This is a genomic window from Subtercola boreus (assembly GCF_003399625.1).
Classification (GTDB): Bacteria; Actinomycetota; Actinomycetes; order Actinomycetales; family Microbacteriaceae; genus Subtercola; species Subtercola boreus_C.
In genome coordinates, this window is the sequence record NZ_NBXA01000001.1 from 113,343 (window position 1) to 171,013 (window position 57,671).

Annotated in this window: 44 protein-coding genes (2 of these 44 cut by a window edge); 25 read left to right on the plus strand and 19 right to left on the minus strand. The window is 69.0% G+C overall.

What is annotated here, in order from left to right:
* The 4 genes in view from B7R21_RS00570 to B7R21_RS00585 are tightly spaced (at most 55 nt apart) and all read right to left on the minus strand, a layout consistent with a single transcriptional unit that may run on beyond the window.
* Positions 1-1,074 carry the beginning of a transglutaminase-like domain-containing protein gene (locus B7R21_RS00570; RefSeq protein ID WP_116281304.1) on the minus strand. Its footprint begins 1,329 nt before the window's first position, so the window shows 1,074 of its 2,403 coding nt (coding positions 1-1,074); the start codon lies at positions 1,072-1,074; its stop codon lies off the left edge, out of view.
* Positions 1,074-2,360 (minus strand): DUF58 domain-containing protein, encoded by a 1,287-nt coding sequence (locus B7R21_RS00575; protein ID WP_116281305.1) that lies wholly within the window; start codon positions 2,358-2,360, stop codon positions 1,074-1,076. Before B7R21_RS00575 ends, B7R21_RS00570 begins: the two co-directional genes overlap by 1 nt.
* Positions 2,361-2,415: 55 nt before the next feature.
* Positions 2,416-3,399, minus strand: coding sequence for an AAA family ATPase (locus tag B7R21_RS00580; protein ID WP_116281306.1), 984 nt, complete (start codon positions 3,397-3,399; stop codon positions 2,416-2,418).
* A gap of 22 nt (positions 3,400-3,421) precedes the next feature.
* Positions 3,422-9,694, minus strand: coding sequence for an Ig-like domain-containing protein (locus B7R21_RS00585; protein WP_116281307.1), 6,273 nt, complete (start codon positions 9,692-9,694; stop codon positions 3,422-3,424).
* A gap of 157 nt (positions 9,695-9,851) precedes the next feature.
* Here B7R21_RS00585 and B7R21_RS00590 point away from each other — a divergent pair, with 157 nt between their 5' ends.
* Positions 9,852-10,688 (plus strand): MBL fold metallo-hydrolase, encoded by an 837-nt coding sequence (locus tag B7R21_RS00590; protein ID WP_116281308.1) that lies wholly within the window; start codon positions 9,852-9,854, stop codon positions 10,686-10,688.
* A 144-nt stretch (positions 10,689-10,832) separates the two neighbouring features.
* Here B7R21_RS00590 and B7R21_RS00595 read toward each other — a convergent pair whose 3' ends face one another.
* A complete protein-coding gene (locus tag B7R21_RS00595; RefSeq protein ID WP_116281309.1) occupies positions 10,833-12,173 on the minus strand; it encodes an MATE family efflux transporter in 1,341 nt (446 codons plus the stop codon).
* A 148-nt stretch (positions 12,174-12,321) separates the two neighbouring features.
* Here B7R21_RS00595 and B7R21_RS00600 point away from each other — a divergent pair, with 148 nt between their 5' ends.
* A complete protein-coding gene (locus B7R21_RS00600) occupies positions 12,322-14,388 on the plus strand; it encodes a M13 family metallopeptidase (RefSeq protein ID WP_116281310.1) in 2,067 nt (688 codons plus the stop codon).
* Positions 14,389-14,474: 86 nt separating this feature from the next.
* Complete coding sequence (locus B7R21_RS00605; protein ID WP_253259557.1) at positions 14,475-15,383, plus strand: serine hydrolase; 909 nt, start codon at positions 14,475-14,477, stop codon at positions 15,381-15,383.
* 17 nt (positions 15,384-15,400) lie between these two features.
* On the opposite strand, the gene B7R21_RS00610 is transcribed toward B7R21_RS00605, so the two are convergent.
* The 4 genes from B7R21_RS00610 to B7R21_RS00625 form a co-directional block, all read right to left on the minus strand.
* Complete coding sequence (locus B7R21_RS00610; RefSeq protein WP_116281312.1) at positions 15,401-16,417, minus strand: GNAT family N-acetyltransferase; 1,017 nt, start codon at positions 16,415-16,417, stop codon at positions 15,401-15,403.
* Between the two features lie 170 nt (positions 16,418-16,587).
* Entirely contained in the window at positions 16,588-17,961 is a 1,374-nt protein-coding gene (locus tag B7R21_RS00615; RefSeq protein WP_116281313.1) for a glutamyl-tRNA reductase, read from the minus strand.
* Between the two features lie 88 nt (positions 17,962-18,049).
* Positions 18,050-18,304, minus strand: coding sequence for a Txe/YoeB family addiction module toxin (locus tag B7R21_RS00620; RefSeq protein WP_116281314.1), 255 nt, complete (start codon positions 18,302-18,304; stop codon positions 18,050-18,052).
* Positions 18,301-18,549 carry a type II toxin-antitoxin system Phd/YefM family antitoxin gene (locus B7R21_RS00625; protein WP_116281402.1) on the minus strand — a complete coding sequence of 83 codons (249 nt, stop codon included), beginning with the start codon at positions 18,547-18,549 and terminating at the stop codon, positions 18,301-18,303. The genes B7R21_RS00620 and B7R21_RS00625 overlap by 4 nt, the downstream gene beginning before the upstream one ends.
* A gap of 188 nt (positions 18,550-18,737) precedes the next feature.
* Here B7R21_RS00625 and hemE point away from each other — a divergent pair, with 188 nt between their 5' ends.
* The 12 genes from hemE (at position 18,738) to B7R21_RS00685 (ending at position 29,563) form a co-directional block, all read left to right on the plus strand.
* A complete protein-coding gene (hemE, locus tag B7R21_RS00630) occupies positions 18,738-19,931 on the plus strand; it encodes a uroporphyrinogen decarboxylase (RefSeq protein WP_437184165.1) in 1,194 nt (397 codons plus the stop codon).
* A 5-nt stretch (positions 19,932-19,936) separates the two neighbouring features.
* Positions 19,937-21,736 carry a protoporphyrinogen/coproporphyrinogen oxidase gene (locus B7R21_RS00635; protein ID WP_116281315.1) on the plus strand — a complete coding sequence of 600 codons (1,800 nt, stop codon included), beginning with the start codon at positions 19,937-19,939 and terminating at the stop codon, positions 21,734-21,736.
* 45 nt (positions 21,737-21,781) lie between these two features.
* Positions 21,782-22,141, plus strand: coding sequence for a YtxH domain-containing protein (locus B7R21_RS20540; protein ID WP_253259558.1), 360 nt, complete (start codon positions 21,782-21,784; stop codon positions 22,139-22,141).
* Between the two features lie 13 nt (positions 22,142-22,154).
* Positions 22,155-22,589: a phage holin family protein gene (locus tag B7R21_RS00645; protein WP_116281316.1), complete on the plus strand. Its 435-nt coding sequence runs from the start codon at positions 22,155-22,157 to the stop codon at positions 22,587-22,589.
* On the plus strand, positions 22,582-22,941 hold the full coding sequence (locus tag B7R21_RS00650; RefSeq protein ID WP_116281317.1) for a DUF3618 domain-containing protein: 360 nt from the start codon (positions 22,582-22,584) through the stop codon (positions 22,939-22,941). The genes B7R21_RS00645 and B7R21_RS00650 overlap by 8 nt, the downstream gene beginning before the upstream one ends.
* Positions 22,942-23,049: 108 nt before the next feature.
* Positions 23,050-23,778, plus strand: a complete 729-nt coding sequence (hemQ, locus tag B7R21_RS00655; RefSeq protein ID WP_116281318.1) for a hydrogen peroxide-dependent heme synthase — start codon at positions 23,050-23,052, stop codon at positions 23,776-23,778.
* 95 nt (positions 23,779-23,873) lie between these two features.
* Positions 23,874-25,037 (plus strand): ferrochelatase, encoded by a 1,164-nt coding sequence (locus B7R21_RS00660; protein ID WP_116281404.1) that lies wholly within the window; start codon positions 23,874-23,876, stop codon positions 25,035-25,037.
* The gene (gene hemC, locus B7R21_RS00665; protein ID WP_116281319.1) at positions 25,034-25,981 is read left to right on the plus strand and encodes a hydroxymethylbilane synthase; all 948 of its coding nucleotides are present in this window, start codon (positions 25,034-25,036) and stop codon (positions 25,979-25,981) included. Before B7R21_RS00660 ends, hemC begins: the two co-directional genes overlap by 4 nt.
* Entirely contained in the window at positions 25,978-26,760 is a 783-nt protein-coding gene (locus tag B7R21_RS00670) for a uroporphyrinogen-III synthase (protein ID WP_116281320.1), read from the plus strand. The genes hemC and B7R21_RS00670 overlap by 4 nt, the downstream gene beginning before the upstream one ends.
* 44 nt (positions 26,761-26,804) lie before the next feature.
* Positions 26,805-27,806, plus strand: coding sequence for a porphobilinogen synthase (hemB, locus tag B7R21_RS00675; protein ID WP_116281321.1), 1,002 nt, complete (start codon positions 26,805-26,807; stop codon positions 27,804-27,806).
* A gap of 34 nt (positions 27,807-27,840) precedes the next feature.
* Positions 27,841-29,172, plus strand: a complete 1,332-nt coding sequence (gene hemL / locus B7R21_RS00680; RefSeq protein ID WP_253259559.1) for a glutamate-1-semialdehyde 2,1-aminomutase — start codon at positions 27,841-27,843, stop codon at positions 29,170-29,172.
* Positions 29,173-29,176: 4 nt separating this feature from the next.
* Positions 29,177-29,563 carry a hypothetical protein gene (locus B7R21_RS00685; protein WP_116281323.1) on the plus strand — a complete coding sequence of 129 codons (387 nt, stop codon included), beginning with the start codon at positions 29,177-29,179 and terminating at the stop codon, positions 29,561-29,563.
* Positions 29,564-29,642: 79 nt separating this feature from the next.
* On the opposite strand, the gene B7R21_RS00690 is transcribed toward B7R21_RS00685, so the two are convergent.
* Both B7R21_RS00690 and B7R21_RS20355 read right to left on the minus strand, forming a co-directional pair.
* On the minus strand, positions 29,643-33,086 hold the full coding sequence (locus tag B7R21_RS00690; protein ID WP_116281324.1) for a hypothetical protein: 3,444 nt from the start codon (positions 33,084-33,086) through the stop codon (positions 29,643-29,645).
* A 77-nt stretch (positions 33,087-33,163) separates the two neighbouring features.
* On the minus strand, positions 33,164-35,284 hold the full coding sequence (locus tag B7R21_RS20355) for a hypothetical protein (RefSeq protein ID WP_116281325.1): 2,121 nt from the start codon (positions 35,282-35,284) through the stop codon (positions 33,164-33,166).
* Positions 35,285-35,410: 126 nt separating this feature from the next.
* Here B7R21_RS20355 and B7R21_RS00700 point away from each other — a divergent pair, with 126 nt between their 5' ends.
* A complete protein-coding gene (locus B7R21_RS00700; protein WP_116281326.1) occupies positions 35,411-36,919 on the plus strand; it encodes an LssY C-terminal domain-containing protein in 1,509 nt (502 codons plus the stop codon).
* 36 nt (positions 36,920-36,955) lie between these two features.
* Here B7R21_RS00700 and B7R21_RS00705 read toward each other — a convergent pair whose 3' ends face one another.
* The 4 genes from B7R21_RS00705 to B7R21_RS00720 are packed head-to-tail and all read right to left on the minus strand — an operon-like array spanning position 36,956 to position 41,546.
* The gene (locus B7R21_RS00705) at positions 36,956-37,735 is read right to left on the minus strand and encodes an isocitrate lyase/PEP mutase family protein (protein WP_116281327.1); all 780 of its coding nucleotides are present in this window, start codon (positions 37,733-37,735) and stop codon (positions 36,956-36,958) included.
* Between the two features lie 33 nt (positions 37,736-37,768).
* Positions 37,769-38,689, minus strand: coding sequence for an oxygen-dependent tRNA uridine(34) hydroxylase TrhO (gene trhO / locus B7R21_RS00710; protein ID WP_116281328.1), 921 nt, complete (start codon positions 38,687-38,689; stop codon positions 37,769-37,771).
* Between the two features lie 51 nt (positions 38,690-38,740).
* A complete protein-coding gene (locus B7R21_RS00715) occupies positions 38,741-39,754 on the minus strand; it encodes a magnesium and cobalt transport protein CorA (RefSeq protein WP_116281329.1) in 1,014 nt (337 codons plus the stop codon).
* Between the two features lie 58 nt (positions 39,755-39,812).
* The gene (locus B7R21_RS00720) at positions 39,813-41,546 is read right to left on the minus strand and encodes a phytoene desaturase family protein (RefSeq protein ID WP_116281330.1); all 1,734 of its coding nucleotides are present in this window, start codon (positions 41,544-41,546) and stop codon (positions 39,813-39,815) included.
* 208 nt (positions 41,547-41,754) lie between these two features.
* Between B7R21_RS00720 and B7R21_RS00725 the strand changes: the two genes are divergently transcribed.
* The 3 genes from B7R21_RS00725 (at position 41,755) to B7R21_RS00735 (ending at position 47,615) form a co-directional block, all read left to right on the plus strand.
* The gene (locus tag B7R21_RS00725; RefSeq protein ID WP_116281331.1) at positions 41,755-42,858 is read left to right on the plus strand and encodes a 3-deoxy-7-phosphoheptulonate synthase; all 1,104 of its coding nucleotides are present in this window, start codon (positions 41,755-41,757) and stop codon (positions 42,856-42,858) included.
* 158 nt (positions 42,859-43,016) lie between these two features.
* Positions 43,017-43,997: a DNA-3-methyladenine glycosylase family protein gene (locus B7R21_RS00730; protein WP_116281332.1), complete on the plus strand. Its 981-nt coding sequence runs from the start codon at positions 43,017-43,019 to the stop codon at positions 43,995-43,997.
* Positions 43,998-44,045: 48 nt separating this feature from the next.
* The gene (locus B7R21_RS00735) at positions 44,046-47,615 is read left to right on the plus strand and encodes a proline dehydrogenase family protein (protein WP_116281333.1); all 3,570 of its coding nucleotides are present in this window, start codon (positions 44,046-44,048) and stop codon (positions 47,613-47,615) included.
* 38 nt (positions 47,616-47,653) lie between these two features.
* Here the strand turns inward: B7R21_RS00735 and B7R21_RS00740 are convergent, their stop codons facing one another.
* The gene (locus tag B7R21_RS00740) at positions 47,654-48,082 is read right to left on the minus strand and encodes an Lrp/AsnC family transcriptional regulator (RefSeq protein WP_116281334.1); all 429 of its coding nucleotides are present in this window, start codon (positions 48,080-48,082) and stop codon (positions 47,654-47,656) included.
* Positions 48,083-48,239: 157 nt separating this feature from the next.
* Here B7R21_RS00740 and ddaH point away from each other — a divergent pair, with 157 nt between their 5' ends.
* The 3 genes from ddaH (at position 48,240) to B7R21_RS00755 (ending at position 50,827) form a co-directional block, all read left to right on the plus strand.
* Entirely contained in the window at positions 48,240-49,133 is an 894-nt protein-coding gene (gene ddaH, locus B7R21_RS00745) for a dimethylargininase (RefSeq protein ID WP_116281335.1), read from the plus strand.
* Positions 49,130-50,362: an ornithine--oxo-acid transaminase gene (gene rocD, locus B7R21_RS00750; RefSeq protein ID WP_116281336.1), complete on the plus strand. Its 1,233-nt coding sequence runs from the start codon at positions 49,130-49,132 to the stop codon at positions 50,360-50,362. Before ddaH ends, rocD begins: the two co-directional genes overlap by 4 nt.
* Before the next feature lie 282 nt (positions 50,363-50,644).
* The gene (locus tag B7R21_RS00755; RefSeq protein WP_116281337.1) at positions 50,645-50,827 is read left to right on the plus strand and encodes a hypothetical protein; all 183 of its coding nucleotides are present in this window, start codon (positions 50,645-50,647) and stop codon (positions 50,825-50,827) included.
* A 34-nt stretch (positions 50,828-50,861) separates the two neighbouring features.
* Here B7R21_RS00755 and B7R21_RS00760 read toward each other — a convergent pair whose 3' ends face one another.
* The 3 genes from B7R21_RS00760 to B7R21_RS00770 form a co-directional block, all read right to left on the minus strand.
* Positions 50,862-51,674 carry a hypothetical protein gene (locus tag B7R21_RS00760; protein WP_116281338.1) on the minus strand — a complete coding sequence of 271 codons (813 nt, stop codon included), beginning with the start codon at positions 51,672-51,674 and terminating at the stop codon, positions 50,862-50,864.
* Positions 51,675-51,746: 72 nt separating this feature from the next.
* Positions 51,747-53,015 carry an alpha-hydroxy acid oxidase gene (locus B7R21_RS00765; RefSeq protein WP_116281339.1) on the minus strand — a complete coding sequence of 423 codons (1,269 nt, stop codon included), beginning with the start codon at positions 53,013-53,015 and terminating at the stop codon, positions 51,747-51,749.
* A complete protein-coding gene (locus B7R21_RS00770) occupies positions 53,008-53,841 on the minus strand; it encodes a FadR/GntR family transcriptional regulator (protein ID WP_116281340.1) in 834 nt (277 codons plus the stop codon). The genes B7R21_RS00765 and B7R21_RS00770 overlap by 8 nt, the downstream gene beginning before the upstream one ends.
* A 194-nt stretch (positions 53,842-54,035) precedes the next feature.
* Here B7R21_RS00770 and B7R21_RS00775 point away from each other — a divergent pair, with 194 nt between their 5' ends.
* The 3 genes from B7R21_RS00775 to B7R21_RS00785 form a co-directional block, all read left to right on the plus strand.
* Entirely contained in the window at positions 54,036-55,424 is a 1,389-nt protein-coding gene (locus B7R21_RS00775) for a bifunctional glycosyltransferase family 2/GtrA family protein (protein WP_116281341.1), read from the plus strand.
* Entirely contained in the window at positions 55,424-57,565 is a 2,142-nt protein-coding gene (locus tag B7R21_RS00780; RefSeq protein WP_116281342.1) for an ArnT family glycosyltransferase, read from the plus strand. The genes B7R21_RS00775 and B7R21_RS00780 overlap by 1 nt, the downstream gene beginning before the upstream one ends.
* Positions 57,566-57,664: 99 nt before the next feature.
* A protein-coding gene (locus B7R21_RS00785; RefSeq protein WP_116281343.1) for a hypothetical protein crosses the window boundary here: on the plus strand, positions 57,665-57,671 show its 5' portion. Its footprint extends 275 nt past the window's final position; the window shows 7 of its 282 coding nt (coding positions 1-7); it begins with the start codon at positions 57,665-57,667; the stop codon falls past the right edge of the window.

The following is a 57,671-nucleotide window of genomic DNA, read 5'->3' on the forward strand; positions in this document are numbered from 1 at the left end:
GTTCGCGGACGACGGCACCTCCTCGCTCACCCGTCGGAAGTCTCCGGATGCCGCCGACCCGTCGGCGGCCACGTTGTAGACGATTCCGTCGTAGGCGTCGAGAGTGGCGAGCCTCACCCTCGCGTTGTCGGGGAGGCCCTGCACGGTGAAGAGCACGTTCTCCTTGTCGTCGCGCACGTATTTGCGAAAGGAGACCAGCGGGCTGGCATAGGCGTGGATGTCGAGCGGCGGCTCGATCTGGTCGCGGAGGGCGTCGCGGGTGACGGGTTCTCCTGCGGCGCCACCGGCGACAGCACCGATGACCAGTGCGACGACGACCAGGCCGGCGCCGCCGGCGAGGCGTGTCGTTCGGAGACTCCGGGCCGCGGAGACCTGAGACGGATCCGCTCCGGCTGCATCCGGGGCAGAACCACTCCCAGCCGCGTAGCCGGGCCGGTTCCTCCGATCGGCCGCCAGTTCGGTACGCCGCACAGCCCACCAGCTGAGTGCGACGCCGATGAAGACCGCGCCCTGCAGCACGGGGAGTGCGGCATCCCGGGTGCCGAAGACGATCGCGGCGATGAAATATGCCGCTGCAGGCATGAGAGCCCAGGCCGCCCCGCGCCGGAACCGGAGCGCGAGGCTCAGGGTCAGAACCGATGCCACCAGGCTGAGGAGCAGCGGCACCACGAGCGTGCCCGGGAAGCCGCCGACCGGCGTCTGGAGGGTGAGCACGTCCTTCCAGGAGAAGACGATGCCGAGCACCAGCTGCCGGAGGGATTCGAGTGTGGGTACGACGCCCGCGATGGCGGCTGACGGCACCGCGAGCAGGGATCCGAACAGGAGGTAGGCGACCAGCGTGAGCGCGGTGAGGATGAACAGGTTGAGGCGGAATCGCGCTCCCACGGCAGCGATCACGGAGCCCAGAACGAGCCCACCGCCGGCCGCGAGCACGAAGCCGCTGCCGCCAAACGCCGGCGCGAAGCCGACGAGCCCCGACACCAGGAGCGCGAGCATCGCTGCGGAGTCCAGCGCCGGTCGCCAGAACGGCCGGGGCCGCGCGGGCGCCCGATCCGCCGCTCTCCTGCCGGCCATCAGGCGTTCACCCGCCGCAGAGCGGGGGCGAGTTCGGTGAGGTCACCGATCGTGAGAAGGGTGAGCTCCCCGATCATCCGCCGGCCGACCGGTGCGCCCGGTTGGCAGCGCACAGCGATGACCCTGACACCGAAGGGGAGTTGCACGGAGGCTTTCCGCATCTCGGTGGGCGTGACGGACGCACCGAAGAGCAGCACCGCGACCGAGGCGTTCGGCACCGCTTCGCCCGCCGTCTTCGCGAGGTGCACGATCGATTCCCGGCTCTGCCGCTGGTCGATGCCGGAGAGATCGTCGAGCAGGCGCCGCCCGGTCTCGGTGTGGAGGGTGCGCGACTGCACCATCACCGTGACGTCCCGCTCCTCGATGAGGGCCTGGATGCCGAGCGATCCGCACGACGAGACGGCGAGTTCGAACTCGTCGGGGTCGCCGTAGTCGGCCAGGCTGGTCGAGAGGGCCAGCGCGAGGTGGGAGCGCCGGGTCTCCTCGAACTGGCGCACCATCAGGGTCCCTGTGCGGGCACTGGTCTTCCAGTGGATGTTCCGCCGGTCATCCCCGGCCACATACTCCCGGAGCGCGTGGAACGAGACGTCGTCGTTCGAGAGGTCTTTGGTGGTCTGGCCCTCGAGATCGCGGATGAATCCGGCCGACGATCCCTCCAGGCGTACGGTTCGCGGATGCACGTAGAGCTCGATCGCGTCGGTCCACCGGATCTCCCGCCGCAGCAGCCCCAGCGGGTCGCCGCGCACCGACTTCACCGGGCCGACGTTCAGCACGGCACGGCGCGCGGTCGGGATGCCGAAGAGGTCGTCGTGCGAGGCCCCCGGCACGAGACGCGGCACGTGGAATGAGGCTAGTCCGGCTCCCACGGGCAGTTCGATGCGCGACGGCAGAAGCGCACGCGCGGAGTCGTTGCCGATCACGATGCTGCCGACGGCGCGAGTGCCGACGACGACACGGTTCGCCGCGAGGTTCAGTTCCACGGTGTAGGCCGACCGGCCGACCACGAAGACCACGGAGAGCGCGAGCACGGCGAAACTGGCGAACGCGATCACGAGGAGTTCCTGCCAGCCGAACGCCAGCCCCGCGACGAGTGCGGCCACTCCGGCGGCCAGCACGACCCAGCCGAACGGCGAGACGACCGACACGATGGGCGATGCGAGGCGTGCGATGGCCCGCCAGGCTGGTCGAGCGGCGGCCGCCGCCGGCCGGCCGATCCGCTCGCCCACGACCCGGCCGGCGACGCGCGCAGCAGCCCGTGAGCGGTCACGTGCTGTGCTCGGGGTCATCGGAAGTCTCCTGGAATGTCGGGGCGGTTGTGGTCGCGACAGCGCGAGAGGCGGGCTAGACCGCGACAGTCGCGGGCTGCCGCGCCTGTGGTGCCGCCACGTCGGCCAGCACTCGCGCGAGCACCTGGGCGGCGGTCGTGCCGGCGAACTCGGCCTCCGGGTCGAGCACGAAGCGGTGCGTCCACACGTGCGGGGCCAGCTCCTTGATGTCGTCGGGCAGCACGAAGTGGCGGCCCTGGGCCGCAGCCCAGACCTTCGACGCCCTGATCAGGGCCATCGCCCCGCGCACAGACACACCCACGCGGCTCTCGGGCGCATCCCGGGTGGCCTCGGCGAGCTGCGCCGTGTACCTCAGGATCGCGCTGTCGACATGCACCGTCGCGGCGAGGTCGGCCATGTCGGCGACAGCGCTCGTCGTGATGATCGGCGTCAGCGCCGCCGAGGAATCGCGGATCGACGCGCCGGCCAGGATCAGCTCGGCCGACGCGAGGTCGGGGTAGCCGATCGACGTCTTGATCAGGAATCGGTCGAGCTGCGCTTCGGGCAGGCGGTAGGTGCCGGCCTGTTCGATCGGGTTCTGCGTGGCGATCACGAGGAACGGGCGGCCCACGCTGTGCGCCACACCGTCTACAGTGACCCGCGACTCCTCCATCACCTCGAGCAGGGCCGACTGCGTCTTCGGCGATGCACGGTTGATCTCGTCGGCCAGAACGATCGACGCGAACACGGGCCCTCTGTGGAACTCGAACGCATGGCTGTTCTGGTCGTAGATCGTCACGCCCGTGACATCCGAGGGCAGCAGGTCGGGGGTGAACTGGATGCGCTGGTGCGTGCCCTGCACCGTCGCGGCGATCGCGCGGGCGAGCGACGTCTTGCCGGTGCCGGGAGCGTCCTCCAGCAGCACGTGCCCCTCGGCGATCATGGCCATGATCGTGAGCCGGATGACGCCCTGCTTGCCGAGAACGGCCTGCCCGACGTTGCCGACGAGCCGGTCGAACGTTCCGGCGAACCAGGTCGCCTGTTCGGAGGTCATGCTCACAGTGTTCTTCTCCTAACCCGGGTTACCAGGTGATGTGGTTGGACTCGAAGGATCCGCTCGGGCCGTTGATGGTCGCGTAGACCGACGATCCGGTGAATCCGAAGTAGGCGTTGTTGGGGATGGTCAGATTTCCGCTCGAGCCGACGTTGACGGTCTTCGTCAGCCATGGCGACACGCAGTTGCCACCGCTGGCGCAGTTGCTGAAGTAGGTCAGCGTGTACGCCCCGGGTTTCGCGTCGGTGATGCGCAGCTCGACGTAGGCGCATCCGGACGTCGCGCACTGCGCAGTGCGCACCGGAGCGCCCTTGGCGACATTCACCGCGGTGAGGATCGGTTCGGCACCGCTCGCTGCAGCCGCCGAGGCGGTTCCGCTGACAGCTCCCGTCGCGTCGACGGTGCGGGCGTCGATCGAGTGGTTCTGGCTGTACCCGTCGCCGACCTCGCGGCTCCCGCCGACGGTGCCGACGTTCTCCCAGCCGCCACCGTCGATGCTGATCTCGATGTGGAAGTCCTGGCCGTTCCGGCTGGGAGCCCCCCAGCTCACTGTGACGCTCTTGGCGTTGCCGCTCGCGCTCGCGGTCGGGTTGCCGGGCGCGCCGTAGGGGCTGACGGTGTTGGATGCCCCGCTGGCCGCTCCCTGGTAGGACTCGCCGTCGAGCTGGGTGACCGCTCGGACCTTCACGCTGTAGGAGCCGTTGTTCGGCACTCCGCTCCGGATGACCTTGTCCCCGGGCATCCCGATCCAGCCGCCGCCATTGACGCTGTACTGGTAGGCGAGTTCGCTCTGCCGGGCACCCTTGCCGTCGGCGGCCCCATACGAGACGGTGACCGTGTTGTCGCCGGCGCTGGCTTGCACATTCGAGGGTGCGCCCGGGGCCACGAAGGCGCGGCGCGGCGCGGATTCGCCCGAGCTCTCACTCGTGCCCGCCTTGTTCCTGGCGGTCAGCGCGAAAGTGTAGTTGGTCTCCGAGTAGTCCACCGGGATGGCCTGGGACGTCTCGCCCGCGCCGGGCGTGAGGGTGCGGATGACCGAGCCCCCGCGAATCACCTGGAGCGAGTAGCCCTTGATCGGGTCTCCGTTGGCCGCCGGGGCCTTCCAGTTGACCTGCAACTGGGCCTGGTCGCCGACCGGGTCGAGACGGGTCACGGTGGGTGCGGCGGGAGCGTCGGGCTTTCCGGCCGGGATCTCGGCAGCAGAGTACGGGCTGAAGTCGCTCGGGCTCGGGGCCCGGTTCACGGCCTGCACCCGCACCTCGTAGGGGGTGCCGTTGTCGAGCCCCTCCCATTTCACGGTGTTGCCGGTCACTCCGGTCTTCTGGATGGCGCCCTTCGCCGGCGCGGGCGAGATCTCCAGGTTGTAGGAGGTCACCGGCGAGCCGGTGGTGTTCGGGGTCACCCAGGTCACGGTGAGGCTCTTGTCTCCGAAGACGAGCGTCGGCGCGGCGGGGCGGTCGGGGCGGGCATCCGGCCGGGCCACCGCAGACGCGGGAGACGGATCGGAGACGCCGACCGAGTTCGTGGCCGTGACCGTGAAGGTGTACTCCACATTGTTGGTGAGGCCGTTCAGAGTGCACGTCGTCGAGGCGCACTGCTTGCTGTACCCCTGCGGGCTCGACACGGTGTAGCCCGTGATCGGAGCGCCGTTGTCGCTCGGCGGTGTCCAGGAGAGAACGACGGTCTTGTCCTGGATGGAGGTCACCGAGGGCGTCGTCACGTTGTCGGGCCGGCCCTGAACGGTGAGCAGGATGCGTCCGTCGGCCTCGCGGGTCGGGTCGTTCGTGGCATCCGAGATGCGATAGCTCACGACCATCCGGCCCACGAAGTCCGGACCCGGTGTCACATCCACTCGGCTTCCGTTGACGCGCGCCGCACCGTCGCCGGTCTCGACGGTGGCGCCGAGGATCTTCAGTGGGGTGTCAGGGAACGGGTTGGTGTCATTCGCGAGCACGTCGACCGTTCGGGTCTTGCCCTGGTCGGCATTGCCGATCTCATCGTCGCCGGCGATCGGTTTCGGCTTCGTCGTCGTCAGCACGGTGACGGTCACGACCCCGGTGCCCGGTTCACTCTGGCCGTCGTCGGCCGAGATCTGGAGAGTCGAAGGTCCCTTCGTCGCCGAAGGACTCGCGGTCACGGTGAGGGTGTTACCGTCGATCTTCGCGTCGAGTCCGGAGGCCGGGTCGTTCGTTATGCGGTAGACGAGCCTGTCGAGGTCGCCCTTGTCCGAATCGCGCGCGAGCGTGCGGAGGTTCAGGGTCTTCGGGCCGTCGTCGGGTGACACGTCGAGGCTGCCACCACTGAAGGTCGGCGAGTGGTTGATTGTCGACACCACGGTGATCGGGATGACCAGGGTGGCCTTGTGCCCCTCCGGATCGTCGGGCCCCGTGCCGTCGGTGACCTCGAAGTTCAGGGCGTCGGGCCCGAAGTAGTCGGCGTTCGACGTGTAGCTGAGGGTCGAGGCATCCGTCACCAGCGAAGCGCCGTTCGCGTGCGACGCGCTCACCTTCCCGGCCTCGGTGATGCGCACCGTCTTGCCGGGGGCGACGAGCACGTAGTCGCTGAGCGCCACGCTCACGGTCTCACCGCTGTTCACCGTGATCGGCTTCGTGCCGGGCTTCAGAGTCGGCGCCTCGGTGTCGGTTCCGGGGGCGTAGACGAATGCCGATGCGGTCAGGCCGTCGACGTCGGTCACCGTGTAGGTGATGATCTGTGCCGCGGGCTGCAGGATGACCGTGAGCTGGCCATCCGCGGTGACGCTCGCATTCGGGTCGTTCACCGATACCTTCAGATCGTCGACCGTGCCGTCGGGGTCGTCGTCGTTCTCCCGCACCGGAACCGTCGTCGACGCCTTGCCCATGACGTCGGCGACACCGATGATGTCGTCGCGGGCGATCGGTGCCACGAGTGGGGCATTCGGATCGACACTCACCAGCAGGGCGCCGACCGCCGTGGCCCCGTACTGGTCGACGACCGTGTACTGCACGGCGTACTGGCCGGGCGTCGAGGGGGCGTTCACGACCACGCGGCCGCGCGTGATCTCGGCTGTCATCCCGTCGGGCAGCTGCAGCCCGTTGTCGCGGAGCGCGATCGGGTCGCCGTCGGGATCAGAGTCGTTCGCCAGCACATCCACAGCGACGCTCCGGCCCGGCCTCACGCTCACGGCATCCGGCACCGCGTACGGGTTCTGGTTCGCTGCCGAGCTCGGCACGATCCCCACCTGCACTGTCGCCGTCGCCTCTGCGCCGAGGCGGTCGCGCACGGAATAGGCGAACGTGTCGGTGCCGGTCGACACCGGGTAGGCCTCGTACTCGAGCCACGATTCGCCGACGTTCACGATGCGGCCCTTGCTCGGAGCGCTCGCCTGGCCGACGAGCTGCACGGAGTCGCCGTCGGGGTCGATGCCGTCCAGCGTGATGGGAATGCGCACCGTCGTACCCTGGAGCGCCCGAACGGTCACATCGCGGGGGCGGGGCGGCGAGTTCGCCCCGGCGTCGGCGCCCACGATCTGGATGGTCACGTAGCCGGCGTCGCGCTGGCCCTGGCTGTCGACGACCTCGTAGGTCGCGTACACGGTCTTCGCGGTGGGTCCGGCCTTGAAGCGCAGCGTGTCCTGCGCCACGAACATGTCGCCGTCGGCCGGGTCGATCAGCGGCTCGACGAGCTTCGGCGCGAGCGTGATCGTGTCACCGTTGGGGCTGTAGTCGTTGGCGAGAACCGGGATGGTCGCCACATCCCCCGCCCGCACGGTCACGCTGTCATCGACCGCGACCGGTGGAAGCAGCTTCGCCGGGGCCGGCACGGGGATGATGTAGACCTCGCCGAGCGCCGACTTCGAACCGTTCGTGACGGTGTAGTGGATGGTCGTGGGGATCGTGATGCCGGGAACATCGGTGACGCGGAGCGTCTCGTGCTCCAGCACCTCCACGCTCACCCCGGAATCGGCGGGGTTGTCGATCGACTGCACGGCGAGGATGCCGCCGGCCGGGTCGAAGTCGTTGCCGAGTACGTTGACCAGCACGCTGTGGCCCTTGGTGAGCAGGGCGACGTCGCGCACGGCGATGGGCGCGGCATCCGTCGCCACGTCGGCGAGAACATCCACTCGCACCAGGTTCGTCGCCGACTTCGGACCGTTCGTGACGGCGTAGCGCACGTAGTAGGTGCCGGGCGTCGCCGAGACGAAGCTGAAGGTGCCGGTGGTGTAGTCGGGAACGACCGTCGCGCCGGCGACCTCGTTCACCTTGGCGAGCCGGAGCTGCGTGCCGCTCGGGCTGAGGTCGTTCAGGAGCGGAGACGCGGTGACCTGCTGGTTCGGGCGGGTGATGTAGTGGTCGGCGTTCGTGATGGGGGGCAGAGTGCCCGCGGCGCGCATCTCGAAATGGATCGTGCCCTCGGTCTGGGTTCCGGCCTGGCCGTCGGAGACCGTGACCTTCACATCCTTCCGCCCCGGTTCCGCATCGAGCGCGGTGAACGTGATCTGGCCGTCGGCGCGGAACTGCACCTGGTTGGCGCCGTCGGCCGTTGCATTCGTCACGAAGATGTCGTCGCCGTCGGGATCGATCCAGTCGGGCAGCACGTTGTACGACACGGTGGAGCCCTGCTCGACGGGCACGGTCGCGATGCGTTTCTCGACAGGCGCGCTGTTCGTGCCGGTCGCGCTCACCGTGAGGGTGACGGAGGCCGTGTCCTGCCCGCCCCGGCCGTCGTCGGCCGTGTACGTGAAGGTGTTGCCGCTCGTCGCGCCGGCCGGCACCGAGATCTGCAGGGCGGCCCCGTTCAGAATGGGTTGCACCGAGCCGAGCTTCGGCTGTGCGCCGGTGAGGCTCGCCGTCAGCACGTCACCGTCGGGGTCCGAGTCGTTGTCGAGCACCGGCAGGATGGTCGTGCGGCCCGCTCGCACGCCGAACTTGTCGTTCGCGGCGATCGGCGGGTTGTTCTTCTCAGTGCGGTTGGGCAGCACCTGCTGCAGCACGTCTTCGGGGGTGTCGTCGTTGTTGTCCTTCTGGGTCTGGTCGGCGGGGGGAACCACGTCGTCCCAGTTCTCGACCTTCTTCATGTCCTGGTTGACCAGCCAGACGGCCCCGCTGGTGAGGTCGTTCAGCACGACGACATCGCGATTGACGCGGAAGAGCAGGTCGGCGTTGTCGCCCAGTCCGTCGATCGCCCGGGCGACGTCGTTCGCGCTGCCCTCGCAGTCGCGGAGGTAGGTGGAGGCGCCCGACCAGGCCGCGTAGGCGCAGCCGCCGAGGGCGACAGGCGCGGTGGGCCGGCCGACGGCGCCGGTGCTGCTGGGGGGCGCGTCGACCGTGGTGGCCTCGCCTCCGCCGAGGGGCTGTTCGATGAGCGCTGTCGGGGTGGCGATCAGCACGGTGGCCGACCCGGGCCCGTTCTGCTGCAGGATTCCACCCTTGGTGCTGTCGAGTGTGACGGTCTTGCCGCCCGGCAGGAAGACGGTGCCGTTCACGCTGTCGAACACGACCGCATCGGTGCCGACGGTGGCGAGGGTGAGCTTCGCGTCGTCGGCGACAGCGGGCAGAGCGCTGGTGGTGATGTCGGGGCTCTTCGAGGTGGTGCCGGTGCGGCTGTCGACGGTGGGGGCGGCGCTCGTGGAGGGTGTGGGCGTGGCGGCGCTCCCGGCTGCGGGGGTGGCCGGGGCGGTCGCTGCCGGGGTGGCCGTGTCGGTGGCGGGTGCGTCTGAACTCTGCTCATCCGGAACCGGCGCGGCCTGGGCATCCGCCGGGATCGTCACCAGCGTGCGGTCGGTCAGCGAGAGGCCATGGATGCCGCCACTGCTGTCGACGGTGGCTGAGGCTCCCGACCCCAAGCGGTAGAGCGGCGCCTGCGGGGAAGGCAGGAAGCTGGCCAGCGACTCGGGCGACGTGGCCCAGAGCATCCCGCTCGCCGGGTCGAGCACCGACAGCGTGTCGGCCCCGAGCGAGACCTGCGCGTCGGCGGGAACGGCGACCGGGTTGCCGACGGAGACCGTGGCGGGGTCGACCGTCTGCATCGTCGAGGAGGCCGGGTCGACGGCGATGACCGTGTCGCCGTCCTGCAGGATGCCGAAATTGCCGCTCGTCATGCGGAGGCCGCTGTCGAGCACCTGGGAGGGGTAGTTGAGGTGGCCGAGCAGGAGCCCGCTCGGCTTCGACACCCAGACGCCGCCGTCGTTCAGCTGCACGTTCGCCGTCGAGACGCCCTGGTAGAGGATCGCCATCGTGGTCACCGCAAGTGACACGACAGAGACGGTCGCCACAGAGGCAAACGTCGCCTTGTGGCGCCGAATGGCCTCGAAGAGCCTCACATGAACCCCCGCTGTGAGATGAAACAAGCGCTGCCATTCAAACACGACTCGTTGTCATCCCCTAAACAAAGGGTCGCCGGGTTTCAGCGCTGCGAGGTTTCCCACCCGTGGCGCGGCTCCGGCGGCGGGAGGGGGGCGCGGGCGGCAGGATGGATGCATGCAGCTCACCGTGCTCGGCACCGCCGCCCCGTTTCCCGTGCCCGGCAATGCGTGCTCGGGGTATCTGCTGCGGGCGGGCGGGGCTGTCGCTGCGGATGTTCGCCCCACCTCGCTCTGGATCGACGCCGGCACCGGCACCTTCGCCGAGCTGCAGCGGCACATAGCGCCGGGGGAACTCGATGCGATCTTCGTCTCACACCGGCACGCGGACCACACCGCCGACCTCCTCGTGGCCTCCTATGCCTACCGGTTCGGCACGGGGCCGGCGTTCGCCGCGCGCGGCGCGAGGCGCATCACGGTGTTCGGGCCGGAGGGCCTCGCCGGGAGGCTCGCCGCCTACCTCGGGCCCACGGCGCTCGCCGGACTGGAGGCGGTGTTCGACTTCACCGAGCTGCACGGGTGGGGCGAGGCCAGCGTGGGTGACCTCGATCTGTCGTGGGGCCCGGTCTCGCACGGCGTGCCCGCCTTCGGACTGACGGTCGTCGAGCGCGACGCCGCAACCTCTGCGGCCGCGACATCCCCAGCCGCTGAGTCGGTGTCGCGGGCCGGCCTCACCTACTCGGGCGACACCGCGCCCTGCATGTCCCTCGTCGAACTCGCCGAGGAGTCGGGCACCCTGCTCTGCGAGGCCGCTTATGACACCGCGCCCTTCGGGGAATATGTGCACTGCACCCCCGAGGACGCGGGCCGGCAGGCGACAGAGGCGGGCGTCGCCACCCTCGTGCTCACCCACATCGCCGAGAATCTCGACCCCGCCGCAGCAGTCGCGCGCGCCCGTGCCACCTTTGCGGGAGAGGTGCGCGTGGCAGAGTCCGGCGCGACCTTCCTGGTCTGACGCTGCGCCCGCGTCCCGCACCTGCTCGGGTTGGTCCCCCCGCCTACGAGGCGCCAGCCGCCGCCCGCCCGCCCGCCCGCCACCCGCCCGCCGCCGCCCGCCCGCCGCCACCCGCCATCCACCCGGCGCCGCGCGCGCGGCCCGTCAGGCGGCGGCGCCGGCCACCATCCATCTGTCGGTGCGCGCGCGAAGCCCGAGCGTGAGCGCCCGCGCACCGATGTAGCCGTAGCCGAACACCGCCCACAACCAGGCCAGCCCCGCGTCGCCGGCGGGCGCGAACAGCGCCACGAGCGTGAGCAAGGGCGCGTAGATCGCGACGTTCACGAGGCCGCTGAGCGCGAGATACCGGGAGTCTCCGGCGCCGATCAGCACTCCGTCGAGCACGAACACGTAGCCCGCGAGCGGGATGCCGAACCCCATCGCGAGGGCCGTGACGGCAAGTGCCGCCGCGACATCCGGGCTCGAGGTGAACACCGGCCCGAGCAGCCCGAGCGCCGCCACCAGCGCGATGCCCGCCCCGAGCAGCGCGCCCACACCCCAGCCCCATCGCACGAGCCGACGCGTGACGAGCCCGACCCGCTCGAGGTCGCCCGACCCGAGGCCGTGGCCCACCATCGCCTGCCCGGCGATCGCGAGGGCGTCGAGCACGAACGCCAGCGTGGTGAAGAGGGTGAGCGCGATCTGGAACGCACCGAGCTCTGCGACACCGAACGTCGCCGCGACGGCCACCGTCGCGAGGATCGCCGCCCTGAGCGAAGCCGTGCGCACGAACAGCCAGGCCCCGGATGTCGCGGCCGACAGGGCCCCGTCGAGCCCCGGTCGGAGCCGCGCACCGCTCTGCCGCGCCGCCCGCACTGCGATCACGATGTAGACCGCTGCCATCGCCCACTGGGCGAGGACGGTTCCTGCCGCTGAACCCGCGATCCCCCAGCCGAACCCGTAGATGAACACGGCGTTCAACCCGGCATTCGCTGCAAATCCGGCGACCGCCACGATGAGGGGGGTGCGGGTGTCCTGGAGGCCCCGCAAGAGCCCGGTTGCGGCGATCACCAGCAGTATGGCGGGCAGTCCGGCGAGCGAGACGGTGAGGTACGTCACGGCGTCGGCCGCGACATCCGGATCGCCCGTGAACAGCCCCACGACCGGCCGCGCGAAGAGCAGGCCGAGAACGACGACGACCACACCCAGCCCGAGGGCCAGCCACAGCCCGTCGATGCCGGCCCGGATCGCGCCCGTGCGGTCCCCGGCGCCCATCCGCCGGGCCACGGCGGGTGTCGTCGCATAGGCGAGGAAGATGAGCAGCCCGATCACCGTCTGCACGATGGCGCTCGCGATGCCGAGGGCTGCGAGCGGCACCTCGCCGAGATGTCCGATGAGGGCGGTGTCGGTCAGCAGGAAGAGCGGCTCCGCAACGAGGGCGCCGAGCGCGGGCACGGCGAGGCGCAGGATGTCGCGGTCGAGGCTCGGGGCGGGCGGTGTGGGCATCCACCAACCGTAGCCAGCACGACCGGCACTCGCGCCACCACTTTCGTGAGTGCGGCCCGCCCGGCTGAGAGCGACCGGCCTGCGTGCCGCACTCAACAGAACCGGTCGCGCTCGCGGCAGTGTCAGGGCGCGCAGGTACTCTGGACGCATGAGCGAAACCGGCATCGACACCACCGAACTCGACCCCGACACCCGTGCGCAGGACGACCTGTTCCGGCACGTGAACGGGCGGTGGATCGCGCGCACCGAGATCCCGGCCGACAAAGCGCGGTACGGGTCGTTCTACGAGCTCGCCGAAGAGGCCGAGAAGGCCGTGCAGCAGATCATCACCGAGGCGCAGGGCGCCGATGAGGGCACTGAGATGCGCAAATTCGGCGACCTCTACACGAGCTTCATGGATGAGGAGCGCATCGAGGAGCTGGGCACGGCCCCGATCGACGCCCAGCTCGCCCTGGTCGACGCCGTCGCCTCGGTCGAAGATCTCGTTCGAACCGTCGGGCGTCTCGAACGGCAGGGCGTGGGCGGATTCTTCCACCTGTTCGTCGACAACGACCCGGGAAACCCCGAGCGATACCTCGTCTTCGTCGAGCAGGGCGGCATTACGCTGCCCGATGAGAGCTACTACCGCGACGAGAAGTTCGCGTCGATCCGGGAGTCGTACGTCTCACACATCCAGCGCATGTTCGAGCTCGCCGGAGCCGGAGCCGATGCGTCGGCAGGCACCGCCCCCGGCACCGCCGCCGACCGCGCCCAGCGCGACGATGCCCACGGGCGCCGCGCCCAGCGCGAGGATGCCCACGGGCGCCGCGCCCAGCGCGTCTTCGACCTCGAGACGGCGATCGCGTCGAAGCACTGGGACAACGTGAAGACCCGTGACGCCCAGGCCACCTACAACCTGCTCTCCTGGGCCGACCTCCTCGCGCTGTTCACCGGAGCGGCAGCCGACGACTCGCCCGCCGGCGCGCTCACGATCTGGCGTGATGCCCTCGATGTGCCCGCCGGGGTGCTCGACGAGGTCGTCGTGCGCGAGCCGAGCTTCCTCGAGGGTCTCTCGAGCCTCATCACCGAGGACCGCCTCGCAGAGTGGAAGGACTGGCTCTCGTGGAAGATCATCCACGGCGCAGCCGCCTTCCTCCCCGACGCCTTCGTCGCCGAGAACTTCGAGTTCTACGGCCACACGCTCACCGGAACGCCCTCGATCCGTGCCCGCTGGAAGCGCGGCGTCTCCCTCGTCGAGGGCTCCATGGGCGAGGCCGTCGGCCGCATCTACGTCGACCGCCACTTCGGCAGCACGGCGAAAGCCGCGATGGACGTGCTGGTCGCCAACCTCATCGAGGCCTACCGGCAGTCGATCACCGACCTCTCCTGGATGACTCCCTCCACCCGCGAGCGGGCACTGGAGAAGCTCGAGAAGTTCACGCCGAAGATCGGTTTCCCGGCGAAGTGGCGCGACTACTCCGCGCTCGAGCTCGACGCGTCGAGCCTGTTCGACAATGTGCGGGCGACGAGCGAGTTCGAGTTCCAGCGCGAACTCGGCAAGGTCGGCAAGCCACTCGACCGCGACGAGTGGTTCATGACCCCGCAGACCATCAACGCCTACTACAACCCGGGCTTCAACGAGATCGTGTTCCCCGCCGCCATCCTGCAGTACCCGTTCTTCGACGAGGCACGGGATGCCGCGTCCAACTACGGCGCGATCGGAGCCGTCATCGGGCACGAGATCGGCCACGGTTTCGACGACCAGGGCTCCCGGTTCGACGGCGACGGACGCCTGACGGACTGGTGGACATCCGAAGACCGCGAAGCCTTCGAGAAGCTGACCGCCTCGCTCATCGCGCAGTACGACGCACTCGCGCCCGCGCAGGTGCCCGAGCACCACGTGAACGGCTCGCTGACAATCGGTGAGAACATCGGCGATCTCGGCGGACTCGGCATCGCATGGAAGGCCTACCTGATCTCGCTCGACGGCAGTGAACCGCCGGTGATCGACGGACTGACCGGTGCGCAGAGGTTCTTCCTCTCCTGGGCGCAGGCCTGGCAGCAGAAGTCGAGAGACGAAGAGGTGATCCGTCTGCTGGCGATCGACCCGCATTCGCCGAACGAATTCCGATGCAATCAGATCGTGCGGAACATCGGCGAGTTCTACGAGGCATTCTCCGTCGGCGAGGGCGATGCGCTCTGGCTGGCTCCGGATGATCGTGTGACCATCTGGTAGTTTCGACATCTGACAGCCGGGGTCGCGGGGCCCCGGCGCCCGTGCATGTGACGTGGCTCCCGGGGCCGCAGGCGAAGGAAACAACGGTGGCACAACCGATGCGCAAAGACCGGCGGCGGGGCCAGCCCGGCCCGCCGAGCGGGCGACGCTCGAGCGCCCCGCACGACAGCGAGACGTTCAAGCGTGGGTTTGTCTCCCTGACGAAACTTGCTCTCTCGGGCGTGCAGATCACCGCTTCGGCCCTGGATGTCGGCACCGAGAAGGTGCTCTTCTCCATCGACGACCACCTGTCGGTGCCCACTGCGAGCCTCGGCAAAGTGCTGCTGCTCATCGAGGTCGCCGCCCGGCTCACCCACCGTGACATCTCGGCGCACGGGCTGCTCGACCGAACCGTCGTGGATTCGGCCGCCGACACCGGACTCTGGCAGCACCTGCAGGTGCCGACACTGCCGGTCGCCGACCTCGCGGTGCTGGTCGGCGCGACGAGCGACAACCTGGCGACCAACGTGCTGCTGCGGCACATCGGCCTCGATGCGGTTCGCGCGCGTGGTGAGTCGCTGGGGCTGCACCGCACGTTCCTGCTCGACAAGGTCCGGGACTTCCGCGGTCCCGACGACGCACCGCACTTCTCGGTGGGCTCTGCGCGTGAGCTCGCCACGCTCTTCCGCAACCTCGCCGAGGGCAATGTCGTCGACGTCGCGACCAGCCAGCAGGTGCTCGCCTGGCTCGGCCTCGGCAGCGACCTGTCGATGGTGGCCAGCGCCTTCGGGCTCGATCCGCTCTCGCACGTGCACTCCGATCACGGCCTGCTGCTGATCAACAAGACAGGCTCGGGTGCGGGCATCCGTTCGGAGGTGGGCGTGCTGCGTGGACCGCGGGCGAGCGTGGCCTACGCGATCACGATGCGGTTCAACGACGCAGAGCTGCCCGGCCGGCTCGCGGTGCTCGAGGGCATGCGCACGCTCGGCACCGACATCCTCGAGTACGTGTACTGAGGCGCAGAGGGACGCCGTCAGTCGATGAGGTCGAGGGCGACGAGGCGGGAGAGCGTCTCGACGCCGGCGGGTGGGCAGCGGTGGGCATCGGTCGAGGTCACCCAGTGCACCGAATCCACCTCCGACGACGCCGTCGGCTCGTCGAGCGCAGTCGCGGCGAAGAGCTCCATCGCGACCATCCGCCCCTCCGGCTCGCCGTGTGCCTGCACGGTGACCGTGAACAGGCTCCGGATGCTCGCCCCGTCGAGCTCGACCGCGATCTCCTCGCGGCATTCCCGCACGAGCGCCTCGGCGGCGGTCTCGCCCGCGTCGATCTTGCCACCGGGCAGGTAGAGCACGTCGCGGCCCCGTGCAGTGACCATGAGGACGCGCCGCTCCCGCAGCAACACGACGGCCGCGACCCGGATGGCCTGCATGCCGTCTGCTCGGGCTGAATCGCCACCCCTGAGCGTGTTCACACTGGCCGCGCGTTCCGCTGCCAGGATCCCGTAGACAGCGGTGTCGCCCCAGGCGCCCTTGAACCAGAGGTTCTCGCGAAGCAAGGCGTCGGGCGTCATTCCGAGCCGTCTGCACACGGCGGCGGAGGCGGTGTTGCGCGGGTCGAGGTGAGCTTCGACGCGATGCACGCCGAGGGTCGTGAAGGCCCAGTCGAGCATCCGCCCTGCCGCTTCCGAGGCGTAGCCGCGGCCCTGGAAGTCGGGATGGAACGCCCAGCCGATCTCGGCCTGGGCGTTCGAGAGGCTGTGCAGGAAAACGGTGATCTCCCCGATCAGCCTCGGGCGGGACGGGATGAGTCCTTCGCCGGTGCCGGACAGCTCGACGCCGACGACCAGCACGTCCCCATCCGCCTCGAGTGCGGTGGTCTGGAGCCGACGCGCGAGGTGCTCGCGTGTCTCGTCGAGCGTGCGCACCTCCCAGAACATGAACTTGACGACCTCGGGCAGCCGCTGGTACGCGTTGATGTCTTCGGCGTCACTCGCGCGCAGCAGCCGCAGCGTGAGCCGCTCGGTCTCGATCGGCGCAAAGGAACTCATGCTCCCACTCTGCCATCACCCCCGCCCCGCCCCGCTCCGCACGGCCCCGCCCCGCCGCGCCTCCGACCTCAATCGAGTGGGCACTTTCGTCCCTCGCGGCCGCTTCACAGGGACCGAACTGCCCACTCGATCAGGCGTGAGGGGATTCCGAGCGGCGGTCCGACGGGGCGTCAGGACGCCTCGGAGGAGTCCGAAGCGGAGGAGTCCGACGCGGCGCCGCCGGATGCGCCGGCGGAGGGGCTGCTTGCGGCGAGGCGCGCAGCGGCACCGAGGCGCACGATCGGCGTGACTGCCGCGGCCGGCTTCACACCGAACAGCGACTCCAGGGCGGCGACGAACGACTCGCCCTCGCCGGCACGGGCGAGTTCGCGGGCGCGCACCGAAGGGGTGTGCAGCAGCACGCCGACGAGGTGGCGGAGAGCCGCCTCGGTTTCGGGCGAGCTGTCACCCCGACCCTTGGCGCGGCCGATCTCGGCGTCGAGCACATCGAAGAAGTGGGAGCGGAGCGCGACGACGGCAGGAGTGACCTCTGCCTCGACGCGGGCTGCACTGTACTCCGCAGCAGCCTCGTCCACCATCGCTCGGGCACTCGTGGTCGAGGCGAACTCGTCGATGGGTGCGTGCAGGCTGATGGTCTCGAGGTCGAGCAGTTCGACGCCTGCCACCGACGAGACGGCAGTATCGACGTTGCGTGGCAGTCCGAGATCGATGACGAGGCGGCGCTCGAGAGCATCCGGCGCGGCCTGTGCGGCAGCGAAGTGGGTGGCTGTGAGCACGGCGACCGGCGACTGGCTCGCGGTGACGATCACATCGGAGGCGGCGATCGCCGCCACAAGGTCGTCGGCCCAGATCTGGGGAATGCCGTGGCGCGCGGCGAACGGCGCGACGCGGCCCGAGGGGGAGTACACGGAGAACTCGGTGGCGCCCCGCTCCTGTAGGGCGAGGAGGCTGACGCGCGCGTACTTGCCGGTTCCGACGAGCAGGATGCGTGTTCCCGACCAGTCCGTGACGCGGCTCTCGGCGAGGTCGAGCGCAAGACGCACCAGCGATCGACCGGCACCGCCGACCCCGGTCTTCGTCTTGACGTCACGGGAGGTGTGCGATGCCCGTTGGAACAGTCTCTCGAGCGCTGAGGATGTGGTGCCCTCCACCCGCGCAGTCTGGAGGGCTCGCTTGACCTGGCCGGCGATCTCGTCTTCGCCGACGACGACCGACTCGAGCCCGCTCGACACCGAGAAGAGGTGCTCGGCCACGGCATCGCCCGACAGCACGCTCACGGCCTCGAACACATCGGCCGGGTCGACGTCGGATGCGCGGCTCACGGCCTCGATCACCTCACGTGTGGCGAGTGCGCTGCCGGCGGTGAGCGGCTCGTCCACATCGAGGTAGGCCTCGAAACGATTGCACGTCGCCAGAACGACGGCGCCCTGGATGAAATTGCTGTCATCGACTAGTGAGGGGGCCACGGACGGTGCACCGATGGAGAGCTTCTCCAGGAGGGTGAAGCTCGCATTCCGATGACTCGCAGTCAGGCAGATGAGCACCAAGCCATCGTAATCGAGATTGCTGGTGAACTACGACGTCTTGTAGAACTCGCACCCGCCCCAGAACGCGTGCCAGAACATCCCACCATCAGTAGTGCTGCCTGCACTGCCAGATCACCAACAACTCGTCGGTGATCGAATAGACCATCCGATGCTCGCTCGTGATGCGCCTCGACCACACCTCGCCGAGCTCGAAGCGGAGCAGCTCCGGTTTGCCGATTCCGCGGCGAGCGTCTCGAAGGATCTCCTGGATCAGTCGATTGACCCGCTTCAGCATCACGCGATCCTCCTGCTGCCAGAAAACGTAGTCATTCCAGCCCTCGGGATCAAAGGAGAGTTTCATGACAGATCGAGTTCGTGTTCTTCGTACTCGCCCGCCTGGACCCGTGCCATCGCCTCGAGGAGTCTGCGAGCATTGGCAGGGTGACGCATGAGGTGCTCGAACTCGCGCATGGAGTCGTACTCGGCCTTGGCAATCAGCACGGCGTTGCCCCGCCGTGAGGTGATCTCGATGTCGAGAGCGTCGTCGTTGACCTGCTCGATGAGTTTGAACAGGTTCTTACGGGCTTCGGACGCGGTGATGGCCATGGTGGAGCTCCTCATGAAGTGGTACCGATCATGGTACGTCTCGGGAGTCGGCATTACTAGAGTATTCGTCATGAATTCAGAGAATCAGATGCGAGGCAGCGCGGGCGACCCGCAGGTGAGATGTGTGCAGAACTCCACCGAAACGCCCATTGGGGAAAACAGGAGCAAACCCTGAGACACTGGAGTACGTGAGTCTTCCCACGATTGAGGCCGATGTGCAGGTGCTGCCGGCTGACCATCCGCTGCAGAGCGGCCGAACATCCGCCAGCCCCCTCGTCACCACCTACCAGGGCACCCGCGGCGCGGTCACCCCGATCTGGATGATGCGGCAGGCGGGGCGATCCCTTCCCGAATACCGGGCGCTGAGGGTCGGCACCGACATGCTCGACGCCTGCCTCGACCCGGCAATGGCCAGCGAGATCACCCTGCAACCCGTGCGCCGCCACGGCGTCGACGCCGGCATCTTCTTCAGCGACATCGTCGTGCCCATCAAACTGGCGGGCGTCGACGTGTCGATCGTCGCCGGCAAGGGCCCTGTTCTGCCCCATCCGGTGCGCACGGCAGCGGATGTCGCGGCCCTCCCCGACCTCGACGAAGCCGCCCTCGCCCCGATCTCCGAGGCGGTCGCGCTCACCGTGGCCGCGCTCGGCGACACCCCTCTCATCGGATTCGCCGGCGCCCCGTTCACGCTTGCGGCCTACCTCGTCGAGGGCGGCCCGTCGAAGGATCACATCGCCGCCCGAACGATGATGCACTCCGACCCGGAGACCTGGCAGGGCCTCATGCGCTGGACGGCCACCATCACCGGTGCGTTCCTCCGCGCCCAGCTCATGGCGGGCGCCAGTGCGGCCCAGCTCTTCGACTCCTGGGCCGGCGCTCTTTCGCTCGCCGACTACACCGCCAAGGTCGCCCCCGCCTCGGCCCTCGCGCTCTCGCGCGTGCACGGCCTGCAGTACACGGCTCCGGATGCAGCGACCCGCACTGTTCCGATCGTGCACTTCGGCGTCGGAACCGGCGAGCTGCTCGGCGCGATGCACGACGTCGGCGCCGACGTCATGGGCGTCGACTACCGGATCCCGCTCGATGAGGCCTCGCGCCGGCTCGGCGGAACCGTACCGCTGCAGGGCAACATCGACCCGGCGTTCCTCGCAGCCCCCTGGCCGGTGCTCGAGGCGCACGTGCTCGACGTGCTCGACCGGGGGCGGGCCGCGCCGTCGCACGTGCTGAACCTCGGCCACGGGGTGCCGCCCGACACGGATCCTGTGGTCATCACGCGTGTGGTGTCGTTCGTACACGACGTGGCGGGGGATGCCGCGGCTCGAGGCTCCGATGCCGACGCTGGCACGTCCGCGACGACATCCGCCGAGACCTCCACCTCCTGAGCGCCGTGCCCGCCGGCCAGAGCGTCGTCATCGTCGGTGCGGGAGTCGCCGGCCTCGTCGCCGCGCGCACACTCGCCCGAAAAGGGTTCCGGGTGACCGTTCTGGAGTCCTCTGCGACGCCCGGCGGCTGTGTCGCGACCCATGAGGTGGCGGGAGTCCGGCTCGACGCGGGAGCGGAGAGCTTCGCCACGAGGGGCGGCACCGTGGCGGCCCACCTGGCCGAGCTCGGCCTCGGCGGCGAGATCGTGGTGCCGAATCCGAAGGGCGCCTGGGTGCAGCTCGAGGGCGACGCGGCTCCCCTCCCGAGGAACACGGTGCTGGGCATCCCGGGTGTTCCCCTCGCGGATGAGGTGCGGCGCATCGTCGGCTGGTCGGGGGTGCTCCGCGCCCAACTCGACCGCTACATCCCGCTCGTGCGTGTCGGCAAGTCGAAGTCGCTCGGCGACCTCGTGCGGAGGCGGATGGGCCAGAAGGTGCTCGACAGGCTGGTCGCGCCCATCGTCTCGGGAGTGCACTCCGCCCACCCCGACCTCGTCGACGTGGAAGCCGTGGCGCCGGGGCTCCTCGCCGCGATGGGGGTGCAGGGGTCGCTGTCGGGCGCGGTGATGTCGCTGATCGCTCGGCGCGGTACGGCAACTGCAGGCGGCGGGCGACCGGCGGCCGCACCTGCAGATGCAGCGAGTGGACCGGGAGTCGCGGGCGTGGCGGGCGCGAAGGCGGGTTCGGCCGTGGGCGGCATCGACGGCGGCATGTTCCGCCTCGTCGAGGCGCTCGTCGCCGACTGTGTGCGATTCGGAGTCGACTTGCGTTTCGGCGTCGGCGTGCGGGAGCTCCGCCGCGTCGACATGTCACACGCCCGCGCCGCCCCCACGGACGCGCCGACGGAGCCGACGGACGGCCCCACAATGCTCCATGACGAGGCTCCTGGAGCAGACAGCGTTCCTTCGTCGGTCGAGTCGGGGGGCGTGTCGCGCGGCGAGGCGTCCGCCGAGTGGATGACCGTGCTCGACGACGGCTCGGTACTGGGCTCGCACGGGGTGATCGTCGCGGCCGGTTTCCGGGCGGCGCTCACGCTGCTCCACGGGATAGACGGGATAGACGGGATAAACGGGATAAACGGGGTCGACGGGCTGAGCGGGACCGCAGAGCTGAGCGGGACCACAGAGCTGAGCGGGACCGCCGGGCTGCGCGAGCAGACCTCGAGCCAGCGGTGGCCCGGTTCTTCGGCCGTCACCCTCGCGACCCTCGTGCTCGACGCCCCCGAACTCGATCGGGCACCACGCGGCACCGGTGTGCTCGTGGCCGAGGATGTCACGAGCGTCGGCGCGAAGGCTCTGACCCACGCGACCGCGAAGTGGGGATGGCTCGCCGCCGCCGCCGGCGAGGGCCGGCACGTCGTGCGCCTCTCCTATGGGCGGGGCGCACCCGCGACATCCGCCCCCGCGACATCCGCCCCCGCGACATCCGAATCCCGAACCCAGCCCCAGCAGCCCCAGCCCCAGCCCCAGCAGCCCCAGGCCCCCGTCGTCACCCGCGCCCAGGCCCTCCGCGACGCCTCCACACTGCTCGGCGTGCCACTCGCCGACAGCCAGGTTCGCGGATTCGCCCTCGTCGAATGGCGCGACTCGCTCGCCTTCGCGACGGGCGGGCACCGCGCGCGGGTCGATGCCGTGGTCGAAGCCGTGCACGAGCATCCGGGGCTCGAGGTCGTCGGAGCCTGGATTTCGGGCACGGGCCTCGCCTACGTCATCGACGGAGCCAAGGTCAAGGCCTCCGAGCTTGCTGCAAGTCTCCTCAGTTCATAGGGCTACGATTTACCAACAGGCAATTCACGACTGATCGGAGTAATCATGCGCGGAAAGCTGCTTTTCGTGGTCGGCATCGGTGCAGGTTATGTACTGGGTTCCCGGGCAGGCCGCCAGCGGTACGAGCAGATCAAGGCCGGCGCAGACAAGGTCTGGCAGTCGCAGCCCGTTCAGGCTGGCGTCAGCCAGGTTCAGGGGTTCGCCAACCAGCGACTGGACGCCGCTTCGGGAAGGATCGCCGACGGCGTGCGCAAGGGTCTCGGTGCGGTCCTGCGACTCGACAGGTCTGCCGCCAGTGCAGAGAAGAACTCCGCCCGAACCACCCCCGGTGCCCGGTCGGGTGCTTCGGGATCGGGAACCGGATCGGGTACCGTCGTTCCTCCGTTGACCGGTTTCGTCGAGTAGTCGGAAGATCACTGTGGCTGATCCTGACGCGACCTACACGAACCCTCGCAACCCGAAGACGAAGCAGTCACTCGCCGAACTGGTGACCGCGCTCCCGGGACTTCTCGTCGCGCTCGTCAAAGACGAGCTGACGCTTCTGAAGTCCGAGGTCGTCAGCCGTGTCTCGAAACTCGGCATCGGTGCCGGCCTCATCGCCGCGGCGCTCTTCCTGCTGTTCTTCGTCTTCGCGGTGCTCGTCGCGGCCGCGGTGCTCGGCATCGCGACCGCGCTGCCGGGCTGGCTGTCGGCGCTCATCGTGGCCGGTGCGCTGCTCGTCGTTGCGATCATCCTGATCCTGGTCGGCATCGCCCAGATCAAGAAGGGCGCGCCTCCCGTGCCCGAAGACACCATCGCCAGCCTGAAGAAGGACGTCAACGCAGTGAAGGGACTGGGTGAGACCCATGAGTGACAAGAAGGCGCTCAGCGCGGGCTCACGAACCGGAGCGGCGTCCAAGGCGGCAGCCTCTGCGCTGAAGAAGAACCAGCCGCCGAAGCCCGACAAGCCCGAGGACACCCGTTCGCACGAGCAGATCAAGACCGACGTCGCCAAGAACCGTGACAACCTCGCGCAGACCCTCGACGCGATCGAATTCAAACTGAACATCCCGAAGCGCGCCAAGTACGAGACGGCGCAGCTGAAGTCGAAGCTCGAGACCCTCCGTGAGGAGAACCCGGCTGCCCTGGTCGCCGGCATCGCGGGTGTCGCAGCGCTCCTCGGCACCGGCATCTTCTTCGGCGTGCGCTCAGCCATACGGCGCTGACACCCGCATCACCGCGACATCACCAGACCACACCACCAGACCACACCACCGCAGCGGGGGGCTCCCATCACGACCGGACGCGGGGGCGGCCGCTTCAGAGAGTAGACAATGACAGACCCAGCCCCCACGACCATCGCTTCGACATCCGAGCCGACGGGCGAGCTCGTCACCGCGTATGCACTCTGGGCGGTGTTCCGTCGTAACCCCGACGCCCCGTTCGAGATCGACGGGTACGACGTACCCTCGGTTGTCGGCGAACTGGATGACGCCGTGCTGAGCGTCGAGGGCGAAGACGTGACCGTGCGCGGCTTCTACGACGTCTCGGGGCTCCGCGCCGACGCCGACCTCATGGTCTGGATCCACGGCGAGACACCCGAGACCCTGCAGTGGGCCCTTCGCCAGCTCCGCCGGACGACCCTGTTGAAGAGCCTCCTCCCGGTGTGGAATGCCCTCGGCGTGCACCGCGACGCCGAGTTCAACAAGCGCCACATGCCCTCGTTCATGCTGGGTAAGCCGCCGCAGGGCTGGGTGACGGTGTACCCGTTCGTGCGCTCGTACGAGTGGTACCTGCTGCCCGAGGAGGAACGGAGCGCCATGCTCCGCGACCACGGCATGAAGGGTTCGGCGTTCCGGACGACGCTGGCCAACACCGTCGCGAGCTTCGCGCTCGGCGACTACGAGTGGATTCTCGCGCTCGAAGACGACGACCTGCTGAACCTGGTCGACATGATGAGAGACCTCAGGCAGACGGAAGCCCGCCGGCACGTTCGCGAAGAGGTTCCGTTCTACACGGGGCGCCGTATCGGCACCGCCGAGATCGTGGAGGTATTGCAGTGAGTGACGCAGCAGCAGTCGATCGGCCCGAACCGGTCGGCCCGGCCACCGACTCCGCCCCTGCGGCGGACCCGAACGCCTTCCCCGAGGGTGTCATCGTGCGAGCGGCGACCTCCGCCGCGGCATCCGGAGCCGAACATGTCGAGGAGGCCGTGGCCTACGACGCCATCCTGCTCGCCTCCTTCGGCGGGCCTGAGGGCCAGGACGACGTCATCCCCTTTCTCCGGAATGTGACACGCGGTCGCGGCATCCCCGACGAACGCCTCGAGGAGGTCGCCCACCACTACCGGGCATTCGGCGGAATCAGCCCGATCAATGAGCAGAACCGCGAGCTGAAGGCGGCTCTCGAGGCTGAACTCGCACGCCGCGGCATCGACCTGCCCGTGCTCTGGGGCAACCGCAACTGGGCGCCCTACCTGCCCGAGGCCCTCCGCGAGGCGAACGAGCGCGGGTTCACCAAGCTCATCGCGATCGGCACGAGCGCCTACAGCTCGTACTCCAGCTGCCGCCAGTACCGCGAGGACTATGCCAAGGCGCTGACCGAGACCGGGCTCGAGGGCACGCTGCAGATCGACAAGGTCCGCCAGTTCTTCGACCACCCCGGTTTCGTCGCACCCTTCATCGACGGCGTTTCGGCGGCCTACGACGAGATCGAGGCGGCCCTGCCCGGTATCGACCTGGGCTCCGAGGTCGAGGTGCTGTTCTCGACCCACTCGATCCCCTCGACGGATGCGGACCGCTCCGGCCCGCCCGAACGCGGTTTCGGCCCGGGCGGCGCCTACCAGGCCCAGCACCTGGCGGTGGCCGAAGTCGTCATGGAGGCGGTCGGCGTCGGCCGGTCATCCATGCCGAACTGGCAGCTCGTGTTCCAGAGCCGCAGTGGCCCGCCCACCCAGCCGTGGCTCGACCCCGACATCAACGACGCCATCGGCGAGCTTCCGGCCCGCGGCATCCGTGCTGTCGTGATCGTGCCGCTCGGCTTCGTGAGTGACCACATGGAAGTGAAGTGGGACCTCGACAAGGAGGCCACCGACACCGCGAACGAGAATGCGTTGTACAGTGTTCGCGTGCCGACGCCGGGAGTACACCAGCAGTACGTCAGCGGCCTCATCGACCTCGTTCTCGAGCGAGTGAACGGTGTGCCGACCGCCGACCGACCCTCCGTGACACCCCTCGGGCCCTGGTACGACGTCTGCCGCTCGGGATGCTGCGAGAACGTCCGGCTCGGCTTCCGACCCGCCCTCGCCGGTTTGGCCCCATGACCCGAAAGCTCAGAATCGCCACTCGTGGCAGCGCGCTCGCCCTGGCCCAGACCGGGATGATCGCGGCCGAACTGACCCGGTTGACCGGCGTCGAGGTCACCATCACGGTGGTGACGACCGAGGGCGACACCTCCCGGGCGTCGCTTGCGAGCATCGGCGGCACCGGCGTCTTCGCGAGTGCGCTCCGGGCATCCCTCGACGAAGGCGGTTGCGACCTGGTCGTGCACTCGCTGAAAGACCTGCCGACTGCCGCCTACCCGGGGCTGGTGATCGGTGCGGTGCCCCTCCGCGAGGATCCGCGCGATGCCCTCTGCTCCCGCGACGGATTGACTCTGGAGGAGCTTCCCGAGGGTTCCCGCGTCGGCACAGGGTCGCCCCGGCGGGTTGCGCAGCTGCTCAGTCTGAGACCGGATCTCCGCGTGATCGACATTAGAGGTAATGTCGACACCAGGTTGGCAAAGGTGTCGAGCGGGGAATTGGACGCTGTGGTGCTTGCTGCCGCCGGTCTCACTCGTCTGGGGAGACTTGACGCTGTGTCCGAATTCTTCGATCTCTCTGTCTGGCCTACTGCGCCCGGCCAGGGGGCGCTGGCGATCGAAGCGCGCGAGGAGGACAGCATTCCCGAACTCAACGAGATCCAGCACGACGGCACCCGCATCGGCATCGGAGCTGAACGGGCGGTGCTCGCAGCGCTCGAGGCGGGCTGCAGTGCGCCCATCGGCGCTTCGTCGACACTCGACGGCGACACTCTCACGCTCAACGCCGTCGTCTACAGTGCCGACGGATCGGCTGAGCTCGGCAGCACGCGGTCGGTGACGCTGGAATCCCCCGGCGACCTCGCGGCCCGGGAAGCCGCCGCGGTTGCCCTCGGCTCCGCAGTCGCCGCGCAACTCCTCTCGGACGGCGCGGACGAACTCGCAGAACTCGGGGCGGGCATCCGATGACCTCCCACACCGTTTCGCCGAAGCCCCTCGCGGGCTGGCGTATCCTCGTTCCCCGCGGAGGGCCCTGGGGGCATGGCGTCGCGTCAGACCTGAGGGCGGTCGGGGCTACGCCGATCGTCGCGCCGCTCATCAACTTCGCACCCACCGAAGACAGCGCGTCGCTCGAGAGTGCGCTGGAGCGTCTCGCGTCGGGCGCCTTCGACTGGCTCACGGTGACGAGCGCAACGACCGTCGACGTGCTCTCCGCCCACCAGGCACTCGTGCCGACCTCGACGCGCATCGCAGCCGTCGGGGAGACGACGGCCAGTGCCCTGACCTCGGCCGGCTACCGGGTCGACCTGGTACCGCTCGAAGACAATTCGGCAAAAGGCCTGCTCAGCGAGATGAAACAGTTCGAGGAGGCGGGAGCTTCGCTTCGCATCCTCACCCTCCGGAGCGAGATCGCGAAGCCCGTGCTGAGCCAGGGGCTCGTCCAACGCGGGCATTCCGTGGAGTCGGTCGTCGCCTACCGGACGATCGGCGTGCAGGTCGACCCGAACATCCGCGAAGAGGTGACCGCGGGCTTGATCAGGGCCATCCTCGTCACGTCGGGGAGTGTTGCCGAGCAGGTCCAACTGCAGTTGGGGCCTATTCCGGAGACCACAATCGTGGCGTGCATCGGCCCGGTGACGGCGCAGGATGCCCGCAGCTATGGCCTCCGTGTCGACCTCGTGGCAGCGGAAAGATCGGCGGAGTCGCTCATCGAGACCCTGATCGAGGCGGCGGGCGCGCTGCGCTGACGCGCGGACGGCGCCCGCCCAGCCGCGGAGCGTAGGGTTGGTGCATGACTTCCCACAGGAACGGCGCGCCTGCCGATCTGACTGTTCGACCGCGTCGTCTCCGCGCCACGCCGGCGATGCGCCGCCTCGTCTCCGAGACGCGGCTGCACCCCGCAGACCTGATCCTGCCCCTGTTCGTGCGGGAGGGAACCGATCCGCTGCCGATCAGCTCGATGCCGGGCATCACGCAGCACACCACCGAGAGTGTTCGAGCCGTCGTCAACGAAGCGGCCGATCTGGGGCTCGGCGGGGTGATGCTGTTCGGTGTTCCCGACTCGAAAGACGCGATCGGGTCGGGGGCGACAGACCCTGACGGCATCCTGAACCTGGCGACGCGGGTCGTCGCCGCGGAGGTCGGCGATGCTCTCGTCGTGCAGACCGACCTCTGCCTCGACGAGTTCACCGACCACGGCCACTGTGGTGTGCTCGATTCGGAGGGGCGGGTGGACAACGACGCGACCCTCCTGCGTTACCGCGACATGGCGGTCGCCCAGGCCGAGAGCGGCTCCGAGTTGGTCGGGCTGTCGGGCATGATGGATGGCCAGGTTGCCGCAGTGCGTGACGAACTCGATGCGCGCGGCTTCCAGGACACCGCGATCCTCGCCTACTCGGCAAAGTACGCATCGGCATTCTACGGACCGTTCCGCGAGGCGGTCGGTTCGACGCTGAAGGGCGACCGCAAGACCTACCAGCAGGATCCGGCGAACCGTCGTGAGGGCATGCGGGAGACACTCCTCGACCTCGAGCAGGGCGCGGACATCGTGATGGTGAAACCTGCCATGAGCTACCTCGACGTGCTCGCCGACGTTGCTGCTGTGTCACCCGTGCCGGTCTGGGCCTACCAGGTGTCCGGTGAGTACGCGATGATCGAAGCCGCTGCGGCCAACGGCTGGATCGACCGTGAGCGGGCCGTCTTCGAGTCGGTGACGGGCATCCGCCGTGCCGGAGCAGATGCTGTGCTGACCTACTTCGCGCCCGAGATCGCCCGCATCCTGCGCGAGCAGTGAACATATACCTCCACAGCTTTTGAAAGGCAGTTCCGTGTCTGAATCCGACGTTCTCTTCGCCCGTGCGAGCGTTTCCATCCCGGGCGGGGTCAACTCGCCGGTGCGCGCCTTCCGTTCAGTCGGCGGAACCCCTCGTTTCCTCGTGTCGGCCAAAGGCCCGCACGTCACGGATGCCGACGGCGTGGAATATGTCGACCTCGTCAACTCCTGGGGTCCGGCCATCCTCGGCCACGCCCATCCTGAGGTCGTTCAGGCGGTTCAGGATGCTGCGGCCAGGGGCCTCTCGTTCGGCGCATCGACCCCGGGTGAGACCGAGCTCGCCGAGGCCATCAGGGCGCGGGTCTCTGCAGCGGGCCTGTCGCCGGTCGAGAAGGTGAGGCTGGTGTCGACGGGCACGGAGGCCACGATGACAGCCATCCGCCTGGCTCGGGGTTTCACAGGCCGCGACCTGCTCGTCAAGTTCGCCGGCCACTACCACGGTCATTCCGACTCGCTCCTCGCCGAAGCCGGTTCGGGGCTCGCAACCCTCGCACTGCCGGCGTCGGCCGGAGTGACGGCCGCGAACGCTGCCCAGACTCTGGTACTGCCCTACAACGACCTCGATGCGGTGCGGGAGGTCTTCGCGGCCCACGAGGGTCGCATCGCCGCCGTCATCACCGAGGCCGCCGCCGCCAACATGGGCGTGGTCGCCCCCGATCCCGGTTTCAATGCCGCCCTCGCCGACATCGTGCATGAGAACGGCGCCCTCCTCATCATCGATGAGGTGCTCACCGGCTTCCGCGTGGGTCCCGCCGGGTGGTGGGGCCTGGACGTCGCCGCCCTGCCCTACCAGCCCGACCTCTTCACCTTCGGCAAGGTCGTCGGCGGGGGCATGCCTCTCGCCGCACTCGGCGGACGAGCCGACGTGATGGACCACCTCGCCCCCCTCGGCCCGGTCTACCAGGCGGGCACACTCTCCGGCAATCCGGTGGCCGTCGCTGCGGGCCTCGCCACCCTGCGCCTCGCCGACGCGGAGGTCTATCGGGCGCTCGACTCCACCGCGCTCGTGCTCTCGAACGCTGTGTCTGATGCGCTCGCGGCAGAGGGAGTCGCCCACTCGGTGCAACGTGCGGGCAACCTGTTCAGCTTCGCCTTCGGCGACTTCGCCGGCGGCGGGCCGCGAACATATGCAGAGGTCCAGGCGCAGGAATCGTTCCGTTATGCGCCGTTCTTCCACTCCATGCTCGACGCGGGGATCTCCCTGCCACCCTCGGTGTTCGAAGCGTGGTTCGTCTCGGCAGCGCTCGATGAGAACGCAATCGACCGCATCGTCTCGGCCCTCCCGGGCGCGGCACGTTCCGCTGCTGAGGTTTCCCCGGCAGACTAGGCGCATGGCAGTTCTGTTCGTGCATCCCGATCGGCTCGAGATCCGGTTGACGCGCGCCGAGAAGCTGATGTCGTTCCGTCGCGGCGACATCGAGGTGCCACTCGACAGCATCCGTTCGGCCGTTCTGACCGACGATCCGTGGATCTGGGTTCGCGGCATCCGTGCCCCGGGCACCGCGGTGCCGCTGACTCTCGCCGTGGGGTCGTGGAAGTTCCACGACGGCAAGGATTTCCTGCTGATCAAGGGCACCCGTACCTCGGTCGTCATCGACATCGACGGGGCGGAGTTCTCACGCGTCATCGTGACGACCCGGCATTCGCTCACGCTGCTTCGCGCGCTGAGGCTGCCGCCGGCTGAGGCTGCCGCGGCGACGGAGATCGCCGCGAACTAGGGATCCGACCTGGGTTCCGGCCAGTCGGGTGGGGGCAGTGGCCGAGGCCATGTCGTGCCATCGTCTCAGGCTCCTGTCTTCACGAGGCGGAGCCGGGGAGTTGCGGGGTACTCGGGCCGGCGCCGATCGCCGCGAGACTCGCTCGCGCGGCGTGCCACTCCTGCAGGGCCAGCTCCACCACCGGAGTGTCCGGCGGCAGCATGTCGAGGCTCCGCCGGTAGACGGGTAGGGCTTCCTCGTGTCGGCCGAGCGTCACGAGGAGCCGGGCCGTGAACAGGTGCGACCGGCCCGCGGATGCCCGGTCGCACAGTCGTTCGTACAACCGGGCGGCACGGGCGGAGCTGATCAGTGCCTCGGTTTCGAGGCCCAGATCGTCGAAGGCCCGTGCCCGCGACTCCGCGATCTCTGCGATGAGCGCATCGATGTCGAAGGCGGTCCGTGCTGCGAGATCGAGGGCGTCGTCGAGCGTTTCGAGACCGGTCGCGTCGCCGAACGCGCACTGGGCGATGCCGAGGAGGTGCAGCGCGTCGACCTCGGAGGAGGGATCCTCTGTGAGGAGCCGCGCCTGGTCGAGCGTGTGCTTCAGCACGTCGAGGCCGTCAGGATCGTCGTCGTCGAGCAGGAGCCGCCCGAGGGCGAGGCCGGAGCGCACGGCACCCCGGGCATCCCGTAGAGCGGAGGTCAGGCGCAGGGCGAGGCTCCACGATGCGTAGGCGGCCTCGTCGTCGTCTGCGAGCCGCTGGGCGTGCCCCAGCCAGAAGAGGATCTCTGCGTGCCCGACCGTGGTGGCTGGTGATACTGCATCGCCCGGAACGGTGTCGCCGGGCGCACCGCCGACATCGCCCGGCGACTGGTCGTACAGGCGGAGGAGTTCCGCCGCGGCTTCGTCGCCTCGTTCGGCGGAGACCAGTGCCCGGGCGAGCCTCAGCCGCAGCATCCGCAGATCCGGGTGCTCATCGAGATGCTCGGGGAACGGATGACCGGCCACGGGTCGTCCCGAGGAGTTCTGGGCCTCCGTCACGGCCATTCTCCATGCTTCGACCACACCCGCTCGAATGCCGAGCTCCTCGAGCAGCGAGGCGAGTGTCGCGCAGGCATCGACGACACCCTTGCTGTAGCGCAGTTCCAGATGCAGGGAGAGTGCCCGATCCGCATCGTCGAGCGCAACTCGGAGATCCGCGGACTGTTGGAGCACCCGCGCCCGCATCAGGAGCGCCCTCGCCCGCATCGCTCGATCGAGGTCGTGACGCAACAGCCGGTCGAGCGTCGCCCTCGCCCAGGCGGGCTGAGCGGTGTTCAGCTGGGCATGTGCGAGCAGGGCCAGGGGGCGTTGCACGATGGTGCTGTCGGGATCGTGGCCGCAGAGGGCCACAGCGGCGAGAAGATAGCCGATCGCCTCCTCGGAGCGACCTTCCCTGAGACGCAGTTCACCGAGGGCGTTCAGCACGCCCCGTTCGGCATCGGCGTCGAATTCGCCATCGCGGAGGAGTGTGAGGGCGCGCTCGAGATCTCCGCTCCGGCGCTGGGGAGGCACACCGAACATCAGCAGCCCGAGCTCGAGTTCCACGTCGGCGAGATCCTGTCGACCGTCGGCGACCAGCAGCCCGACGCGAGAGGAGGCGAGTTCCTCGGCGAGTGTGAGGTCGCCCTGCTCGATGGCCAGCCGGATCTCGAGGTCGAGGAGCGCGCATCTGGTCACCGAGACAGAATCGCCGACGCTGGTCGGCCGGGTGCCGCCGGGTCCTCGGGCCGTGTCGGTGGTACCCGCGATGCCGAAGGTGCCTGCGGTATCTGCGGTGCGGACTGTGTCAGCCGTACCGGCTGTGCCAGAGGTGCCAGAGGTGCCGACCTCCGTACCGGGGCCGGCAGCGCCACTCGCACTGCCCCGGGAGATCGTCTTGCCGGGCCGGGCGGCTCCTGTGACGAGGTCGTCGAAGGCCGGGTGCTCGGATCCACCCACTTCCGGGTGCGGTCGATCGAGGGTTCGAGAGCTGCCACGCTGCGATCTCCGCCGCGCGCGCGCCGGGCCCCGAAGGTCGGCCACCGGCGGGAGGCTCCGCTCCGCCTCTTCCCGGTCGAGCAGGTCATGGGCCTGCCGGAGTGCGGCTCGGGCCCCGACCGGATCCTCTACGCTCGCCCGTTCCTTTGCGACCTGCAGCCAGTCTGCGCTGGTCAGGGTGCTGCGCTCCTCACCCCACCAGGGCGTCGTTGCGAGGTCGAGCCCGGCGGTGCTGCCCGTCGGCTGTGACGGTGACGGGGCAGTCTCGCCGCCCCCATCCCGGCGCGCAAGAGCCTCGCAGCGGATGTCGCTCCGTGCCTCGGCGCGCGCCAACTGGTCATCGAAGGAGCGGGTGCCGTTCCTCGTGTCGAAGGCGGTGGCTCGTCGCGCAGCAGCTCCCCAGCAGGCATCCCCCAGCACCTCTGCCGTGACCGGGGTGACGAGCTGCCCCCACACGTCGACGAGCGCCGGATGCTCCGCCGCCGTGATCCGTCGGTCGGCGCCCGTCGTGCCGGGTCCTCGCTCGCCGGAACCCGATGCGTCGGAACCCGATGCGACGGAACCCGACGCGACGGTGCCGGTCGCCGCCTCGCAGATGGCATCGAGGAGCTCACCGATCACCAGCAGCGCATCGAACGACGAGCGCTCGTCGAGCGGATCTGCGGCGAGCCAGTGCAGGTGCCGTTCCGCCAGAAGAAGCCCTCGCTCGAGACTGCCGCTCTCGAGCAGGAACCGGAGGTGCAACACGAGGGTACCGAGCTGTCCCGGCTCGTTCCGCAGCATGTCGTAGCCGCGCAGGTGCTCGAGGTACGCGTCGGAGAGCTGGCCTCGCGCAAGCAGGGGCAACAGCGACTCGGCTATCCGCCGCCCCGGTGAGAACGCACCACGCACCCGGAGAAGTGGGTGCTCGGCAGGGTGACCTGCGTCGCTCCCGCCGACGGCGCCGCCGTCGGTCGCTGTCCTGTTGTGGTCGTGGAGGAGCTGCTTCAGGCGTGTCCGCTGCTCGCTCGCCTGACGCTCCCGGCCGCAGCTGTCGAAGGCCTCCGCCCTCGCCGCGGTGAGCAGGATGTCGCCCTCCCTCTGGGACTGCTCGGTGTGCGGCATCCGCTCGACGCGTTCGATGAGCAGTTCCCGGAGCTCATCGAGTGACTCGTCGATGGTTTCGAGGGAGTGGACGGTGCTGGAAGCGAGCGCCGGCGGGATGGCCGCAAATTCGACAGCCAGGTCAACGGTCATCCCGGCTTCGATCGCGGATGCCTCAGCACTTCCGAGCGCGGCCGGGAACTCATCCGAGTCTTCGAGGTGCCTGTCGAGACACCACTCCATATTCGTGAGAAGGTCTTGGGTGTTGCCTGTCCGGGCGGACGACGCGACGATCCGGAGTCGAGCTCTGTAGAGCAGGGACTCGTCGTCGGACAGCCCCGCGACGCGCGTCGCCTCATCGAACAGCGCGCGCTGAAGGGCTCCCCCGGGAAGGCGGTCACCTTCGCGGAGGAGTCGTTCTGCGTGCTTTTCATACTGCATGGAAGGGGGAGTCTCACCCGTCTTTCGTACTCAGGATCGTCGGGCAGATGAGTGTGGGCACTGCCGTGGCGCGAATGTCAGTAGGGGAGTCGGCCGAGGGACTGTCCCGAGTTCCAGCGGGTGCTGGGAGGAAGGGTCGGCTCGGTACCGCCGGTTCGGGCACCCACGGGTGGGGCAGGGTTCGGTGAAGAGGCGGCAGGCACCGTCTCCCGTTCGCCCTGAGGTTCGGGTGTGGGCACGGTGTCTCGACTCCGACTCCGCTTCGGCTTCGGCGCCGAAGTGGTGCGGCCCGGCAGGCCCTGCCTCTGGCGCGGGGGTCGGCGCCGTGTGGATGCTCCACCCAGCTCTCCGCCCTCTGCCGGGTCTGCGCTGTCGTCGCCGATGGGACCAGCGCTGCCTGGGGCTGCCACAGCCACCGGCGGGGGCTGTCTGAGTGAGAAGCGAGCTCGCGGCTCGGGAACCACCTCGGGGGCCACCTCGGGCAGGAGGTCCGGCCCGCGCCGCGATGCATCTCGCTCACCGAATGCCCGTGCAGGGGATGGTGGAGGGGCAGGAGAGGGCGCCGGGGCGGGAGCAGGTGCCGGGGTGGGAGCAGCCGCCGTGGCCGGGGCTTCCGGCTCCGTGGTCTCCGGCGCGAAGGACGACCGCCGGAGAGGGCTGGTCGATTCTCCCTTCGCGACACCAGCGTCGAACGGCACTCGCTCCGAGAGGGTTCCGGCCAGAGCCACGGCACGTTCCACCGGCCCGCTTCCGAGCAGGGCCCTCCAGAGCGTGGCGATCAGCGCCATCGCGGCCAGCACGGCGGCAAGTGCCAGTGACGTTCCGAATTCGGCCGAGACCCCGGAAGCGCGGGAGCTGACCAGAGTCCAGCCGTCGTCGACCGCCCTCGGTGCGAGTAGGAGTGCGGCGAAGAGCGCTGTCGATGTCGTCAGGGCGAGGGACCCGAGCGCACTGAGGGGAAGTGCGATCCAACGGAGCGTCCGCGCGACAAGCAGGCAGAGGGCCAACAGGGTGAGCGCGACCGCCGTGGCCCCGAGAATGTCGACGGCCCCCGCAGTGTCGACGCGCAGCGCAGAGCCCGCCGTCGTCGGTGCGGAAGGGAAGAGCGATCCGAGGATCTGGTATCCGCGGCTCCCCGGGTCGAAGCCGCGGTCGACCAGGAGTGAGAGACCCGCAGCGAGTGCACAGCAGATCCCTCCCGCGGCGAACAGCGCGAAGGGCCGCCACAGGCGAGCCTCGGCCATCCGCCCTATCGCCAGCCCCGCGAGGAATGGAGCACACCAGGTGAGCACGGGGAAGGCGCCCGAGGTGATCAGGAGCACGGACTCCCGGAGGAGGACGGACAGGTTCTGGCCGCCGACTCCGTTCTGGCCGGCGGCACCTGTCGGACTGGTGGCCCAGATCATCAGTGCGGCGTTGCAGGCAGGGAGAACGAGGATGCCCGCACCGGCGATCGCGAAAAGGCTTCGTGCGCGTAGTCTCCCCAGAAAGAGAGCGAGGAAGGTGAGCGCTCCGAGCATCTGCAGCATCACCGCCGGCTGGGTGACGATGCTCTCGGCAGGCGTGCCGCCACCGCCCGCAGCACCGCCCGCGATGGCGCCGCCCGCAGCACCGCCCGCGATGGCGCCGCCCGCGAAGAGCACGCCGGCCCGAACGGCGATCCGCAGCGGCCCACCCGGCCCCCCTCCCATCAGCCGGGAGGCCGAGGCGCCGGCAACCAGCACGAACAACGCCGTCGTGACGAGAGCGAGCAGCCCACTGATATGGACCGCTCCGGCATCCAGGGCTCCGGCATCCAGAACACGGGCATCCACAGCTCCGGACTCTGCAGCCCCGGCAGCCCCGCCGCCACCCACCACTGCGCCGAGGGCCGGTACGAGCACCCCGATCACGAGACCGACGACGGCCAGGCCACGAGCCGCGTCGACCCCGATCATCCGACCATCGTGGCCGAACAGGCGCACCGGAGTGCGCCGCAACCAGCTGTCGACCTCGAAGCCCTCAGAGCCCGCGGAGTCTTCGGAGCGTTCCGGGCGTTCGGAGCTGTCCGGACGTGCCGGACGTGCCGGACGTTCCGGACGTGCCGGACGTTCCGGGCGTTCCGCTCGCGGGCGCACAACGGCCACTCCGACGGAGTAGGCGCCGGTCTCCGGGCTGCGGTGCTCGCGACCCCGCGGGCGCGTTGCGGTGCTCGACATGCGGGTGTCCTTCTTCTCGTGATCGGTCCCACTGCAGAGGCTAGGGGAAACACCAGTCTAATCTGACGTTTACTCAGTTGTCTCTCAGTCGTGGTCGCGGCGGCAGTGGTGCTTTACGGTTGAGGCATGACGCAGATCGAGACGCCGCAGACGGAGAACTCGCCCGCGCCGTTCGTGCCGCGCTCCGCCAGAGCGCTCCCCATTCCCGAGCGTCGCCGCGCGTCGTTCGAAGTGGTGCTCGACAACGTCTTCTTCTTCCTTGGTGCGCTCGCCGCGGGCTGGCTCGCCTACCTGGTGCTCTCAGAGACCTTCAGCCGGGGGCTCCAGTACGTCTGGTTCCTGCTCGTCTTCTGGTTGTTGCTCGCGTATCTGCTGCTGCCGCGCATCCACAGCATGCTGACGCTCATCTACGTGCCCGACTACTTCATCGGGCGGGCCCGCACGCACGAGGGGCTGCTCGGCGATCCGGTCAATCTCGCGCTCTTCGGCACGGAGGCTCAGCTGCACACCGCGATGCTGGCCGCCGGATGGCACAAAGCCGACGAGGTCGGCTTCCGCAGCGCGCTCCGAATCGTGTCGTCGACGATCTTCCGCCGCAGCTACTCCGATGCGCCCGTGAGCCCGCTCTACCTCTTCGGAAACATCCAGGACTTCACCTACCAGCAGGAGGTGGCGGGTAATCCTGCCAAGCGTCACCATGTGCGGTTCTGGAAGACCCCTCCGGGCTGGTTGCTCCCCGGCGGGTACTCGGCCGAGTGGATGGCCGCGGGAACGTACGACCGCAACGTCGGGCTCTCCCTCTTCACCCTGCAGGTCACGCACCGCATCGAGCGCGAGACCGACATCGAGCGCGACCACATCGTGACCACGCTCGAACAGGCGAATCCGCGGGGCGTCTTCACGGTCATCCGCAATTTCTCCACGGGGTACCACGCCGTGAACGGCGGGGGCGACGCGATCACGACAGACGGCGATCTGCCGATCATCGACCTGCGTGCAGTGGAGCCATCGGCCGAGGGCGCCCGGAGCGCCGCTGAGGTCGATTCGACGGGCATGCCGGCAGATGCCCTGCTGCTCGGCCAGAACGTCATCGAGACGGCGCGCGACTCCGGATCGTCGAACCGCGTGAAGCGGCCGATCTCGATCTACGTGAGCTACCTGCTGATGGTGGTTCGCGGTGCGATCGGCGCGGGCTCGGTGGTCGCCGTGCTCACGGCCTGGGCCGATTCCATCAAGACGGTGACGATCGAGCTGCCGGTGGGCCCGGATGTCGACTCGCGCGACCTCGCGAACATCGTTCTCTGGATCGTGATCGGTGGCGCGATCATCGCCTATGTGGTCTACCTGCTGCTCGCCCAGCTGGTCTTCGCGGGGTTCAACTGGGCCCGATTCCTGGTGCTCGGAGTAAGCCTGCTGGGTGCTGGAACGGTGGCGATCGACTACTTCACGAACGGTACGGCGATCACGCTCACGACGGGACTGGTGAATCTCTCGTTCGACATTCTCGTGCTGTTCTCGCTGTCTTCCGCCGACGCCAGGGTCTTCGCGCGCCAGCGCCGCATTCGGCGGAGGGCCGCGCGTGAGACGCGCCGTGCCGCCGGCGTTCTTGTCGGCCAGAAGGAACTCGCCGCCTGAGCGCACCGATTTCTTCGACCGACGACACCACGCGCGTCAGTTCAGGGGGCGGGTACCGCCCGGCAGCTCGCCGTTCGCATAGAGGCTGATGGCGAGGTCGGCGAGAGCCGTGAGGGCGACGCGCTGGGTCCAGGGGCCGTAGGAGATGCGCGCGACACCGAGCTTCTCGAGGGTGGCGGGGGCGAGGGAGCCGGGAACGTTGATGACGCTGACACGTTGCTGGCCGAGGCCCTCGACGAGGCGCTCGACGGTGGTGAGGTCGAGCCTGCCGGGCACGAAGACGCAGGCGGCGCCCGCGTCGAGGAAGGCGCGGCCACGCGCGATGGCGTCGGCGACGACCTCGTCGTGGGGGCGGTCGCCGGCCTTGACGAAGGCGTCGGTGCGGGCATTCAGCACGAAGTTCACGTTCTCTGACGAAGCAGCGGCAACCACAGCTGAGACGGCGGCGACCGCTTCGTCGAACGGCTTCATCTGGTCTTCGAGGTTGGCGCCGACGATGCCGACTCCGATCGCCTTGCGGACGGTCTCCCCGGGGGCGCCATAGCCGGCCTCGAGATCTGCGCTCACGGGCAACGTGGTCGAGGCGGCGATGCGGCCGACCATGTCGATCATCAGCTCGACGGGGATGTTCTCACCGTCGTCGTAGCCGTAGAGCGCGGCGATGCTGTGGCTGGCGGTGGCCAGCGCGGTGGTCTCGGGGATGTCGGCGATGGCGCGGGCGCTGATCACATCCCATACGTTCACCACCGTCAGGATCTCGGGGGAGGTGTGCAGACGGAGCAGTTCGTCAGCTTTGGACTGAAGGGAGAGGGTCATGGCTTCAGCCTAGATCGGCCGGCCACAACAGGCTCAGGGGGTTGCGGCACCTGTGTGGAACTCGCAGAAGATGGAGGCTGTGGACGAGCAGTCAGTGCACACCACGAGCTGGGTGCGGCACGCCGGGTCGAGACAGTTCTGCATACGGCTGGTGGATGCTCCGCAGCGGTGACACGAACCGATCGGCCGGGCATCCGGTGTGAAGTCCACCGACATCCGGTCGTCGAACACATACAGCGAGCCCTTCCAGAGCCCCGAGTCGCCGTATGTCTCGCCGTAGCGCACTATGCCGCCGTCGAGTTGGTAGACGTTCGAGAATCCGCGCGACACCATCAGCGACGAAAGCACCTCGCAGCGGATCCCGCCCGTGCAGTACGTCACCACGGTCTTGTCCTTGAGGTGGTCGTAGGCTCCGCTGTCGAGCTCCGCGACGAAATCGCGGGTGTTGGCCACGGCGGGAACGACCGCGCCCTCGAACCGGCCGATCTCCGCCTCGAACGAGTTGCGCCCGTCGAAGAACACCACGTCGTCGCCGGCATCGCGCTGCTGGTCGACGAGGGTGTGCAGCTCGGGCGGCGACAGGCGGATTCCGCCGCCGACGACACCCCGATCATCCACCCGCAGCTCGCCGGGGGCGCCGAAGCTGACGATCTCATCACGCACCTTCACGCTCAACCGGGGAAAGTCGAGGGAGAGACCTGTGCCATCGAGCCCCGTGCCTTCACTCCACTTCACATCGACGCCTTTGAAGGCGGGGTACTCGCGTGTCTTCCGCAGGTATTTCTTCACCGCATCGAGCTCGCCCCCGAGCGTCGCGTTGATGCCCTGCGACGACAGCAGGATGCGGCCCCGGAGCCCCAGGCTCTCGCAGAGGTCGCGCTGCCAGAGGCGCAGCGCATCAGGATCGGCCAGCGGCGCGAACACGTAGAACAGGATGATCTTCGAAACGGCCACGCCCCGATTTTACGGTCTCCGGATGCCCGGGGTGTGGCCGGGCATCCGGAATCAGAGCCAGCCGCGCTTCTTGAACGCGAAGTACAGCGCCACGCCCGATCCGAGCATCAGAGCGAGCGCGAAGGGGTAGCCGAGGGGCCACTGCAGCTCGGGCATGTTCGCGAAGTTCATCCCGTAGATCGCCGCCACCAGGGTGGGTGCGAACAGCACTGCGGCCCACGACGAGATCTTCTTCACCTGCTCGCCCTGCGCCAGGCTCGTCTCTGTCATGCGCGTCATCTCGTCGTTCTGGCGTTCTGCAATCAGAGTCGAGTGCACGGTCAGTGCGTTCTCGAGGAGCGATCGGAAGGAATCCGTGCGATCGGTGATGCGCGTTGCATGGTCGGCCACGTCGCGATAGTGCCGTTTGATCTCGAGTTCGGAGTCGCCCTCGAGCCCGTCGACGACCCGGGCGAGCATGTCGACGAGTGGCCGGGTCGCGCGCTGGAACGAGATCACCTCACGCAGCAGGTCGTAGATGCGTTTCGACACGGCGCGGTCGCCGTTGAAGAGTTGGTCCTCGATCTCGTCGATGTCGTTCTCGAGGCCCGCCAGAACGGGCGCGTACTCGTCGACGACCAGGTCGAGGATGCCGTACACAATGGTGTGAGGACCCTCAGCGAGCAGCTGCGGGCGCTCCTCGAGTCGCTTCCGCACCGCGGCTATCTCGGGAAAGTCGGAGTGGTTCACCGATACGACGAAGTCCTTCCCCATGAAGATGTGCACCTCGCCGAACTTCACTTTCTCGACGTCGTCGAGGTAGTGGGCGGGCCGCAGCACAATGAAGAGCGTCTCCCCGTAGCGCTCGAGCTTCGCGCGCTGGTGCCCGGTGAGGGCGTCCTCCACGGCGAGGTGGTGGAGGCCCAGCTCGTCGGCGACGGCCTGGAGTTCCGTCTTGTCGGGGTGGCTCAGGTCGATCCACGCGACACCGTGGTGCTCTCGCAACACTTCGAAGGTCTCGTCGAGGGTCTTCGGTTCGACGACCCGGCGGCCGTCGACGTAGACCGCGTTGTCTGTGATGGTCACTGGATGCCCGTCTCGTGGTCGTTCGTGCAGTGGGGGTGTGCGGTGGCAGGCCCGTCCCTCATTCTGCGCCGGGAAGCTGCATGCCGCGCGCTTCGAGCACAGCCATGGCGGCGCTGTGCCCGCCGAGCCCGCTCACCGCGCCTCCCCGCCGGGAACCGGAACCGCAGAGCAGGATGTTCCCAAGCGCCGTCGCGACGCCCCACCGCTCGGCGGGCGTGTCGAGCGGTTCGTCGTCGTCGGCCCAGGGCCAGGAGAGCGGGCCGTGGAAGATGTTGCCCCCGGGCATCCTGAGCGCATGCTCGAGATCGAGCGTGGTCTTCGTCTCGATACACGGTTCGCCCGCGGCATCCAGCGCCAGGCAGTTCTCGATCGGTTCGGCGAGCACGCTGTTCAGCGACGCGAGCACGGCCGCCTGGATCTCGGCGCGGAAGGCGTCGTTCGTGGCCTCGGTGACCAATCGGTGCGGAACATGCAACGCGAACACCGTGAGGGTCTGGGCCCCGGATGCCTGCAACTCGGCAGACAGGATGCTCGGATCGGTGAGCGAATGGCAGTAGATCTCGGCAGGGAGTGGATCGGGTAGAGCGCCGCCGGCCGCCGCGCGATGGGCGTCGTCGAGCTGCTGGTACCCCTCGTTGATGTGGAAGGTTCCACCGAACGCCGCTTCAGGGGTGACCGTCTCGTCGCGGAGCCGCGGCAGGCGTGTCAGCAGCAGGTTCACCTTGGCCTGGGCGCCCTCCGGCGCTTCGCGACCGGCTCTGGTTCCGGTTCCGGACCCGGCCCCTGCCTCTGTTCTGGCCCCGGCCCCGGTCGGAGGGAGGCCGTCGGCGAGCAGGCCGTCGAGCACGGCGGGGGCGACGTTCGCGAGAACGGTTCCCGCATGCACAGAGGTGGAGCGGAGGGTGGCGGCGGGGCCCGCGGGCGCGCGGTACGTCACCACGCCGCCGGGCGACACCGCAATGACCTCGGCGTTCGTCACGACGGTGGCTCCGGCATCCAGAGCCGCCTTCAGCAGTGCCGCCGAGACCGCGCCCATTCCGCCGACCGGAACGTCCCAGTCGCCGGTTCCGCCGCCGATCAGGTGGTAGAGGAAGCAGATGTTCTGGGCCAGATCCGCGTCGTGGGCCCGGGCGAATGTGCCGATCAGCGCGTCGGTCAGCACCACCCCGCGCACCGTGTCGTTCTGGAGGTGCGCCTCGATGACCTCGCCGATCGGGCGTTCGACCACAGCGTTCCAGACGAGCGGTGCTCCCGCGTCGACGACCTGCGCCCGGAGCTCCGAACGGCGCCGGAGCGGCCGGGTCAGGGTGGGCCAGAGCTGGCGCGCGAGCGAGGCGCAGTGCTCGTAGAACTCGGCGAAGAGCGCCGTGTCGGCACCTGCCCCGATGGAGGCGAACGAGGCGGCCGTGGCCGCGGCATCCCCGGTGTCGACGAGGAGGCCGCGATCGGTGCCGGGCACGGGGGTGTACGACGAGAAACGCCGCCTGATCAGCGTGATGTCGAGTCCGAGATCGTCGATGATCTGCGGGGGGAGCAGGCTCACGAGGTACGAGTACCGGGAGAGGCGGGCATCCATTCCGTCGAACGGCGACGCCGAGACCGCCGCGCCGCCGACGTCGGGCAGGCGTTCGAGAACGGTGACGGAGAGGCCCGCGCGGGCGAGGTAGGCCGCCGCGACGAGCCCGTTGTGCCCGCCGCCGACGATGGCGACGTCGACGGACTCACCGAGGGCATCGGCGGCTTCGTCACTGTGCGCGCCGACGGCGTCGTCGGGGAGTGGATGATCGGTCATCCCTGAAGCATACGGATCCGGCCATCTCGCGCTAGGGTGTTCGCATGCACAGTCGTTGGTATGCGTATTTCGAGTTGGCTCCGGGAGGGCCGACGCTGTAATCGCGCACACCACCTTCCAGAGCCAACGGGCAGAGACAACAGTCTCTGCCTTTCGCCATTAATGGCGGGTTGGCTGAGGAAGCTGCTCGCCGGAACGGAACCGTTTCATGAGCACCACCGAAGACCTGCGCGTCACCCGCTTCGCACCGCTGCCGACGCCCCTGGAGCTCCGGAGCGAGCTGCCGCTCTCGCCCGCGCAGTCCGAGCTCGTGTCGAGCTCGAGGGCAGAGATCGAGGCGATCCTCCGCGGCGACGACCCGCGCCTGCTGCTCGTCGTCGGGCCGTGTTCGGTGCACGATCCGGATGCCGCACTCGAGTACGCACGCCGCCTCGCCCCGCTCGCCGCGTCCCTCGCGGACTCCGTGCTGATCGTGATGCGGGTGTACTTCGAGAAGCCCCGGTCGACGGGCGGATGGAAGGGTCTCATCAACGATCCGTACCTGGATGGAACGCACCGGGTGGCCGATGGACTCCGCATTGCGCGGTTGCTGCTGCGCGACATCCTCGACCTCGGACTGCCGGTGGGATGCGAGTTCCTCGAGCCGACGAGCCCGCAGTACATCGCGGATGCGGTCAGCTGGGGGGCGATCGGGGCGCGCACGACGGAGAGCCAGATCCACCGCCAGCTCGCCTCGGGTCTCTCCATGCCGGTCGGGTTCAAGAACGCGACCGACGGCGACGTGCAGGTGGCGGTCGACGGCTGCGTGTCGTCGGCCGAGCCGCACGTCTTCTTCGGAATCGACGAGCTCGGGATGGCTGCGGCCGTGGAGACGACCGGCAACGCGGCGGGTCACGTGATCCTCCGTGGCGGACGCGGCGGGCCCAACTCGGCGTCGGCGTCGGTTGCGGCGGCGTCGGCGCTGCTCGCCCGGGCCGGTCTGCCAGCCCGCGTGATCGTGGACGCCAGCCATGCCAACAGCGGCAAGGACCACGTGCGCCAGGTCTCGGTCGTGCGGGAGCTCGCCGCCCAGGTGGCCGCGGGCGACGCGATCTCGGGGATCATGATGGAGAGCTTCCTGGTCGGCGGCGCGCAGAAGCTCGATGCGGCCGCGGGTGCTGAGGGTGCGGGCACGCTCGTCTACGGCCAGAGCGTCACCGATGCGTGCATCGACTGGGACACGACGGCCGTGCTGCTGCGGGAAGTCGCGTCCGCGGCCTCTGCCCGCGCCCCCCGCGCCCCCCACGCCTACGCCCGGGCGGTGGCCGTCTGATCGAGTGGGCAGTTCGGGCCCCGTGATTGCGGTTGCAGGGCCCGAACTGCCCACTCGATTGAGCGTGTCGGTTGAGGAGGGCGGCGTGGGGGCGCGGGGGGCGCGGGGCGGCGGCGGAGGTCGCGAGTGTCGGCGGGGCGAACTAGGGTGGCGGCAGGATGGATGCCCTGCTCGCCGATACGCGGCCCCTCACGACGACGTACGCGCCCGCGCGCCCGGTGAACCTCCGCCAGACGGTCGGTCCGCTGCTGCGGGGTGTTCACGAGCCGACGATGCGCCTCACTCCGAACGGGTTCTGGCGCATCATCCGCTCGCCTGAGGGAACCGCGACGCTGCACGCAGAGGCGCGTGCGGGCGGCCGGGTGGAGGCGACCGCCTGGGGCGCGGGTGCAGGGTGGGCTCTGGATGCTCTGCCCGGCCTGCTGGGCGACGGCGACGACTGGAGCGGGTTCGACCTGGAACGCATCCCGCCGCTGGCCGAGGTGCGGAGGCGGCATCCGGGCCTCTGGCTCACCTCGACGGCGCTCGTGTTCGAGTCGCTGGTGCCGAGCATCCTGGAGCAGAAGGTCACGACGATCGAGGCCCGTCGGGCGTGGCGTTACCTCGTTGCGAAGTACGGCGAGATCCCGCCTGGCCCTGCGCCCGAGGGGATGCGGGTGCAGCCGAGCCCGCGGCAGTGGCAGCTCGTGCCGTCGTGGGAGTGGCACCGCGCAGGGGTGGGACCGAACCGGTCCCGTGCGGTGCTGGCGGCGGCCGCGGTCGCCGCGGGGCTCGACCGGCTCGCGCCTGCCGGCCCGCCCGCCGGCCCGCCCGCCGGCCCGGGTGGCACTCGAGCCGCGGGGTACGACGGTGTGCTCGAGAAACTCCAGACCGTGCACGGCATCGGCCCGTGGACGGCCGCCGAGACGAGCCAACGCTCCCACGGGCATCCTGACGCCGTGAGTGTCGGCGACTTCCATCTGGCCGCACACGTGGGCTGGGTGCTCATCGGCGAACCGGTGGACGACGAGGGGATGCTCGAGCTGCTGGAGCCCTGGCGCGGACACCGCCAGCGCCTGGTCCGTCTGATCCTCGCGAGCGGGGTGCCGAAGCCGAAGTTCGGGCCGCGCGCCACGATCCAGGATCACCGCTGGCACTGAGGCGTGTCCCCCGATCGTTCGTCGGCCGCGCAGCGTTAGGGTCGGAGCATGGTCGACCAGAAGTCCGATGATCGTGTGGCCGATGCGGCTCCGGATGCCGCGGACGACGACGTGGTGCGCGCGGACCAGGCCGGGGCGACCACCGTCGGCGACCAGGGCGATTCGGGCGATTCGGGCGACCTCGCGGGCCTCGGCGCGGAGGCCGTGGTGCTGGTGCGCACCTGGTTGCACGAGGACGCGCCGCGTACCGGCGCCGCTTCGGGTGAGGCGTCCGGCAGAAGTGCCGATGCGGCTGGCAGGGCCCCCGACTCTCCGGCCGCCCGGCTCGTCGGCCTGCTCCGCGAACCCGACGGTCTCGCCTTCGCCGTCGAGTTCGTCGACGGTGTCGTCCGCCCCGACGACAACGCTGTGGCCGCAGGCAACCTCGAACGCCTCAGTTCCCGGGTACCCGAGTCGCTTCCGGCGCGCCTGCGGTCAGCCATCCGCGTGGGAAGCACCGTGGGCGAGGCGCTTCCGTGGGCTGTCGTTCCCCCGTCGGCGCGCCTGCTGCGCCGGATGGTCGCGCCCCTCATCGCCGACGCGACCCCGTCGAAGCTGGGCGAGACGATGGCGCGTCTCACCGCCGACGGTTCACGCGTGAACCTCGCCCCGGTGGGCGAGCCGGTGCTCGGCGAGGCCGGTGCCGCCCGGTGCCGGGCCGCAGTGAGCGCTCTTCTTGCGCGCGATGACGTGGACCACGTGCTGATGGCCCTGCCCTCGATCGCGGACGGCCGCGCGCTCTGGGATTTCGACGAGACGGTCGAGCGGGTGGCGGAAGCTCTCGTCCCACTGTACGAACAGGCTCTGCCGAGGGAAGACCGCCGAACGGGGGCGGTCTTCCTCACCCTCGACTTCGAGGAGCCCCATCAGCTCGAGCTGGCGGCCGCGGTCTTCCAGAGCATCCTCTCCCGTGCCGAATTCCGTGGGCTCGAGGCCGGGATCACGCTCCCGGTCGGACTGCCCGGCGCGCTCACAGTGCTGGACCGACTGCAGCAGTGGGCGAGCGCGCGGGTCGAAGCGGGCGGCGCGGGCACCACGGTTCGGGTGGTGCAGAAGCATCCGAGCTCCCCAAGCGCCGGCGGCGCCGCCCTCGAGAGCCTGCTCGCCGCCGCGCTGACGGCACAGGATTCGGATGCGGTGCGGATCGTCATCGCGCGCTGCAGCCTGTTCGAGACCGCCTTCGCGTGGCTGCTCGCCGAGCGACGGGGCGTGGCCGACCGGCTCGCTGTCGAGCTGGAGTCCGGCACATCCGCGAGGCTTCGTGCGGCGGTCCGCGGGAGTGTCGGCAACGTGCTGCTGCACGCACCCGTTGTACATCCACGCGAGTTCGCAGCTGTGACCGACTACCTCATCGACCGACTCGGCGAGGCCGCCGGCGACGGGAATCAGCTGGCGTCGGCATTCGATCCCGAAGTCGACCAGCACGTGTTCGTGAGGGAGCGCGACAGGTTCCTCGCGTCGCAGCGCAGTTCGGGGCCGGCGGGTTCGCGGGAGGATTCCGAGGGTGTCGCGGGCGCCGCTCACCCCGATGGCTCTCTCCCGGCCGATCGGGAGCGAGCCCGCCGCATCCTGGATCGTGCGTCGCGCTCCCGTCTCGGCAGCGCGACCGACGCGGCGGCCAGGATCGTCGCCCCCTCCACTCTCGACGCGCTGGTCGAAAGGGCCGCGGCGGCAGGTGCGGCCTGGGGGGCACGGCCGGCCCTCGAGCGGGCAACCATGCTCCGACGTGCGGCGGAGGCGGTCGACGTCAACCGCGACCTGCTCGTCGAAGTGATGGTGAGCGAGACCGGCCTGATCTTCCAGGACGCCGAATCCGACGTGAGCCGCGCCGTGGAGCTCTCCGCCCACAGCGCCGATCTGGCCGAAGAACTCGGCGACGTGGACGGAGCCCGATTCGTTCCGTCTGCGCTCGTCGTGGTCGCACCCTCCTGGAGCCACCCCGTCTCCGACCCGGCCGGCGGCGTGTTCGCGGCGTTGGGCGCGGGTGCTGCCGTGGTGCTGCAGCCGGCGGATGAGGCGGGCCGGTCATCCGCGCTCCTCTGCGAGGTGCTGTGGGAGGTGGGCATTCCCCGCGAGGTGCTGCTCCTGGTCGAGCTCGGCGTGCCGGAGCATTCCGTCGCCGGGCATTCGGACGACGCCGATCATCCGAGCACCACGGCCCTGCGCCGCCAGCTCTTCACCGACCCGCGCGTCGACCGCGTGCTCCTCACCGGTTCGTTCGAGACCGCGGAAGAGCTCAGGTCGTGGCGCCCCGACCTGCCGCTGATCGCCTCGACGGGCGGTCGAAATTCCCTCATCGTCACCCCGAGCGCCGACGTCGATCTCGCCGTGACCGATGTCGTGGCCAGTGCGTTCTCCCACTCCGGCCAGCACCCCGGGGCGGCGCACCTTGTCATTCTCGTCGGTTCGGTCGCGAAGTCAGCCCGGTTCACGCGCCAGCTCGTCGATGCCGTGGCGTCGCTGAAGGTCGGGGAGGCGACGGCCCTCTCGAGCGGGATGGGTCCGATCATCCGCCCCGCCGACGGTGGCCTGTTGGCTGCCCTCACGACGCTGGGCGACGACGAGCGCTGGCTCGTCGAACCTCGGAGACTCGATGAGGCGGGCCTGCTGTGGTCGCCCGGACTGCGGGCGGGAGTGACGGCCGGCTCGGCATTTTCTCGTGCCGAAGACGCGGGCCCCGTGCTCGGCGTGACGCAGGTGGCGACCCTCGAGGAGGCCATCGCGCTGCAGAACAGCACGGCCTTCGGGTTGGCGGCGGGCATCCACTCCCTGGATCCGGCCGAGGTCGAGCGCTGGCTCGACGCCGTCGACGCCGGGAGTCTCTCGGTGAACCGACCGATCGCGGGGAGCCTCGGCGACCGGTGGCCCGCGCGGGGCTGGAAGCGGTCATCCGTCGGGCCGGGTGGAGCGATCGGCGGGCCGAACGCGCTGCTCGGCCTCGGACAGTGGGCGACCGAGGCGGGCGAGGAGAGCACCGATCTGGCGCTCGGCACCCTCGACCCGAAGGTGCGCGAGCTCATCGAAGCGGCGACGCCGGGACTCGACTGGCGGCAGTTCGACTTCGTGAGACGCGCGGCACTGAGCGATGAGGCGGCATGGAAGGGCGCGTTCGCGGCGGTCGAGCTTCCCGCCGCCGGGCGGAGGGTGTTGCGCTACCGGCCGGTTCCCGTCGTGATCAGGCTTTCCGAGGGAGAGCCGCTCGATGCGCTCGTACGGGTACTCGCCGCGGGAACCCGGGCACGGGCCTCCCTCGGGCTCAGTACGGCGCTGAAACTGCCGCGACCGCTCCGCGCGCTGCTGAAAGAACGGCGCGTGCGAGTGTTCGTCGAGAGCGATGAGACCTGGCTGGCGCGGGCAGCGAAGGTGGGCATCGGTTCGTCGCGAATCAGGATGATCGGGGGAGACCCGCGCGCGCTCGCCGAGGCGGTCGGCGGTTCGCCCGACGTGGCGATCCATGCGGGCGAGGCCACGCGGGCGGGGCGGATCGAGCTGCTGCCGTTCCTCGCGGAGCAGACGGTGAGCGTGGCGACGGTTCGCCGCGGCAGGCCGAGCCCGGTTGCGCACGTGCGGATCGCCTGACCCGGACACCCCGCCACCACCCCCCCCGCGGCGCGCCGCTAGCGCTTGATGAGGTTCGACAGCACGATCGCGCTCCGCGTGTGATCGACGTTCGGCGCGATCCGAACCCGTTCAAGCGCCAGCTCCAGGCTCGGGATGTCGCGCGAACGCATGTGTACGATCGCGTCGGCACTGCCGGTCACGGTGCCTGCGTCGACGACCTCGGGCACGCCCGACAGAATGCGTTTCAGCTCCGCCGGCGCGACCGTGCCCCGGCAGAACAGTTCGACGTAGGCCTCCGTCACCTTGCCGTCGAGCGAGGTGTCGAGCAGCACGGTGAAGCCCCGGATGATCCCGTCGGCAATGAGCCGGTCGATCCGCCGTTTCACGGCCGACGCCGACAGCCCGATGACCTGGCCGATGTCCCCGTATCCCGTGCGGGCGTTGAGCTTCAGGAGGTCGATGATACGAAAGTCGAGGTTGTCCATTCGACCGAGCTTACGACGTTTTCTTGCATTCCGCCTTGCTCTACGCAGTTTTCCAGCGCGGGATGATCGACTAACGACATTACGAGCGTGCCAGACTGGTCGCCTGGCGTGCTCTTCGGAGCCTCAGGACCTTCGTCCGCCATCCGTCGAACGAAGGATGCCCGTGTCTACCTCGTTGCCCGTTTCCGATACCCTCCCAGGAATCTTTCCCTCAGAACCTCGCGTTCGAAAGGCGAAACCGCACACCTACCTGATGTGCCGCCCCGAGTTCTTCACCGTCACCTACAAGATCAACCCGTGGATGGATCCGGCCCTCCCCACCGACACCGCCCTCGCGCTGGCCCAGTGGCAGACCCTCTACGACACCTTCATCGCTCTCGGCCACACCGTCGAACTCATCGACCAGATCGACGGCCTGCCCGACATGGTCTACTCGGCCAACGGTGGCTTCGTCGTCGACAATGTGGCCTACGGCGCGAGCTTCACGCACGTCGAGCGCCAGGCCGAGGGCCCCGCGTACATGCGCTGGTTCGCGGATGCCGGCTACGCCGTGCACGAGCCGCAGAACATCAACGAGGGCGAGGGCGACTTCATGCTCGTCGGCGACACGATCCTCGCCGGAACCGGGTTCCGGAGTGCTTCCGACTCGCACGCTGAGGTCGCCGCGCTCTTCAACCGTGAGGTGGTGACCCTCAACCTCGTGAACCCGAACTTCTACCACCTCGACACCGCCATCGCTGTTCTGAACGAGTCGGCAGACGAAGCTCCGGATGCCGCCACCATCGCCTACCTGCCGAGCGCCTTCGACGCCCCGAGCCGCGCCGAACTCGAGCGCCGGTACCCCGACGCGATCCTCGTCAGCGAGACCGACGCCGCGGTGCTCGGCCTGAACTCGATCTCCGACGGCTACAACGTGGTGATCGCCTCGCGTGCCACCGGCTTCGAGGCGCAACTGCGGGAGCGCGGCTACAACCCGATCGGCGTCGACCTCAGCGAGCTGCTGCTCGGCGGCGGCGGGGTCAAGTGCTGCACGCTGGAGCTCCGCCGATGATCTCCGTCGACTCCGCCACCCTCACCGACCGGGCCATCGCCCGCGAGGAGGAGCACGCCGCGCACAACTACCACCCGCTGCCGATCGTCGTCGAATCCGGTGACGGGGCGTGGGTGACCGCCGTCGACGGCCGTCGCTACCTCGACTGTCTCGCCGCCTACTCCGCGGTGAACTTCGGGCATTCGAACCCCGTTCTGCTGGATGCCGCACGCGCGCAACTCGGCCGCATCACGCTCACGTCGCGCGCCTTCCACAACGATCAGCTCGGCCCGTTCGTCGAGGCGCTCGCCGCGCTTGCGGGCAAGGAGATGGTGCTGCCGATGAACACCGGCGCCGAAGCCGTGGAGTCGGGAATCAAGGTTGCACGCGCCTGGGGGTACCGGGTCAAAGGTGTTGCCGACGGAATGGCGAACATCGTCGTGGCTGACGGCAACTTCCACGGTCGCACGATCTCGATCGTCAGCTTCTCCGACGACGCCTCAGCGCGTGATGGGTTCGGGCCGTTCACACCCGGGTTCCGCTCGGTGCCGTACGGTGATCCGGCGGCGATCGAGGCTGCCATCGACGAGAACACTGTAGCCGTGCTGCTCGAGCCGATCCAGGGCGAGGCCGGCATCATCGTTCCACCCGCCAGCTATCTTCCCGCCGTGCGAGACATCTGCACTTCCCACAACGTGCTGATGATCGCGGATGAGATCCAGTCCGGACTCGGCCGCACCGGCACGACGTTCGCCTGCGACCGGGTCGGCGTCGTTCCCGACCTCTACCTGCTCGGCAAAGCGCTCGGCGGCGGCATCGTTCCCGTCTCGGCCGTGGTCGGCAACGCCGACATCCTGGGCGTGCTCCGCCCCGGCGAACACGGCTCGACGTTCGGCGGCAATCCGCTCGCCGCCGCGGTCGGCAGTGCTGTTGTGGCGATGCTCGCCACCGGCGAGTACCAGCGGCTCGCGGATGCCCGGGGCTCCCTCCTGGCGGCGCGCCTCGAGGCGCTCCTCGGCCACGGTGTCCTCGCCGTGCGCACCGCAGGGCTCTGGGCCGGGATCGACATCGACCCGGCGCTCGCCACCGGCCGCGAGGTCTGCGAGCGGCTGATGGAACGCGGCGTTCTCGCGAAGGACACGCACGGTTCGACGATCCGCCTGGCCCCTCCGCTGGTCGTCTCGGAGGCCGATCTCGACTGGGCGGTCGACCAGCTCGCGGCGGTGCTGCAGGAACTCGGCGCGGCGTAGCGCCCCCTCCCCGCCCCGCCCTCCCCGCCCCTTCCCGTCCCGTCGACTTTCCCGTTTGCGCGGCGATTCTCGCAAAATGTCGCGCCAACGGGAAACTCGACGGCGAGCGGCATCCCGAAGGACACTGCCGCGGGCATGGTCGGCGCGTAGTGGGCGTGGCCATCGGCCTCGTCACGATCGCCATCGGCATCGCCATCGCCATCGGCGGGCTCAAGGCGAACGCCACCTCGATCGTCGGAACTCCCTACCGTCCTGCTCGTCTTCACGATCGCCGAGCTGCTCATGTCCCCGGTCGGCCTGTCGATCGCGCTGGGCACAGCCATCTCGGGCCAGCTCGCCTCGCTCTACGACCTCGCCAACCAGGCCCCGTACTTCGGCGCGCTCGGAGGAATCGCGATCATGATCGGCTTGCTGCTCGCCCTCGCGACCCCCTTCGTGAGGCGCCTGATGGCAGGTGTCCGCTGACGCGACCCATCTGCCATCAGGCCTCGGGGAGGGATCAGTTGACCACGACCGTGACGCTGGTCGCGTTGTTCGTGGGGTTGGTGTCGCCTGCGCTGCCCGTCACGATCATCGAGGGCACGGTCAGGGCATCCCGCACCGTCCAGCCGAGGTAGCCGACGACGGCGGTGCTCGAGTGGCCGAAGCCGGGGATCGGCACTGCGTAGGTGAGTACGTGGTTGGCGGGGTCGGAGGCGTCGTCGACGGTCCAGTTCAGGCCGGTCACGAGAAGTCCGCCGGCTTCCGGGCCGGCGAGCTTCGGGATCTTGACCGTGACGGGCCCGGTGCTTGCCGCGGCTTTCACGTTCTCGACAACGAGGCTCATCGCGACAGGTGTGGCACGGTTGCTCGGCACGCTGGGCGGGCTCACCGTCGCACCGAGAGCGAGATCGATGACGGGTGAGTCCGGCGGAGCGGTAGTGGTGATCGGCCCGTCTGGGGTGCGTGTCGGGGTCGGAACCGCGGTGACGGTCACCGTCGTTGTCGGGCCCGGTATCTGGGACGCAGTGTTCCCCTGACCCGCCGATGCCGAGGCGGACGAGGTGGCCGAGGCAGACGAGGTGGCCAGAGCTCCGCCGTGGCCTCCTGGCGCGCAGGATCCGGCGGACATCGGCGCAGCTTGCGAGGGAGGAGCTCCGGCCGTGCTGAGAGCTCCACCTCCCAGGAGAAGGAGCAGCAGCCCGAGTGCCATTCCGCCCTTGCGACGTCGCCTCCCGCCGAAGACAGCCACCGTCAGGCCTGCCACGAGTCCCACGGTTGCAAGCGCGAGCAACCCGCCGATCGGCAGTCCCGTTTCCGCCAGACAGTCCACGAGGGTCTCCTTCAGTCGTAATGAGTAAATCTCATACTAGACCACGGAGGCACCGGATGGACACCGTTCGGGCTACAGGCCGCTGGGCTCGCGCTCCGCGGCCTCGGCGCGGGCGCGCGGGATGAGGCGCTCGAGCTGCGTCACGTGGCCCGGCTCGAGCTCTTCGAGCGAATTCACCCCGAGCAGGCGCATCGTGCGCGTGATCTCGCCGCCGAGAATCTGGATCATGCGGTCCACACCCTCCCTCCCGCCGGCCATCAGGCCATAGAGGTAAGCGCGGCCGACCAGCGTGAAGCGGGCGCCGAGCGCCACGGCTGCCACGATGTCGGCCCCGGACATGATGCCCGTGTCGAGGTGCACCTCGTACTCAGATCCCACCTCGCGCACCACCTCCGGCAGCAGGTGAAACGGGATCGGGGCCCGGTCGAGCTGGCGCCCGCCGTGGTTCGAGAGCACGATGCCGTCGACGCCGAGATCGGCGAGTTGGCGGGCATCCGAAAGGTTTTGCACACCCTTGACGACGATTTTGCCAGGCCACTGCGCCTTGATCCAGGCCAGGTCGTCGAACGTCACGGTCGGGTCGAACATCGAGTCCAGCAGTTCACCGACAGTGCCCGACCAGCGATCGAGCGAGGCGAAGGCGAGAGGCTCCGTGGTGAGGAAGTTGATCCACCATTCGGGCCTCGGCAGCGCGTTGACCACCGTGCCGAGTGTGAGCTGCGGCGGGATCGAGAAGCCATTGCGCTTGTCGCGGAGGCGCGCACCGGCCACGGGCACGTCGACCGTTACGAGCAGGGTGTCGAAGCCAGCGGCTGCTGCCCGGTCGACGAGCGCCATCGAGCGGTCCCGATCCTTCCACATGTACAGCTGGAACCAGTTGCGACCGTTCGGGTTGGTCGCCTTCACGTCTTCGATGGCCGTCGTGCCCATCGTCGACAGCGAGAACGGGATGCCTGCCGCCGCAGCCGCGCCTGCTCCCGCGATCTCGCCCTCCGTCTGCATCATGCGCGTGAAGCCGGTGGGCGCGATGCCGAACGGAAGCGAGACAGGGGCGCCGAGAACATCCCAGCCCGTCTTCACGGTCGACACGTCGCGGAGGATCGCCGGGTTGAACTGGATGTCCTCGAACGCCTGCCGGGCCCGGGCCAGGCTGATCTCGCCCTCGGCAGCGCCCTCTGTGTAGTCGAAGGCGGCCTTCGGGGTGCGCCGCCGGGCGATCTTCTGCAGGTCGGCAATGGTGAGCGCTTTGTCGAGCCGACGCCTCTTCGCATTCAGGTCAGGTGCCTTGAAGTGCATGAGGGGCGCGAGGTCTCGAACCTTGGGAAGGCGTCGTTCAACCATGGTGTGGTCCTTTCGGGAGGGTGGATGTCGCGGGGGTGCCGAAACCGGCCTCCGCGTAGTACTGGGTGATGTGATCGTTGACGGTCTGGCTCGCCGCGACGGGGTCTCCGCCTTCGATCGCGGCGACTATGGCGCGGTGCTCCCGACGGAGCCGATCGGAGGTGGTTCGCCACGACGTCAGATGAGGAACCCCGGCGAGGGCGTAGCTCTCGATCGAGTTGCGGAGGCCGGTCATCATGGCGGCGATCACCTCGTTGCCGGCGATCTCGGCGAGCGAATAGTGGAACTGGGCATCGAGGGCGAGGAACTCGCCGGGTGTCGGTTCTGCGGCGCCCGTCGCCTCCATGGCGTCGAGGATCTCGGTCGCGGGGGCGAGATCGGGGCGGGGGGTCGCGGCCCTCTCCACGCTCGTGTCGGCGATCACGCTCGCACTCGCTCCGGCGTCGTCACGCCCACTCGCGGCGAGCTGCGCTGCCACCGCGGTCTCGAGGATCAGCCGGGTCGCGACCACGTCATCGACCCGGAATCCCTGCGCTGCGACCTGCAACCGGATCAGTGACGACATCCCTCCGGAGGGCCTCGCGATGATGATCGCTCCAGACCCCGGGCCCGATCCGGTCTGTGTTCGGAGCAGACCGAGCACTTCGAGCACCCGAAGCGCCTCGCGAACGGAGGAGCGCCCGACGCCGAGCTCGGCGGCCAGCGTTCGCTCCGACGGGAGGTGATCTCCTGGCCCGAGCGCACCCGAGAGCAGGTCGTTCTCGATGTGGGTGAGCACCTCCTGCCACGCGCGGGTGGACGCGGGGGAGAGGGTTTCGCCGATCATCCGGAGCCTTCGACTGTGAGGGTGTACAGGACTGCCACTTCGATGTGTGGTCAGACCATGTGGTCAGACCACACATTACGCTGCTCCGCCCCAGAAGACCAGCCACAATCCCTCTTCCGGTCGGCCTGAATTGTCATAGCCAGCTCATAGCTGCAGCAAGGTGCGTCAGAAGACTGCGGGCGCAGAGTGTCTGCATGACCTCGCCAGACTCCTTTCTCGCTCTTGATGTCGTGGTGCCCGTGTACAACGAACAGGTGGCCCTCGAGCCGAGCATCCGCCGCCTCGCCGACTACCTCACCGACGCTGTTCGCGTACCGTGGCAGATCACGATCGCCGACAATGCGAGCATCGACCAGACGCCGGCCATCGCCGATTCGATCGCCGAGCGATATCCGAATGTGCGCGTCATCCACACGGTGCGGAAGGGCCGCGGGCACGCACTCAAGCTCGCCTGGGGGACGTCGATGGCTCACGTGCTCGCCTATGTCGACGTGGATCTCTCGACCGACCTGTCTGCTCTACCGCCACTGATCGCGCCATTGCTGTCGGGGCACTCAGACCTGGCGATCGGCACGCGGCTCTCCCGCTCGTCCCGCGTGGTGCGCGGGGGCAAGCGCGAGTTCATCTCCCGCAGTTACAACGTGCTGCTGCACGGGATGCTCGGGGCGAGCTTCTCCGATGCCCAGTGCGGATTCAAGGCCATTCGATCGGATGTCGCAGCCAAACTCCTTCCCCTCGTGCAGGATGACGCGTGGTTCTTCGACACCGAACTGCTGGTGATCGCGCAACGGAGCGGCCTGCGCATCCACGAGGTGCCGGTCGACTGGATCGACGACCTCGATTCGCGCGTCGACATCGTGCCGACGGCGATGGAGGATCTCCGCGGGGTCGTGCGAGTGGGGCGGGACCTGATGCGCGGGGTGATCCCGGTGCAGGCGGTCTACGCCGAGCTCGGTCGATCGCCGATCGGCCCGGTCGCGAGGCCGTCGTTCCTCGGGCAAGTGGTGCGTTTCGGTGTTGTCGGGGTGGCATCGACGCTCGCCTATGCCCTCCTCTACCTGCTGTTCCAGGGTGCTCTCGGAGCGCAGGGTGCGAACTTCACGGCGTTGCTGCTCACGGCGGTCGCGAACACCTGGGCGAACCGGCGCTTCACGTTCAGGATCCGCGGACCCGAAAAAGCTGCCACTCACCAGTTCCAGGGCCTGATTGTCTTCGGTGTCGCCTGGGTCATCACGTCGGGTTCGCTGGTGGCGCTGAACGTGCTGGCTCCGGATGCTCCCACTTTCGTGGAGCTGGTCACACTGACGGCGGCGAACCTGGTGGCCACCGCCGTACGGTTCGTACTCCTGCGTCGCTGGGTGTTCCGGGCTCCGCAGGTCTCCTCCTCCCCAACCGGGGATTCGGTCGAGTTGTCCACAGATCCCTCTGCGGTCGGCCGCCCCGTGTTGGCCGTCGCGCAGGATGGGGCCACGTCCCGATCCGACGCCTCGTCACTCGCTTCTTCCTCCTCCACCTCATTGCCTCCCGCCTCCACCGTCTCTCCCACCTCTTCTTCTTCTTCACAGAAAGCGAGCGCCGCCTGATGTCCAGCAGCACTCTTCCCAGGCCCTCTGCGCCCTCCGCGCTGGGGGCATCCGCTCTCGGCGGCCGGATCCGTATGCTCGGCCGCTCCGTCATCCGCGGACGGGCCACCCATGCCGCCTGGGAGCGCCCCGCGTTCCTCGGGCTCCTCCTCGTCACGGCGATCGCGTACTTCTACAACCTCACCGCCAGCGGCTACGCCAACGAGTTCTACTCGGCAGCCGTCCAGGCCGGATCGACGAACTGGGAGGCGTTCCTCTTCGGGTCCTCCGACGCCGGCAACTCGATCACCGTCGACAAGCCCCCGGCGTCGCTCTGGGTGATGGCGCTGTCTGTTCGCGTCTTCGGCCTGAGCTCCTTCGCCATCCTGATGCCTGAGGTGCTCATGGGCCTCGTGACAGTGGCTCTCGTCTACGTGATCGTGCGTCGGCACTTCTCTCCCGGTGCAGCGCTGCTGGCCGGCGGCGTGCTCGCTTCGACCCCGGTCGCTGCCCTGATGTTCCGCTTCAACAACCCGGACGCCCTGCTCGTGCTGCTGATGACCGCATCGGTCTACTTCACCCTCCGTGCCATCGAGAGCGGGCGTGTGCGCTGGCTGCTGCTCGCTGGGGCGATGATCGGATTCGGGTTCCTCACGAAACAGCTGCAGGCATTCGTCGTCCTTCCCCCACTCGCTCTCGCCTACGGCCTGGCGGGCCCCGTGAAGTTCGGCAAGCGGATGCTTCACCTGCTGGCCGCGCTGGCTGCCGTCATCGTCTCCGCCGGGTGGTGGGTTGCTCTTGTCGAACTCGTCCCGGCCTCGATGCGGCCCTATGTCGGAGGGTCGCAGAACAACGACTTCCTCGAACTGACGTTCGGCTACAACGGGTTCGGTCGCCTCACCGGCGCAGAGACCGGCAGCGTCACCGGTGGTGGCGGCGCCACCACCGGTGGTCAATGGGGCGCCACGGGCATCACCCGCCTCCTCGACGGCGAGTTCGGTGGCCAGATCGCCTGGCTGATTCCGGCCGCCCTCGTTCTGCTCGCTGTCGGCTTCGTGTTGCTGCGCCGACAGAAGCGAGTGGATGCCCGCCGCGCCATCCTCATCATGTTCGGCGGTTGGCTCGTCATCACCGGTCTCGTCTTCAGCTTCATGGCCGGCATCTTCCATGCGTACTACACGGTCGCCCTCGCCCCAGCCATCGCGGGAACGGTCGGAGCTGGTGCGATCCTCCTCTGGAACACCCGTCGGCATCTCTGGGCCCGCATCGTCGCCGCGGTCGTCGTTCTCGGCACAGGAGTCTGGGCCTATTCGCTCCTGACTCGGGCCGCCGAGTGGCTGCCGTGGCTCAAGTTCGTCGTGCTCGTGCTCGCCATCATCGGGGCCGGGATGCTCGTGATCCGCTGGAAGCGACGCGCCTTCCGGGTGGCCGCGCTCGCGGTGGCTCTCACGGCGTCGCTCCTCGCCCCGGTCGCCTACACGCTCCAGACGCTCTCGACGGCGCACACCGGTTCCCTGGTGACTGCTGGTCCGACCGTGGCATCGTCGACCGGCTTCGGCCGCGGAGGCGGTTTCGGCGGTGCAGGTGGATTTGCCGGCGGCGCGCGACCGGGTGGAACCACGACCGGTGGCTCGACGACTGGTGGCACGACGACTGGTGGTCCCGGCGGCACTCCGCCCGGCGGGACCACCCCGGGAGCGACCGGCACCCCCGGCAGCGCCACTGGCGCAACGGGTGCCGGTACGACCCGGGGAGGCACGGGCACCCGCGGTGCGGGCGGAGGTGGACTCCTCGGAGGGGCCACCGTGAGCAGCCAGGTCAGCGCGCTCCTCACGGCGAACGCCTCGAGCTTCACCTGGGCCGCGGCGACGGTCGGCTCGCAGAACGCGGCCAGCTATCAGCTCGCCAGCCAGGTGGCCGTCATGCCCCTCGGCGGGTTCAACGGCAGCGACCCCTCGCCGACCCTCGACGAGTTCAAGGCCCTCGTAGCCTCGGGCAAGATCCACTACTTCATCTCGGCCGGATTGATCGGTGCCTCCAACGGTGGCAGTTCGGTCTCCTCCGAGATCGCGAGCTGGGTCGCGTCGACCTTCACCGCCACAACGGTCGACGGTACGACGCTCTACGACCTGACGACGGCATCCGCCGCAAGCCAGTCCTGAGCATCCGCAGCCAGACAGGGGAATCGAACAAATGTCGACCAATCCTCGAATTCACTGTGAACCGGAGGCGATCCCGTGAGACCGTGGCCACAATGAAGGGTGTCGG

Coding starts and splice junctions, on each gene's coding strand:
- B7R21_RS00705 (WP_116281327.1), bottom strand. CDS start 37,735: ATGACCCTCTCCCTTCAGTCCAAAGCTGACGAACTGCTCCGTCTGCAC.
- B7R21_RS00685 (WP_116281323.1), top strand. CDS start 29,177: ATGGCAGTTCTGTTCGTGCATCCCGATCGGCTCGAGATCCGGTTGACG.
- B7R21_RS00600 (WP_116281310.1), top strand. CDS start 12,322: ATGAGCGAAACCGGCATCGACACCACCGAACTCGACCCCGACACCCGT.
- B7R21_RS00755 (WP_116281337.1), top strand. CDS start 50,645: ATGTCCCCGGTCGGCCTGTCGATCGCGCTGGGCACAGCCATCTCGGGC.
- B7R21_RS00590 (WP_116281308.1), top strand. CDS start 9,852: ATGCAGCTCACCGTGCTCGGCACCGCCGCCCCGTTTCCCGTGCCCGGC.
- B7R21_RS00690 (WP_116281324.1), bottom strand. CDS start 33,086: ATGCAGTATGAAAAGCACGCAGAACGACTCCTCCGCGAAGGTGACCGC.
- B7R21_RS00775 (WP_116281341.1), top strand. CDS start 54,036: ATGACCTCGCCAGACTCCTTTCTCGCTCTTGATGTCGTGGTGCCCGTG.
- B7R21_RS00610 (WP_116281312.1), bottom strand. CDS start 16,417: ATGAGTTCCTTTGCGCCGATCGAGACCGAGCGGCTCACGCTGCGGCTG.
- B7R21_RS20540 (WP_253259558.1), top strand. CDS start 21,782: ATGCGCGGAAAGCTGCTTTTCGTGGTCGGCATCGGTGCAGGTTATGTA.
- B7R21_RS00625 (WP_116281402.1), bottom strand. CDS start 18,549: ATGGCCATCACCGCGTCCGAAGCCCGTAAGAACCTGTTCAAACTCATC.
- ddaH (WP_116281335.1), top strand. CDS start 48,240: ATGCCCGTGTCTACCTCGTTGCCCGTTTCCGATACCCTCCCAGGAATC.
- B7R21_RS00765 (WP_116281339.1), bottom strand. CDS start 53,015: ATGGTTGAACGACGCCTTCCCAAGGTTCGAGACCTCGCGCCCCTCATG.
- B7R21_RS00670 (WP_116281320.1), top strand. CDS start 25,978: ATGACCTCCCACACCGTTTCGCCGAAGCCCCTCGCGGGCTGGCGTATC.
- B7R21_RS00780 (WP_116281342.1), top strand. CDS start 55,424: ATGTCCAGCAGCACTCTTCCCAGGCCCTCTGCGCCCTCCGCGCTGGGG.
- B7R21_RS00595 (WP_116281309.1), bottom strand. CDS start 12,173: ATGCCCACACCGCCCGCCCCGAGCCTCGACCGCGACATCCTGCGCCTC.
- B7R21_RS00730 (WP_116281332.1), top strand. CDS start 43,017: ATGGATGCCCTGCTCGCCGATACGCGGCCCCTCACGACGACGTACGCG.
- B7R21_RS20355 (WP_116281325.1), bottom strand. CDS start 35,284: ATGTCGAGCACCGCAACGCGCCCGCGGGGTCGCGAGCACCGCAGCCCG.
- B7R21_RS00735 (WP_116281333.1), top strand. CDS start 44,046: ATGGTCGACCAGAAGTCCGATGATCGTGTGGCCGATGCGGCTCCGGAT.
- B7R21_RS00725 (WP_116281331.1), top strand. CDS start 41,755: ATGAGCACCACCGAAGACCTGCGCGTCACCCGCTTCGCACCGCTGCCG.
- B7R21_RS00700 (WP_116281326.1), top strand. CDS start 35,411: ATGACGCAGATCGAGACGCCGCAGACGGAGAACTCGCCCGCGCCGTTC.
- B7R21_RS00650 (WP_116281317.1), top strand. CDS start 22,582: ATGAGTGACAAGAAGGCGCTCAGCGCGGGCTCACGAACCGGAGCGGCG.
- hemC (WP_116281319.1), top strand. CDS start 25,034: ATGACCCGAAAGCTCAGAATCGCCACTCGTGGCAGCGCGCTCGCCCTG.
- B7R21_RS00575 (WP_116281305.1), bottom strand. CDS start 2,360: ATGACCCCGAGCACAGCACGTGACCGCTCACGGGCTGCTGCGCGCGTC.
- hemQ (WP_116281318.1), top strand. CDS start 23,050: ATGACAGACCCAGCCCCCACGACCATCGCTTCGACATCCGAGCCGACG.
- B7R21_RS00620 (WP_116281314.1), bottom strand. CDS start 18,304: ATGAAACTCTCCTTTGATCCCGAGGGCTGGAATGACTACGTTTTCTGG.
- B7R21_RS00720 (WP_116281330.1), bottom strand. CDS start 41,546: ATGACCGATCATCCACTCCCCGACGACGCCGTCGGCGCGCACAGTGAC.
- B7R21_RS00740 (WP_116281334.1), bottom strand. CDS start 48,082: ATGGACAACCTCGACTTTCGTATCATCGACCTCCTGAAGCTCAACGCC.
- rocD (WP_116281336.1), top strand. CDS start 49,130: ATGATCTCCGTCGACTCCGCCACCCTCACCGACCGGGCCATCGCCCGC.
- hemB (WP_116281321.1), top strand. CDS start 26,805: ATGACTTCCCACAGGAACGGCGCGCCTGCCGATCTGACTGTTCGACCG.
- B7R21_RS00770 (WP_116281340.1), bottom strand. CDS start 53,841: ATGATCGGCGAAACCCTCTCCCCCGCGTCCACCCGCGCGTGGCAGGAG.